Annotated in this window: 53 protein-coding genes and 3 tRNA genes (1 of these 56 only partly in view); 41 read left to right on the top strand and 15 right to left on the bottom strand. The window is 68.1% G+C overall.

What is annotated here, in order from left to right:
* Positions 1–218: 218 nt before the first annotated feature.
* Positions 219–980, bottom strand: coding sequence for a DUF1345 domain-containing protein (locus ACLF6J_RS08265; RefSeq protein WP_134352933.1), 762 nt, complete (start codon positions 978–980; stop codon positions 219–221).
* A 399-nt stretch (positions 981–1,379) separates the two neighbouring features.
* Here ACLF6J_RS08265 and ACLF6J_RS08260 point away from each other — a divergent pair, with 399 nt between their 5' ends.
* From ACLF6J_RS08260 to ACLF6J_RS08240, 5 genes are read left to right on the top strand one after another with little or no spacing between them, the layout of a single operon-like run.
* A complete protein-coding gene (locus tag ACLF6J_RS08260; protein WP_131492938.1) occupies positions 1,380–1,934 on the top strand; it encodes a TasA family protein in 555 nt (184 codons plus the stop codon).
* 11 nt (positions 1,935–1,945) lie between these two features.
* Complete coding sequence (locus tag ACLF6J_RS08255) at positions 1,946–2,464, top strand: hypothetical protein (protein ID WP_134352934.1); 519 nt, start codon at positions 1,946–1,948, stop codon at positions 2,462–2,464.
* Entirely contained in the window at positions 2,461–3,024 is a 564-nt protein-coding gene (locus ACLF6J_RS08250) for a signal peptidase I (RefSeq protein ID WP_166804697.1), read from the top strand. The genes ACLF6J_RS08255 and ACLF6J_RS08250 overlap by 4 nt, the downstream gene beginning before the upstream one ends.
* Positions 3,021–4,211, top strand: coding sequence for an RCC1 domain-containing protein (locus ACLF6J_RS08245; RefSeq protein WP_134352936.1), 1,191 nt, complete (start codon positions 3,021–3,023; stop codon positions 4,209–4,211). Before ACLF6J_RS08250 ends, ACLF6J_RS08245 begins: the two co-directional genes overlap by 4 nt.
* 29 nt (positions 4,212–4,240) lie before the next feature.
* Entirely contained in the window at positions 4,241–4,681 is a 441-nt protein-coding gene (locus ACLF6J_RS08240) for a DUF805 domain-containing protein (protein WP_134352937.1), read from the top strand.
* A 26-nt stretch (positions 4,682–4,707) separates the two neighbouring features.
* Here the strand turns inward: ACLF6J_RS08240 and ACLF6J_RS08235 are convergent, their stop codons facing one another.
* Complete coding sequence (locus ACLF6J_RS08235; RefSeq protein WP_134352938.1) at positions 4,708–6,543, bottom strand: DUF2207 domain-containing protein; 1,836 nt, start codon at positions 6,541–6,543, stop codon at positions 4,708–4,710.
* 80 nt (positions 6,544–6,623) lie between these two features.
* Here ACLF6J_RS08235 and lysS point away from each other — a divergent pair, with 80 nt between their 5' ends.
* Positions 6,624–8,156 (top strand): lysine--tRNA ligase, encoded by a 1,533-nt coding sequence (lysS, locus tag ACLF6J_RS08230; RefSeq protein WP_131492930.1) that lies wholly within the window; start codon positions 6,624–6,626, stop codon positions 8,154–8,156.
* Between the two features lie 17 nt (positions 8,157–8,173).
* On the opposite strand, the gene ACLF6J_RS08225 is transcribed toward lysS, so the two are convergent.
* Complete coding sequence (locus ACLF6J_RS08225) at positions 8,174–9,301, bottom strand: DUF4192 family protein (RefSeq protein ID WP_134352939.1); 1,128 nt, start codon at positions 9,299–9,301, stop codon at positions 8,174–8,176.
* A 112-nt stretch (positions 9,302–9,413) separates the two neighbouring features.
* Here ACLF6J_RS08225 and ACLF6J_RS08220 point away from each other — a divergent pair, with 112 nt between their 5' ends.
* The 3 genes from ACLF6J_RS08220 to ACLF6J_RS08210 all read left to right on the top strand — a co-directional run bounded on the left by ACLF6J_RS08220 (position 9,414) and on the right by ACLF6J_RS08210 (position 11,909).
* Positions 9,414–9,587 (top strand): hypothetical protein, encoded by a 174-nt coding sequence (locus ACLF6J_RS08220; RefSeq protein WP_165875449.1) that lies wholly within the window; start codon positions 9,414–9,416, stop codon positions 9,585–9,587.
* An 85-nt stretch (positions 9,588–9,672) separates the two neighbouring features.
* Positions 9,673–11,133 (top strand): cardiolipin synthase, encoded by a 1,461-nt coding sequence (gene cls / locus ACLF6J_RS08215; protein WP_047521265.1) that lies wholly within the window; start codon positions 9,673–9,675, stop codon positions 11,131–11,133.
* A gap of 47 nt (positions 11,134–11,180) precedes the next feature.
* On the top strand, positions 11,181–11,909 hold the full coding sequence (locus ACLF6J_RS08210; protein ID WP_134352940.1) for a hypothetical protein: 729 nt from the start codon (positions 11,181–11,183) through the stop codon (positions 11,907–11,909).
* A gap of 14 nt (positions 11,910–11,923) precedes the next feature.
* Here ACLF6J_RS08210 and ACLF6J_RS08205 read toward each other — a convergent pair whose 3' ends face one another.
* Complete coding sequence (locus ACLF6J_RS08205) at positions 11,924–12,922, bottom strand: diacylglycerol/lipid kinase family protein (RefSeq protein WP_134352941.1); 999 nt, start codon at positions 12,920–12,922, stop codon at positions 11,924–11,926.
* Between the two features lie 91 nt (positions 12,923–13,013).
* Here ACLF6J_RS08205 and serS point away from each other — a divergent pair, with 91 nt between their 5' ends.
* From serS to ACLF6J_RS08160, 9 genes are all read left to right on the top strand, one after another.
* Positions 13,014–14,318 (top strand): serine--tRNA ligase, encoded by a 1,305-nt coding sequence (serS, locus tag ACLF6J_RS08200; protein ID WP_131492924.1) that lies wholly within the window; start codon positions 13,014–13,016, stop codon positions 14,316–14,318.
* A complete protein-coding gene (locus ACLF6J_RS08195) occupies positions 14,315–15,136 on the top strand; it encodes an HAD family hydrolase (RefSeq protein ID WP_134352942.1) in 822 nt (273 codons plus the stop codon). Before serS ends, ACLF6J_RS08195 begins: the two co-directional genes overlap by 4 nt.
* A 43-nt stretch (positions 15,137–15,179) precedes the next feature.
* Positions 15,180–15,264 (top strand) — tRNA-Ser (locus tag ACLF6J_RS08190).
* 49 nt (positions 15,265–15,313) lie between these two features.
* A complete protein-coding gene (locus ACLF6J_RS08185; RefSeq protein WP_047521255.1) occupies positions 15,314–16,552 on the top strand; it encodes an LCP family protein in 1,239 nt (412 codons plus the stop codon).
* Between the two features lie 62 nt (positions 16,553–16,614).
* A complete protein-coding gene (locus ACLF6J_RS08180) occupies positions 16,615–17,619 on the top strand; it encodes a LacI family DNA-binding transcriptional regulator (RefSeq protein ID WP_134352943.1) in 1,005 nt (334 codons plus the stop codon).
* Between the two features lie 188 nt (positions 17,620–17,807).
* Positions 17,808–19,454: a glycoside hydrolase family 13 protein gene (locus ACLF6J_RS08175; protein ID WP_134353949.1), complete on the top strand. Its 1,647-nt coding sequence runs from the start codon at positions 17,808–17,810 to the stop codon at positions 19,452–19,454.
* A 40-nt stretch (positions 19,455–19,494) separates the two neighbouring features.
* The gene (locus ACLF6J_RS08170; RefSeq protein WP_134352944.1) at positions 19,495–20,862 is read left to right on the top strand and encodes an ABC transporter substrate-binding protein; all 1,368 of its coding nucleotides are present in this window, start codon (positions 19,495–19,497) and stop codon (positions 20,860–20,862) included.
* Positions 20,863–20,868: 6 nt separating this feature from the next.
* Positions 20,869–21,834: a carbohydrate ABC transporter permease gene (locus tag ACLF6J_RS08165; RefSeq protein ID WP_194239344.1), complete on the top strand. Its 966-nt coding sequence runs from the start codon at positions 20,869–20,871 to the stop codon at positions 21,832–21,834.
* Entirely contained in the window at positions 21,831–22,778 is a 948-nt protein-coding gene (locus ACLF6J_RS08160) for a carbohydrate ABC transporter permease (RefSeq protein WP_134352945.1), read from the top strand. Before ACLF6J_RS08165 ends, ACLF6J_RS08160 begins: the two co-directional genes overlap by 4 nt.
* Positions 22,779–22,860: 82 nt before the next feature.
* Here ACLF6J_RS08160 and ACLF6J_RS08155 read toward each other — a convergent pair whose 3' ends face one another.
* Positions 22,861–23,442, bottom strand: coding sequence for a TetR/AcrR family transcriptional regulator (locus ACLF6J_RS08155; RefSeq protein ID WP_134352946.1), 582 nt, complete (start codon positions 23,440–23,442; stop codon positions 22,861–22,863).
* 93 nt (positions 23,443–23,535) lie between these two features.
* Between ACLF6J_RS08155 and ACLF6J_RS08150 the strand changes: the two genes are divergently transcribed.
* Complete coding sequence (locus ACLF6J_RS08150) at positions 23,536–25,803, top strand: glycoside hydrolase family 3 C-terminal domain-containing protein (RefSeq protein ID WP_134352947.1); 2,268 nt, start codon at positions 23,536–23,538, stop codon at positions 25,801–25,803.
* A gap of 36 nt (positions 25,804–25,839) precedes the next feature.
* On the opposite strand, the gene ACLF6J_RS08145 is transcribed toward ACLF6J_RS08150, so the two are convergent.
* Complete coding sequence (locus tag ACLF6J_RS08145; protein ID WP_134352948.1) at positions 25,840–26,559, bottom strand: ion channel; 720 nt, start codon at positions 26,557–26,559, stop codon at positions 25,840–25,842.
* A 220-nt stretch (positions 26,560–26,779) separates the two neighbouring features.
* Between ACLF6J_RS08145 and ACLF6J_RS08140 the strand changes: the two genes are divergently transcribed.
* Together ACLF6J_RS08140 and ACLF6J_RS08135 are read left to right on the top strand one after the other, a co-directional pair.
* Positions 26,780–26,868: transfer RNA gene (locus ACLF6J_RS08140), tRNA-Ser, on the top strand.
* Between the two features lie 80 nt (positions 26,869–26,948).
* On the top strand, positions 26,949–28,256 hold the full coding sequence (locus ACLF6J_RS08135) for a DUF2254 domain-containing protein (protein ID WP_134352949.1): 1,308 nt from the start codon (positions 26,949–26,951) through the stop codon (positions 28,254–28,256).
* Positions 28,257–28,277: 21 nt separating this feature from the next.
* Here ACLF6J_RS08135 and ACLF6J_RS08130 read toward each other — a convergent pair whose 3' ends face one another.
* Positions 28,278–29,375, bottom strand: a complete 1,098-nt coding sequence (locus ACLF6J_RS08130) for a YihY/virulence factor BrkB family protein (protein ID WP_134352950.1) — start codon at positions 29,373–29,375, stop codon at positions 28,278–28,280.
* 48 nt (positions 29,376–29,423) lie between these two features.
* Positions 29,424–29,933, bottom strand: coding sequence for a hypothetical protein (locus tag ACLF6J_RS08125; protein WP_134352951.1), 510 nt, complete (start codon positions 29,931–29,933; stop codon positions 29,424–29,426).
* 111 nt (positions 29,934–30,044) lie between these two features.
* Between ACLF6J_RS08125 and ACLF6J_RS08120 the strand changes: the two genes are divergently transcribed.
* The 4 genes from ACLF6J_RS08120 to ACLF6J_RS08105 all read left to right on the top strand — a co-directional run bounded on the left by ACLF6J_RS08120 (position 30,045) and on the right by ACLF6J_RS08105 (position 33,392).
* Positions 30,045–31,667, top strand: a complete 1,623-nt coding sequence (locus tag ACLF6J_RS08120) for a sodium-dependent transporter (RefSeq protein ID WP_134352952.1) — start codon at positions 30,045–30,047, stop codon at positions 31,665–31,667.
* The gene (locus ACLF6J_RS08115; protein ID WP_134352953.1) at positions 31,664–31,798 is read left to right on the top strand and encodes a methionine/alanine import family NSS transporter small subunit; all 135 of its coding nucleotides are present in this window, start codon (positions 31,664–31,666) and stop codon (positions 31,796–31,798) included. Before ACLF6J_RS08120 ends, ACLF6J_RS08115 begins: the two co-directional genes overlap by 4 nt.
* A gap of 89 nt (positions 31,799–31,887) precedes the next feature.
* Complete coding sequence (locus ACLF6J_RS08110) at positions 31,888–32,523, top strand: GyrI-like domain-containing protein (protein ID WP_134352954.1); 636 nt, start codon at positions 31,888–31,890, stop codon at positions 32,521–32,523.
* Between the two features lie 68 nt (positions 32,524–32,591).
* Positions 32,592–33,392 (top strand): DUF1206 domain-containing protein, encoded by an 801-nt coding sequence (locus tag ACLF6J_RS08105; RefSeq protein ID WP_421076853.1) that lies wholly within the window; start codon positions 32,592–32,594, stop codon positions 33,390–33,392.
* A 24-nt stretch (positions 33,393–33,416) separates the two neighbouring features.
* On the opposite strand, the gene ACLF6J_RS08100 is transcribed toward ACLF6J_RS08105, so the two are convergent.
* On the bottom strand, positions 33,417–34,064 hold the full coding sequence (locus tag ACLF6J_RS08100; protein WP_134352956.1) for a LysE family translocator: 648 nt from the start codon (positions 34,062–34,064) through the stop codon (positions 33,417–33,419).
* A gap of 82 nt (positions 34,065–34,146) precedes the next feature.
* On the opposite strand from ACLF6J_RS08100, the gene ACLF6J_RS08095 reads away from it, so the two are divergent.
* From ACLF6J_RS08095 to ACLF6J_RS08065, 7 genes are all read left to right on the top strand, one after another.
* A complete protein-coding gene (locus ACLF6J_RS08095) occupies positions 34,147–35,454 on the top strand; it encodes an aminotransferase class V-fold PLP-dependent enzyme (protein ID WP_134352957.1) in 1,308 nt (435 codons plus the stop codon).
* Positions 35,451–35,885 carry a Fe-S cluster assembly sulfur transfer protein SufU gene (gene sufU, locus ACLF6J_RS08090; RefSeq protein ID WP_047521238.1) on the top strand — a complete coding sequence of 145 codons (435 nt, stop codon included), beginning with the start codon at positions 35,451–35,453 and terminating at the stop codon, positions 35,883–35,885. Before ACLF6J_RS08095 ends, sufU begins: the two co-directional genes overlap by 4 nt.
* A 16-nt stretch (positions 35,886–35,901) precedes the next feature.
* On the top strand, positions 35,902–36,843 hold the full coding sequence (locus ACLF6J_RS08085) for a GNAT family N-acetyltransferase (protein WP_134352958.1): 942 nt from the start codon (positions 35,902–35,904) through the stop codon (positions 36,841–36,843).
* Positions 36,844–36,901: 58 nt separating this feature from the next.
* Complete coding sequence (locus ACLF6J_RS08080; RefSeq protein ID WP_134352959.1) at positions 36,902–37,543, top strand: NADPH-dependent F420 reductase; 642 nt, start codon at positions 36,902–36,904, stop codon at positions 37,541–37,543.
* 123 nt (positions 37,544–37,666) lie between these two features.
* Entirely contained in the window at positions 37,667–38,332 is a 666-nt protein-coding gene (locus ACLF6J_RS08075) for a GntR family transcriptional regulator (RefSeq protein WP_134352960.1), read from the top strand.
* A gap of 109 nt (positions 38,333–38,441) precedes the next feature.
* Positions 38,442–38,687, top strand: coding sequence for a hypothetical protein (locus ACLF6J_RS08070; RefSeq protein ID WP_134352961.1), 246 nt, complete (start codon positions 38,442–38,444; stop codon positions 38,685–38,687).
* A complete protein-coding gene (locus tag ACLF6J_RS08065) occupies positions 38,684–39,556 on the top strand; it encodes a hypothetical protein (RefSeq protein WP_244093593.1) in 873 nt (290 codons plus the stop codon). The genes ACLF6J_RS08070 and ACLF6J_RS08065 overlap by 4 nt, the downstream gene beginning before the upstream one ends.
* A gap of 7 nt (positions 39,557–39,563) precedes the next feature.
* On the opposite strand, the gene ACLF6J_RS08060 is transcribed toward ACLF6J_RS08065, so the two are convergent.
* A complete protein-coding gene (locus tag ACLF6J_RS08060) occupies positions 39,564–40,403 on the bottom strand; it encodes an SDR family NAD(P)-dependent oxidoreductase (RefSeq protein ID WP_131494385.1) in 840 nt (279 codons plus the stop codon).
* A 129-nt stretch (positions 40,404–40,532) separates the two neighbouring features.
* Here ACLF6J_RS08060 and ACLF6J_RS08055 point away from each other — a divergent pair, with 129 nt between their 5' ends.
* Together ACLF6J_RS08055 and ACLF6J_RS08050 are read left to right on the top strand one after the other, a co-directional pair.
* Entirely contained in the window at positions 40,533–41,117 is a 585-nt protein-coding gene (locus ACLF6J_RS08055) for an asparagine synthase (protein ID WP_134352962.1), read from the top strand.
* A 64-nt stretch (positions 41,118–41,181) separates the two neighbouring features.
* Positions 41,182–41,254: transfer RNA gene (locus ACLF6J_RS08050), tRNA-Arg, on the top strand.
* 78 nt (positions 41,255–41,332) lie between these two features.
* Here the strand turns inward: ACLF6J_RS08050 and ACLF6J_RS08045 are convergent.
* Entirely contained in the window at positions 41,333–42,268 is a 936-nt protein-coding gene (locus tag ACLF6J_RS08045; protein WP_421076852.1) for a LysR family transcriptional regulator, read from the bottom strand.
* 71 nt (positions 42,269–42,339) lie between these two features.
* On the opposite strand from ACLF6J_RS08045, the gene ACLF6J_RS08040 reads away from it, so the two are divergent.
* Complete coding sequence (locus ACLF6J_RS08040) at positions 42,340–44,070, top strand: L-aspartate oxidase (protein ID WP_131494384.1); 1,731 nt, start codon at positions 42,340–42,342, stop codon at positions 44,068–44,070.
* 112 nt (positions 44,071–44,182) lie between these two features.
* Here ACLF6J_RS08040 and ACLF6J_RS08035 read toward each other — a convergent pair whose 3' ends face one another.
* A complete protein-coding gene (locus ACLF6J_RS08035) occupies positions 44,183–44,479 on the bottom strand; it encodes a hypothetical protein (protein ID WP_134352964.1) in 297 nt (98 codons plus the stop codon).
* A gap of 126 nt (positions 44,480–44,605) precedes the next feature.
* Between ACLF6J_RS08035 and ACLF6J_RS08030 the strand changes: the two genes are divergently transcribed.
* From ACLF6J_RS08030 to ACLF6J_RS08010, 5 genes are all read left to right on the top strand, one after another.
* Positions 44,606–46,102: an L-serine ammonia-lyase, iron-sulfur-dependent, subunit alpha gene (locus tag ACLF6J_RS08030; RefSeq protein ID WP_134352965.1), complete on the top strand. Its 1,497-nt coding sequence runs from the start codon at positions 44,606–44,608 to the stop codon at positions 46,100–46,102.
* Positions 46,103–46,171: 69 nt separating this feature from the next.
* Positions 46,172–46,924: an AAA family ATPase gene (locus tag ACLF6J_RS08025; protein WP_134352966.1), complete on the top strand. Its 753-nt coding sequence runs from the start codon at positions 46,172–46,174 to the stop codon at positions 46,922–46,924.
* Between the two features lie 42 nt (positions 46,925–46,966).
* The gene (locus ACLF6J_RS08020; RefSeq protein ID WP_047521216.1) at positions 46,967–47,563 is read left to right on the top strand and encodes a TetR family transcriptional regulator; all 597 of its coding nucleotides are present in this window, start codon (positions 46,967–46,969) and stop codon (positions 47,561–47,563) included.
* Between the two features lie 66 nt (positions 47,564–47,629).
* On the top strand, positions 47,630–48,415 hold the full coding sequence (locus ACLF6J_RS08015; RefSeq protein WP_208526512.1) for an ABC transporter ATP-binding protein: 786 nt from the start codon (positions 47,630–47,632) through the stop codon (positions 48,413–48,415).
* The gene (locus ACLF6J_RS08010) at positions 48,412–49,146 is read left to right on the top strand and encodes an ABC transporter permease (protein ID WP_131494524.1); all 735 of its coding nucleotides are present in this window, start codon (positions 48,412–48,414) and stop codon (positions 49,144–49,146) included. The genes ACLF6J_RS08015 and ACLF6J_RS08010 overlap by 4 nt, the downstream gene beginning before the upstream one ends.
* Positions 49,147–49,167: 21 nt before the next feature.
* On the opposite strand, the gene hrpB is transcribed toward ACLF6J_RS08010, so the two are convergent.
* The 3 genes from hrpB to ACLF6J_RS07995 form a co-directional block, all read right to left on the bottom strand.
* The gene (gene hrpB / locus ACLF6J_RS08005; protein ID WP_134352967.1) at positions 49,168–51,723 is read right to left on the bottom strand and encodes an ATP-dependent helicase HrpB; all 2,556 of its coding nucleotides are present in this window, start codon (positions 51,721–51,723) and stop codon (positions 49,168–49,170) included.
* A 201-nt stretch (positions 51,724–51,924) separates the two neighbouring features.
* Positions 51,925–53,529, bottom strand: coding sequence for an SPFH domain-containing protein (locus tag ACLF6J_RS08000; protein ID WP_134352968.1), 1,605 nt, complete (start codon positions 53,527–53,529; stop codon positions 51,925–51,927).
* A gap of 119 nt (positions 53,530–53,648) precedes the next feature.
* Complete coding sequence (locus tag ACLF6J_RS07995; RefSeq protein ID WP_131494527.1) at positions 53,649–54,077, bottom strand: MarR family winged helix-turn-helix transcriptional regulator; 429 nt, start codon at positions 54,075–54,077, stop codon at positions 53,649–53,651.
* Positions 54,078–54,526: 449 nt separating this feature from the next.
* Here ACLF6J_RS07995 and ACLF6J_RS07990 point away from each other — a divergent pair, with 449 nt between their 5' ends.
* Positions 54,527–55,162, top strand: the 5' portion of a protein-coding gene (locus tag ACLF6J_RS07990; RefSeq protein ID WP_058631474.1) for a TnsA-like heteromeric transposase endonuclease subunit. Its footprint extends 102 nt past the window's final position; the window shows 636 of its 738 coding nt (coding positions 1–636); it begins with the start codon at positions 54,527–54,529; its stop codon lies off the right edge, out of view.

Below are 55,162 nucleotides of genomic sequence, written 5' to 3'. Positions count from 1 at the left end.
GCGTGGGGCTCGTTCCCCGGGAAAGCGCACCCCGAGGTGTTGCGCGGAACACCCACATCGGGAACGGGGGCGCGCAACAGGTGCGATCCATGAAGCTACGTCGACCTGGACTCGCGTGCGCGCTCAGGTGTGGCTTCTCCGTGCCGGCGGCGTCGATTGAGGTACTCGGACTCCCCGACCCGTGCGTGAGCGCGTCCTTCTCGGTGCGGTGATCTCGACTACCGGAAGCCGTTGGACATGATCGTGTTGAGTGCGAGCACGATGATCAGGCCGTTGAAGAAGAAGCTGGACACGGAGTGCCAGACCACGGTCCACCGCGTCCGGCTGGAGAGCACGGTGACATCGGACGCGGCGAAGCTGCTTCCGACCGTGAAGGAGAAGTACACGAAATCCACCATGCGGGGGAGCGGGGTTCTGGGAAAGTCGAACTGCGGCTCGTCGGCCGTGAGACTGCGCTGGAAGTAGATCTGTGCGAAGCCCCAGTGCAGGAAACCCCAGGCGAGAACCATCACCCACACGCCGATGATCGTCGTCCTCAGCCCGACGAGCCAGTCCGGGCTGAGAGCGAGGACACGGAGGGCGGCGGTGAGGCCGGTCATGCTCGCCAGGATCGTCGTGGACGTCGCCACGATCCGCGAAAGTCGGCTGGCGATGAAACGATGCGGCCGAGCGTCCGCCGGCAGCCGGGCGGAGAGACCGAGCCCGAGGAGTGCCAAGGAGGCATAGAGGGTCCCGACCAGTGCCCATGCGCCGAGCCAGTCGAGTTGTGCGACGCCGTTCTCGACGCCGAAGTTCACGATGACCCCCAGGACGATCATCGCCACCTGACCGACCAGCGCCGCTCCATAGCCGATCGCGCCCCACCACCCTCTCGCCTGCCGAGTCGTCCGATCGTTCGACAGGCGAGCGGTCGTCAACCGTCGCGAGCGATCACGCAGATCTGCGTGGCGTTCGTCGTTCGCGAACTCGCGCTTGTACATGAAGACCTTCCAGCCGGGACGAAAGATCTCATTCCAGCAGTCGTCATCGATGCGGAACGGCGGATCGCCGGGTGGTGAGAGGCGGCGGACCGGAGATTGGGTGCGTCGCGGTGCGGATCTGCGTGTCCATCCAGGCGACCCCCGTGGGACGCTCGGCACTGATCCCGCCGGCACGACTACTGAATCGCGGCTATTCGCCACTCAAGCGTCGAATCCGAACCGTAGCGTGGCATCGGCGGCTGGGCGACCGCGCTCGACGACGAACAGGAATGATCACGATTTGTGGTCGATCATGTGAAAACGACCCCCTCTGTCTTGAATGGTGATATCTCCCGGGCACCGCGGGGAGATCAGATTACGACTCGCTGAGGCGGGTCTTAGGTGCATCGGAGGATCAAGATGGACGTGAAGATCAGTACCCGCGCGAAAGTGCTGGCAGCGATCGGGATAATCGCCGTGGCAGCCGTGGGCGCGACCCTCGCGGCGTTCACCGACACAGGCAACGTGGAGACCACGTTCACCTCGGGGACACTGGACCTCAAGTTCGACGACGACCAGGACGGCAACCCGGACAACTACCTCGTCGACTTCAGTGCAGGGTTCGACAACCTCGCGCCGGGCGACTCCGTCGACCTCGACCTGCTCGTCTACAACTCCGGCACGATCGATGCGCTGCTCAGCCTCGGCGCCCCGATTCTGACGAACTCGGAGGGCACGCCGGCGACGGCTCTGGAGGACTACCTGACGGTCGTCATCACCGATACCGGCACGTCCACCGAGCTGTTCAACGGCACTTTGGCCTCGGCGTCGTTCACCGGGCTTGACATCTCCTCGGGCGGAGCGGCCAACGGGACCACTCTGAACATCGTCGTCTCCTTCGATTCGGCCGCTCCGGTCGGCGCCGCTGGACAGGGTGTCACGGTGGTGTTCCCGTTCGAAGCGACGCAGGCATAGCGCTGTCCGTCATGAGTGACATGGTCGGGGTCCCCTCAGAGCTCGTCTGGGTTCCGCCCGTCGTCACGGTCGAGAACATCAAGCCCGGCGACCCACAGGTGCGGACGCTCACGCTCACCAACAGCAACGACGTGCCTGTCGAGCTGTCCTCGGAGCTGATGCAGTCCGGTGATCTGTTCGGGGGCGACACTCCGCTCGACGTCAGCTTCTCGTTGTCGGAGGAAGGTCGGTGCTCGGACAACCCGGAGGCGATCCCGGCGCAGGGGACGGTCACGGTGACGATGGTCGCCGAGCTGCCCATCACCGCCGGAAACGAGTATCAGGGTCAGTCCGGGGTCGCGAACTACATCGTCACCGCGACCGAAGCAGACGTCTGCGTTCTCTCGAGTCCACCGGACAACCCGCCGAACGCTCTGCCTCCGACGGGGGTGGCGGTCGGCGGGACGTTGCTTCTCGCGCTGGCATGCCTGGCGGTGGGGGCAGCGCTCCGCTTCGGGATGCGACGACGGCGGGAACGGCGGGGATCATGATCGACACCACCGCATCGACGCCTGCCGCGACGTCTACCTCGTCGTCAGGGAAGGGGTGGCGGGTGTTCTTGAACACCGCTGCGATCATCGGGGCCGCAGCGGTGGTGATCGCGCTCTTCGCCGCCATCATCGGCGCGCGAGTCCTCATCTTCTCCTCCGGCTCGATGGCTCCCGCTATCCCGGAGGGCTCCGCGGCGCTCACGATTCCTCAAGACACCGACGCGCTCCAGATCGGCGACGTGATCAGCGTCCCCCGTGCGGGGGACGGGAAACTGGTGACCCACCGCATCGTCGATCTGACCGTTCATGACGGGCTCACTCTCGCGACGCTGAAGGGCGATGCGAACCCCGCGGCTGACGCGGCGCCGTATGCCCTTGGCGCCGAGACGCAGACGGTGGCGTTCGCGATTCCCCACGCCGGCGCGGCCCTTGCCGTGATGAAGTCGCCCTGGTTCCTCGGCGCGGTCGTCGCTCTGGTCGTGCTGGCAGCGATACCGACACGTCCCCCATCGCGCAAGAAGACAGAGCGCACGAAGACAGATCACGCAGGAGAAGCATGACGGCCCGACGACGCAGACGCCTCGCCCCCTTCATCGTCGCGATCGCGATCGCGGTGGCGGCATCCGTGCTGGGAGCCAGTCAAGGGTCCGTCGCTCAGTTCGGGGACGCGGGCCGGGTGCAGTCGAGCGTGGCGGCTGTGGATTCCGTTCCGCTGAGCTTCGTCGGTATCGATGCCGGAGAGAACTACTCGATGGGCTGGACAGCTGCCGGTGAGATCTTCACCTGGGGCGGGAACTCCGGAGGCCAACTGGGAAACGGGAGTGTCGGCGGCTCACGTCTTGTTCCTGAAATGGTGATGTTGCCGCCGGGGGTGGAGGTCGTCAAGGCGGACGGCGGGTTGGATACCGTCATCGCTCTCGCCGCGGACGGCGGCGTCTACACCTGGGGGAACGGGGCTATCAGCGGGACGAGCCCTACTCCTTCACGAAACGCGTTCTTCGACTCACTCGGCGACCCGGTCGTCGGCGTCTCCAGCGGCGGCTATTACTACCTGGCGTGGACGGAGAGCGGAGCCCTGTACTCGTGGGGTACCGGAGGAAGCGGTCGTCTCGGTCGCCCTGCGACGGGGCAGAGTCCGCCGGCGCGCGTGACGGCACAGGGCTTGGATACGCAGGTCGTCGTCGGCGCTGCCGCGGGACGCTTCCAAGGAATCGCCTCGGTCGACGGTGGTGCAGTCACGGTGGCGTGGGGCAGCGGGTTCGGGACTGCTGCGGGTGTGACGCTCACGGGGATCACCTCCACGGTCGGGGGCGTCGCGGCGGGCACCGACGTCGTCCTCGCCTGGGGTCAGGATGGGTCCCTCTTCTCCGCGACGTCTGCGGCGGCGTCGGTTGTCGTCGGTGCGACCGGCATCGTCGGAGCGGACGCCTCTTTCCCCGCTGCAGGCTCCTCGTCGTTCTACGCGTGGCGCGCAGACGGGGCCCTGTTCGCGTGGGGAGACAACAGTCAAGGACAGTTGGGGCTGGGGATCACCGGCGGGTCTGTGCCCTCACCGACGCCGGTGACGCTCGCCCCGGGGTCGGTCGCACTCCAGACCGGGGCCGGCGCAGATCATGCTCTGTATCTCGGGCAGGACGGCACGTTCAGCTCGGCGGGGAGCAACGCGTTCGGACAGCTGGGAACGGGCGACACCATCCCGCGGAACACCTTCGGCAGCGCGATCACGATCCTCCGCTGGCCGCAATGATCTTCGGCGGGCGATGAGAGGGGCGACTCATGAGTACGGCGAGCGTGGCTGATCCGCTCTACGGTGCTTCCTTGGGGCAAGCGATCACGAGGTTCTTTCGCAAGTACGCCACGTTCTCCGGTCGTGCGAGTCGCTCGGAGTATTGGTGGTGGCAACTCGCCACAACCGTCGTCTATCTGGTTCTGGCGGGCTCGACTGTTGCCATCGGCGTCGCTGGCGGCGAACTCGACACCGGAAATGCGGTCTTCTCCCTGGGACCCGCTTTCAATGTCGGGGTCACGCTCCTGGCGGTCTGGGCCCTGGCCACGCTCGTGCCGCAAATCGCGCTGGCCGTGCGACGCCTGCACGACACGAACCTCTCGGGGTGGTTCGTCCTTCTGCGGCTCATTCCGTCCGTCGGGGACATCGTGCTGTTGGTGCTGACGATACAGCCGTCCAATCCCGCGGGCGCGCGGTACGACAGGCGCTGAGCCGAGGTCTCTCCTGGGGCCCGGGGTCAGCGCCCGCCAGAGAACCCGCCTCCGCCTCCGCCCCCGGAGAACCCGCCGCCGAATGATCCGCCTGCGCTCGACGAGGCGCTCGTCGAGGGTGCCGTGTAGGTCGCGGCGGAGCGCGACGATGCCATGAACGCCGCGAGCTGCATCCGGACGGCGAAGGACGCGGGGTCGCCCATCCAGGTCGCTCCGCGATGCTCATGCGCATAGGCATGCTCGAGGACATCGCCCCATTCGTTCTCCATGCCGAACAGGATCGCGTAGGGGAGGAGCCGTTCGTACAGGTGGATGACGTCGGCGGTGCCGTCCGGTCGACGTTCGGCGCCGCTGTAGGACTGGAGCATGCGCAGGCGGTCGGCCTCGGCGACCCGGATGAACTCCTGCACGCCTTGCAGGTACTCGTAGGTGCGGGCGCCCTCTGGGGTGAGCACGGTGTGCTTCGAGAACGCGTACAGGCTCGACAGCAGAACGAGGAACGCGACGAAGGAGATCACGACCACACCGGGGATGGCGGACAGGCGGCCGGTCGTGGCGGCCCAGATGCCGAGGGCCAGGCCGATCGCTGCGATGCCGATCGCGCACCACTGCAGGATGACGGCCGCGCGACTGCGGACCTTCTCGGTCAGGCCACGCGCTGCCGCGGCAACCTTCCCGCTCTGCTCCAGGGTGGTCATCCGCGCGGCGAACGCCTCGTCTGCGGCAGGAACGTCGACGACACCGTCGGGGTCGGCGTCTGCGAAGAGCGCCTTGAACGCGGCCTTGTCCAGCTCGTCGGACCCGGTCGTCGCCCGCAAACGCCGCAACCGGGGTTCCTCCGCCTGCGCGCCCTCTTCGATGCGCAGGCTGCCGCGCACGGCGAGGTGGACGATCTCGGCGGGGATCACGTCTTTCGCGCCGGGGATGATGGCGCCGGCGAGCAGTGGCGGAAGCGAATCCGGCACGTCGTACTGGGCGATGACGATCCCGGTCGCTCTCCGGCGTCGGCGCGTGAATCCTGCGACGGCCACCCAGCTGCCGACGGAGACGCCGACCGCACCGACGGCGGCGATCAGCGGGGCGATGTCGCCTACCGGATCCGGCGTCCGCGCGAGGGGCTGTGCGACGGTGTCCGCGTCGAAGCCGATTGCCACGGTCACTCCGTGACCGGCGGGGAGCTGGGCGGACTCGACCCGGAACGTCGCGGCCCCACCGTCGGTGGTCGGGCCCTGAAGGTCGCACTCGTCCCTCGAGCCCGAAGCACCGGTGTAGCACCGGGCGGAGCCGGTGAGCGCCGCCGACATCTCGCTGTCGAACGTGATGTCGGCACGGAAGCGTTCAATGGGCTGTGTGCTGTCGAGGGGGAGCAGGTCCCAATAGAACTCGTCCACCGACGGCGTCGACGACCCATCGGTCGGACTCGTCGCCAGCACCACGTCGCGCATCTCGTATTCGATCACGTACGTGGTGAGGCCCTGCACGTAGTCGTCGGTGCCGATGCTCACGAAGGTGAGTCCGTCTTCCTCGTCGGTCTCGTAGGGGACGGCAGTACCGTCTTCATCCGTGACCGCGATGATCTGCGTCTCGGTGCTGGCGCCCTGGTACGAGGTCGGCAGTCCCCGGACGATTCCGCGATTCTGATCGGTCTCGGGGAAGCGGGCGACCAGCGTCTCGGTCACCCGCATCAGCGCGCGGCCCTCCTGATCCAGGCCGACCTCGTAGTCGGCATCCCACGAGGCATACGAGAAGTCGTCCACGTCCGCCGCGGAGACAGGTGCCGCTTCCGCGGTGACCGGCGTGGCGATCCCGGCAAGAGCGAGGGAGAGGGCAGCGAACGCGCGGAGGATCCGTGGGTGGGCCATTCTTCGAGGCTACCCAGCCCGTGCCGAGGGAGGAGGCGCCGCCTCGGTAAACTGGGAACGACTTTCAAGGAGCCCCGCACATGACTGACGCGTCCGCCGCGCCCGAACCGGCCTCGAACGACCTCCCCGCCGAGGAAGACGTCCACGAACAGAAGGCCGTGCGACTCGCCAAGCGCGAGCGTCTGATCGAGAAGCGGACGGATGCCGGTGGGGGAGCTTTCCCGGTGGGCGTGCCGATCACGCACACCATCCCCGCGCTGCGCGCCGAGTACGGTGACCTCGAAGCCGGCGATGAGACCGGCGTCGTGGTCGGCGTCGCCGGTCGTGTGGTGTTCAGCCGGAACACCGGCAAGCTCTGCTTCGCGACGCTGCAGGCCGGTGACGGCGCACGCATCCAGGCGATGATCTCGCTTGCGAACGTCGGCGAGGAGTCGCTGGCGGACTGGAAGGAGTACGTCGACCTCGGCGATCACGTCTTCGTGCACGGAGAAGTGATCTCCAGCCGTCGCGGAGAGCTCTCGATCATGGCCGATGGGTGGGAGATCGCGTCGAAGGCGGTCCTGCCTCTCCCCAACGCCTACTCCGAGCTCAGCGAGGAAGGGCGCGTGCGCAGCCGCTACCTCGATCTCATCGTCCGTGAGCAGGCACGCACCACGGTCCGTGCGCGTGCGGCCGTGAACGCGAGCCTGCGTGCCACCTTCACCAGCCACGACTACCTCGAGGTCGAGACCCCGATGCTGCAGGTGCAGCACGGAGGGGCATCCGCACGCCCGTTCATCACCCACTCGAACGCCTTCGACACGGAGCTGTACCTGCGCATCGCGCCGGAGCTGTATCTGAAGCGCGCGGTCGTCGGGGGCATCGAGCGTGTCTACGAGATCAACCGCAACTTCCGGAATGAGGGTGCGGATTCCACGCACAGCCCCGAGTTCGCGATGCTCGAGGCCTACCAGGCCTATGGCGACTACAACCAGATGGCCGCGTTGACGCAGGAACTCGTGCAGAAGGCGGCGATCGCGGTCGCGGGGTCGACGACCGTGACCTGGGCCGATGGCACCGAGTACGACCTCGGCGGCGAGTGGGACCGCATCTCGATGTACGAGTCGCTCTCCGCCGCATCGGGCCGCACGGTCACCCCGCAGGACTCCGTCGAAGACCTCATCGCCTTCGCCGAGCAGACCGGTGTCGATCTTCCGCCTCAGGCCACCCACGGCAAGCTCGTCGAAGAGCTGTGGGAGCACTTCGTGAAGGGCGACCTGGTGCGCCCGACGTTCGTGATGGACTTCCCCGTCGACACCTCCCCTCTCGTGCGTGAACACCGCTCGATCGACGGCGTCGTGGAGAAGTGGGACCTGTACATCCGCGGGTTCGAGCTGGCGACCGGATACTCCGAGCTCGTCGACCCCGTGATCCAGCGCGAGCGCTTCGTCGAGCAGGCGAAGCTCGCCGCACGGGGTGACGTCGAGGCGATGCCTGTCGACGAGGAGTTCCTGCGAGCACTCGAGCACGGCATGCCGCCATCCGGGGGGATGGGCATGGGGATCGACCGTCTGCTGATGGCGATCACCGGCCTGGGGATCCGCGAGACCATCCTCTTCCCGCTGGTGAAGTAGTCCGCGGGGCCCGGCGTTCATTGTGCCGAGCCCCGACGGAACGCCCATTCCGGCAACAGGGCGCTGCCGATCATGGTCTCCAGCAACGCTGCGAGAGAGTAGCCGGGATCGATCTCGCGCACCAGGTCGAGGTAGTGACCCGCATGCGTGGCGCGGCCGAGGGCCCAGGACAACCACGCCGCCGCCGTCAGCGGTGCCGGTCGTGAAGCCCGCGGTGCCCGTGCGGCCGCCGCGCGGACGGCCGAGAGGGCGACGCGAAGCCGTTCCGGGTCCGGGCCGGGCCCCTGCCCCAGGAACAACCGCCCCAGTTCGTCCGGGACCATCTCGCCGCTGGTCGCGAAGGCCATCTGTGCGCTGTAGGCGCGCTTGCCGCCGAGGAGATCGGTGGCCCACTGGGCGATCGCGACATCTCGCAGAAGCGGGCGCTCGAGACACCACAGCAACGTCGCGGTCGCGAACGGCGGGAGCGTATCGGGAGTCGCGAGCACGGACTCGAAGAGCGCCGGGATGTCTTCCAACAGCACGAGCGCGGCGATCAGCTGGGGGTTCTCGCGTCCGGTCACACGCGCGCTGCGTCCCGTCTCCTCCTGATCGAGCAGTGCCGTCAGCTCCTGCATCGCTCGCCCGACCCTTTCCTTCTCTGCGAGGTCGACCACGGGGAGTTCCGCTCCGGCCCACTGATCCCCCGAGACATCGCCCACCGATGGCACCTCCGCGGGCGGGAGGACCTCCGCGAGGGGGTGGAGACGCGGCGCCGGGTCGAGATAGCTCGACCATCCCGACGGCGTCACACAGAGCGCGTCGACCACTCGGAGACCGGCATCCTCCGCGGACCCCAGCACCTCGTCGACGGCAACGGCGTACGGCAGCACGAGCCCGTCGCGGGTGGCCTGGGACTCCTCGTCGGTGTAGACCACGAGTGCCACGGCATCGGTGCCGGTGACGCGGGACGCCAGGCCGACCGCCGCATGAGCGTAGTGCTCGAGATCGGTCTCGTCGTCGGGGAGGTCCAGCCGCATGGCTCCTTCCGTGCGGGCGCCGCAGAAAGGGAGCAGGACGATGCTCCGACGAGGTGTGAACCCGGCGAGAGGGGGGACCAGGGCGAGGAACGCGGCGGAATCGGTGGCACGAAGAACTGTTGTCATGCCGAGAGTGTCGCGGAACGCGTGGCCACGCAGGGCGGAAGAGGCGGGCTGTGGACGCGGATCCTGAAAGAGCGGGAATGTGCACGAAGAGTGGCTCGCGTACCATGGGGTGATGGACAACTTCTGGCTCGCCGCGGCATGGTCTCTCCTGCCGACCGTCGGAGTGAGCATCGTGTTCGTCTTCGTGCTCCGCGGCATCCTTCGCTTCGATCGCAAAGAGCGCAAGGTCCACGCGCAGATCGAGGCCGAAGAGCGCGCGGCGCGCGGCCTCCCGCCGCGCGTCTGAGTCCGACCCATCCGCTACTGTGAAGCCAGCACACCGGCTCCGGTGTGAGTCCGAGGTGATCGTCACCACGGTGTGAGGGGACACGATGACCGCGGAGACCTGGGGCTGGTGGATAGCCGCCTTCCTCGTGGCCCTCGACATCGTCATCCGCGTGACGGCGATCATCGTCATCCCGCGCAATCGCCGACCGACGGCCGCGATGGCCTGGCTCCTCGCGGTCTTCTTCATCCCGTTCGTCGGCGTGTTCCTCTTCCTGCTGATCGGAAACCCACGGCTTCCGCGTGCCCGGCGGCGCAAGCAGGACCAGATCAACGAGTACATCGCCCAGACGAGTGAGCACCTGCACTTCGGGACTCTGCGTCCGAACGCCCCCGAGTGGTTGGGGCCCATCGTCCAGATGAATCAGAAGCTCGGCGCGCTGCCGCTCTCGGGTGACAACGGCGCCCACCTGATCTCGGACTACCAGGAGTCCCTCGACGAGATGGCCGAGGCCATCCGCACCGCTCAGGAGTACGTGCACGTCGAGTTCTACATCCTGCAAGCGGATGCGTCGACGGACAACTTCTTCCGAGCGCTCGAAGAGGTCTCGGCGCGTGGTGTCGAGGTGAGAGTCCTCCTCGATCACTGGGCCAACCGCGGCAAGCCCCGGTACAAGCAGACCATCGCCCGTCTCGACGCCATGGGTGCCGACTGGCATCTGATGCTTCCCGTGCAGCCGTTCAAGGGCAAGATGCAGCGTCCTGACCTGCGCAATCACCGCAAGCTCCTGGTCGTCGACGGCAACGTCGCGTTCCTGGGCTCGCAGAACATCACGGACTCGACCTACAACCTGCCGAAGAACATCAAGCGCGGTCTGCACTGGGTCGATCTCATGGTCCGTCTGGACGGTCCCGTGGTGCTGAGTGTCAACGCGATCTTCGTGGCCGACTGGTACAGCGAGACCGATACGGTCCTCGAGGGGATCGACATCGCCCATGCGAACATCGGCTCGGGCGACCTCGACTGCCAGGTCGTGCCGTCGGGACCGGGGTTCGAGGTCGAGAACAACCTCCGGCTCTTCCTCGGGCTGCTGTACGCGGCCAAGAAGAAGATCATGATCGTCAGCCCCTACTTCGTCCCCGACGAAGCGCTCCTGCTGGCGGTGACCGCAGCCGTCGACCGAGGCGTCCACGTGGAGCTCTTCGTGTCGGAGGAGGGCGATCAGGCGATGGTCTACCACGCCCAGCGCAGCTACTACGAGGTGCTGCTCAAGGCCGGCGTGCGGATCTGGATGTATCGCAAGCCGTACATCCTGCACACCAAGACGCTCACGATCGACGACGGGGTCGCGGTCATCGGGTCCAGCAACATGGACATGCGCTCCTTCGGTCTGAACCTCGAGGTCTCGATGCTGGTGCGGGGCGAGGAGTTCGTCGCCGAGATGCGCGAAGTCGAGGACAAGTACCGCTCGCTCAGCCGCGAGCTGACCCTCGAGGAGTGGATGCAGCAGCCGCTGCGCTCCACCGTGCTCGACAACCTGGCGCGTCTCACCTCCGCCCTGCAGTAGCTCGCGAGTGCCTTCCGGGTGATCACGGCGCGGGATACCCTGTGTGCATGACCTCCGCGCTGCGTCCCCTCGCCTCCGTCGTCGGCCTCATCGCCGCCGCGTTCCTCGTCGCAGGGTGCACCGCCGGGCCGGGTGCGGACACCCCGACGAGTTCACCGGCTCCGAGCGCCGGAGACGTCGACGATCAGAACGACATGGAGGGCGCCCTGCTCGATGACGGCCGCATGTTCGCGGTCGTCACGTGGGGATCCTCGACCTGCGTGCCGCAGGTGGACCAGGTCACCGGCGAGGGCCAGACCGTGACCGTGACACTGGCGGATCCGGCCGCGGAGGCGGAGAAGCCGTGCACGGCCGATCTCGCTCCGCGGGCGAGCCTCGGCGCCCTGCCCGAAGGCGTGGACCCGACGAAGGACATCACCCTGAACGTCACCTACGGTGATCTCACCGACGACATCGACCTCGACGGCGACCCCGCTGCCGCAGGAACGCCTGGAAGCTCGACCGAGTACCTGCCGACCGCCGGCTGGTTCGACGACGGTGCTCTCGTGCTGCTCACCTGGGGATCCTCGAGCTGCATCCCGGTCGTGGAGTCCCTCGAGGGCTCCGGTACCTCCGGCACCGCCACCTTCGTCACCGATGACGATCAGGTCTGCACGATGGACATGGGGCCGCGGGCGACTATGCTCGCGTTCGGCGATGACACCGTCGAGGACGACGGCACCTTCACGCTGACGCTGGTCGGCGGCGGTCTCGACGGAACGGTCGAGGTCCGGTAGCGTCGCCGTCGCTCTCAGAGCATGTGCACCGGGTGGCCGGGGGGAAGCGCCAGCAGGAGCGCCCCCGGGTCGGCCCAGCAGGTGATCCGCACGGCTTCACCGAATTCATCCCCGTCGAGTTCGATCGGGATCGGCCCGGGCACAGCTGCTTCGGCGGCTGCCCCGTGGAAGTAGTGCACCGAGGCGTTCTTGCCGCGACGTTCGAGCACGCGACGCCCGGCACGGAATCGCCGCAGCACCGAGTTGTCCCACCAGATCTTGCGCCAGACGGCGAACCATCCGAGGACCCCGGTGGGTTTGATGACGGCGATGTCGAGGGATGCGTCGGTGATCGACCCGTCGGGGATCAGAGCGATGCCGGCGGGAAGGGTCCCGCAGTTCGCGAAGAGCAGACTGTACGCGCGATGCGAATGCAGGCGGCCGTCATCGACCTGGTAGACCGCACGGAAGGGCTTCGCGCGGGGCAGTGACCGCGCGGCGCCGTCGACGTACGCGATCCATCCGACCGACTTCTTCAGGTTCGAGCGGGTGTTCGCGATCATGTCCGCATCCAGGCCCATGCCGGCGAGCACTACGAAGGCGTGTTCCTGCTCCTCACCGTCGGCTCTGGTCAGGCGCGCCCAGCCGATGTCGATCGCGTGCCGGAAGCCGCCGAGAGCGGCTCGGATCATCTCCTTCGGGTCGGCGAGCGGAAGTCCGAGGTTGCGGGCGAGGAGGTTCCCGGTGCCGCTGGGCAGGATCGCCAACGGGACTCCGGTGTTCGCGATCGCTTCGGACACGGCGCGGACCGTGCCGTCGCCGCCCGCCACCAGGACGACGTCGACGCCGCGTTCGAGAGCCTGTGCAGTGGCCTGTTGCCCGGCATCCTGCACCGTCGTCGGGTAGAAAGCCGGGTGTTCCCACCCCGCTTCGCGGGACAGGTCCCTCACGGCTTCGCGGAGGTGCTTCCCGTCGACCTTGATCGGGTTGTAGACGAGCGCCGCCTGTCGTCGGACGAGGGCGGGCGTGGTCATGGCGCTACTCTAATCCGCGATGCCGGGTCTCGCGGACTGCGCGCATCCGTGCGGCCGAGGGGTGGCGTCCGCCGCACCGTAGACTTGGAAGATGATCGACCTCGCACTCCTCCGCGAAGAACCGGAGACCGTCCGCCGTTCGCAGGCTGCTCGTGGAAACGACCAGAGCACCGTCGACGTCGCACTCGAGGCCGATCGATCGCGGAGGGCTGCGCTGTCCGCCTTCGAGGAGTTGCGTGCGGAGCAGAACGCTTTCGGCAAGCAGGTCGCGAAAGCCCCGAAGGAAGAGAAGGCGGCGCTCGTCGCGCAGGCCAAGGACTTGGCGGAGCGCGTCAAGCAGGCCCAGCACGCGGCGAACGACGCAGCCGACGCGGCATCCGCTGCGCTCGCCCGGATCGAGAACGTCGTGATCGACGGGGTGCCGGCCGGCGGTGAGGCCGACTTCGTCGAGCTGCGCCGGGTCGGAGACGTACCCGCCTTCGACTTCGAGCCGCGCGACCACCTCGAGCTCGGCGAGCTTCTCGGCGCGATCGACATGGAGCGCGGCGCGAAGGTCTCCGGCGCGCGGTTCTACTTCCTGCGCGGCATCGGCGCGCGCCTCGAGATCGCGCTCATGAACCTCGCGCTCGACAAGGCGCTGCAGAACGGTTTCGTGCCGTTGATCACGCCGACCCTCGTGCGCCCCGAGATCATGCAGGGGACCGGCTTCCTCGGTGAGCACGCCGACGAGGTCTATCACCTCGACAAGGACGACGATCTCTACCTGGTCGGCACCAGCGAGGTCGCGCTCGCCGGGTACCACAAGGACGAGATCGTCGATCTCGGCGACGGCGCCCTCCGCTACGCGGGGTGGTCGACGTGCTACCGGCGCGAGGCCGGCTCCCACGGCAAGGACACCCGCGGCATCATCCGCGTCCACCAGTTCAACAAGCTCGAGATGTTCGTCTACACGACCGCGGAGGATGCCGAGGCCGAGCACCTTCGCCTCGTCGCGCTACAGGAGGAGATGCTGACCTCGCTTGGCCTCGCCTATCGCGTGATCGACGTCGCCGCGGGAGACCTCGGGTCGAGCGCCGCGCGCAAGTACGACATCGAAGCGTGGGTGCCCACTCAAGGCGCGTTCCGTGAACTCACGTCGACCTCGAACTGCACCACGTTCCAGGCCCGCCGCCTTGACGTCCGCTACCGGCCGGCGGTCGACGCGTCAGAAGGCGCGGCGAAGACGCAGCACGTCGCCACGCTCAACGGAACACTCGCCACCACCCGCTGGATCGTTGCGCTGCTCGAGACGCATCAGCAGGCCGACGGCTCGGTGCGGGTGCCCGAGGTTCTGCGCCCGTACCTCGGCGGCCTCGACGTGATCCGGCCGCTCGACGAGGGGCGGGCAGCTCGGTGACGGCATCCTGGCTCGTCGGTCTCGACGTCGACGGAACGATCCTGCTGCAGGACGAGACCATGAGTCCCGGAGTTCCCGAAGCGATCGCGCGGGTTCGCGATGCCGGACACGTGGTCACGATCGCGACCGGGCGCAGCTGGATGGCGACGCGGCGCTACGTCGAAGAGCTCGGCCTCACCGCGGATTATGTCGTGTGCTCCAACGGCGCGGTCACGATGCGTCGCGACGGAGACGACTGGGAGCGCTGGAGCGTCGAGACGTTCGACCCGACCCCCGTTCTCGGACTGCTACGCGACCGTCTGCCCAAGGCCCGGTACATGGTCGAGCTCGCTTCCGGGCAGCGGCTGTACACCGAGCAGCTCGACGACTGGACGCTCGACGGCGGTCGCCAGGTCGATTTCGAGGAGCTCGGCCGACTCCCGGTGTCGCGCATCGTGGTCGTCTCGCCCGGGCACGACGAGGACGACTTCCACCGGCTCGTCGCGGATGCCGGCCTCAACGAGGTCTCGTACGCGATCGGTTGGACGGCCTGGCTGGACATCGCCCCCCAGGGCGTCGACAAGGGGACCGCACTGGAGCTGGTGCGCACCGAACTGGGACTCGACGGAGGGCGCGTCCTCGTCGCCGGCGACGGTCGCAACGACATCGGTATGTTCGGCTGGGCGCGTGCCCTCGACGGACGGGCCGTGGCGATGGGTCAGGCCCCCGCGGAAGTGAAGGATGCCGCGAGCGAGGTGACGGCAGACGTGCAGGACGGCGGCCTGGCACAGGCCCTCGACACGCTTCCAGCACCCGCCCAGGTCAGCGCAGGAGAATAGAACTCGGCTAGACTCACGCCTTGTCGACAGATGCGTCTGTCGAGGAGGGTTGTCCGAGCGGCCGATGGAGCTGGTCTTGAAAACCAGTGGGCAGAGATGTCTCGTGGGTTCGAATCCCACACCCTCCGCAGCTGAGCACGGTGGCCCCTCACCGGCGCTGAATCCGAAAGGCCCCGAGTGAGCGAGAACCCCCGCCGCCGCCGCACGGTCGCGCGACACGGTCAGCTGGCGACCCCCGGTCCCGTCAACCAGCTGCTGAAGCTCATCGCGATCGGTTTGGCAGTGGTGCTCGTCAGTGGGTTCGGTGTCGCGGCCTACATCGCCTACGACTTCTCGAGCACGGTCGCCGCGAACGCCGTCGACCTCGAGGGTCAGGAGGCGGTCCCGCCGGACATCGGTGAGTATGAAGAAGGTTTCAACCTCGTCCTCACCGGCGTCGACACCTGCGAAGAGAAGTACGCGGGTCTGTTCGGCGAACGGTGCACCGGTAGCGATGCCGGCGGCACCCTCAACGACGTGAATCTCCTGGTGCACGTCTCTCAGGAGCCGCGTCGCATCACCGTCGTGAGCTTCCCCCGCGACCTGATGATCCCGATCCCGGAGTGCGTCGACGACGAGGGCAACGTCCGCTCGGCGATGAGCAAGCAGCCGCTCAACACGGCGTACACCGACGGTGGTCTCAACTGCGTCGTCAAGACGATCTCGGAGCTGACGGATCAGGAGATCCAGTTCGCGGCCTCCGTCACCTTCGGCGGCGTGATCGAGATCACCAACGCGATCGGCGGCGTCGACGTGTGCCTCGCCAATCCGATCAAGGACCGCTACACCGGCCTCGACATGGCCGCGGGCACGCACACCGTCGAAGGCCTGCAGGCCCTCCAGTTCCTGCGGACGCGCCACGGTGTCGGTGACGGTAGCGACCTCGGCCGCATCGGCAACCAGCAGCAGTACATGTCGAGCCTCGCCCGCAAGATGATCAGTGGTGAGGTGCTCGGTAACGTCCCGGTCATGCTCAAGCTCGCCAACACCGCGCTCAGCAATCTGGAAGCCAGCACCTCGTTGGCGAACAACCCGATGACGCTCGTGCAGATCGCGCTCGCGGTGAAGTCGGTGCCGTTCGAGGACATCGTCTTCGTGCAGTACCCGACCGGGGCGGACTACGCCGATTCGAACAAGGTCGTCCCGAACCAGGAGGCTGCCGCAGCCCTCTGGGATGCGATCGAGGCGAACGCGCAGCTGCAGATCACGCACCAGAACACCAGCAACGACGGGGTGATCGTGCAGGAGCCCACGGAGCCCGTCACGGAGGCCACGCCGGATCCCACGGCGACCCCGGACACCGTGGTGGCGTTGCCGGACTCGATCAAGGGCAACTCGGCCGCGCAGACGACCTGCTCCAACGGCAACGTCCGCTGAGACGCCCGCGCTCCGTGCAATTCGCTTGCGCAGTCTTGCAAGGATTTGCGTAAGCTGACCCCATGTCGAAGCGACTCGCCGAGGTGGCGCGCAAGGTCGGAGTGAGCGAAGCCACGGTCAGCCGTGTGCTCAACGACAAGCCGGGGGTCTCCGATGCCACGCGGCAGGCGGTTCTGACCGCGCTCGACGTGCTCGGATACGAACGGCCGACGAAGCTTCGCGGCGAGCGGGCGCGTCTGGTGGGTCTGGTGCTCCCCGAGCTGCAGAATCCGATCTTCCCCGCCTTCGCCGAGATCGTCGGCGGCGCGCTCACTCAGAACGGCTACACGCCTCTGTTGTGCACGCAGAACGCGGGCGGCGTGACGGAGTCGGACTACGTTGACCTGCTTCTCGCGCAGCAGGTCTCGGGAGTGATCTTCCTCGGCGGAAACTACACACAGGCGGATGCCGCGCACGAGCACTATGAGCGGCTGCGCCAGGTGAACCTGCCGACGGTTCTCGTGAACGCCCGCGTGCCCGAGCTGCAGTTCGCGACAGTCTCGACCGACGACGCGGCGGCGGCCGAACAGGCGGTGCTCCACGTGCATCAGCTCGGGCATCGACGCATCGGTCTCCTCCTGGGGCCCGACGATCACGTCCCGTCGCAGCGCAAGCTCGAGTCTGCGCGTCGTCTGCTGGAGAAGCTCGGTGAGCCGCTGCCCGAAGAACTCGTGGTGCGCGGCATGTACTCGCTCGAATCGGGGCAGGCCGGCGCGGCGCGGCTCTTCGCCGCCGGGGCCACGGCGATCGTCTGTGCGAGTGATCCGATGGCCCTCGGCGCGGTGCGCGCCGCGCGGCGGGCGGGGCTCGCGGTTCCCGGTGACGTGAGCATCGTCGGCTTCGACGACTCGGCGCTGATGAGCTGCACCGAGCCACCGCTGACGACCGTGCGGCAACCGATCGAGTCGATGGGGCGCGCCGTGATCGCGCTGCTGCTCGCACAGATCGCCGGAACCTCGCGGCCGAGCGACGAGCTGCTGTTCGAGCCCGAGTTGGTCCTGCGGTCTTCGACGGGTCCGGTGGCCTGACCGGGAGGCGCACCGGCGTCGCGACGAACGGTTTCGTGCGCCTGCAGTGCATCGCAAATTTCCAACAACTCGTTTACTTCTTGCGTTAAGAGCACGGAAAAGCTACATTCAACTCATCGCCCCCGACGACGAGGAGTTCCGTGGACACTGACGTTCTGCGCAGCGCGGCACCTGTCCGCACCCTGACGATGCCCGCGGGTGAGGGGTGGTGGCGCACGGCCGTCATCTACCAGGTGTACGTGCGCAGCTTCGCGGACGGCAACGGCGACGGCATCGGCGATCTCGCCGGCGTGCGCTCTCGCCTCGGATACCTCAAGAGCCTCGGAGTCGATGCGCTCTGGTTCACGCCGTGGTACCAGAGTCCGCTCGCCGACGGCGGCTATGACGTGCAGGACTACCGGCGCATCGACCCCCGTTTCGGCACCCTCGAAGAGGCCGAGCAGCTCATCGCGGAGGCGCTCGAACTCGGCATCCGCACGATCGTCGACATCGTGCCGAACCACATCTCGAACCAGCACGAGTGGTTCCAGCAGGCACTGGCCGCAGGGCCGGGCAGTGTCGAGCGCGAGCGTTTCTGGTTCCACCCCGGTCGGGGCGCCGACGGCTCCGGCATCCCCACCAATTGGGTCTCCAGCTTCCAGGGCGAGACGTGGACGCGCACGCACAACCCCGACGGAACCCCCGGCGAGTGGTACCTGCACCTGTTCACTCCCGAGCAGCCCGACCTCAACTGGAACCACACCGACGTGCGCCGCGAGCACGAGGACGTCCTGCGCTTCTGGTTCGACCGGGGCGTCGCGGGCGTCCGCATCGACTCCGCCGCCCTTCCGGTCAAGGACCCGGCACTGCCCGACCTACCCGCCGGCGGCACTCCGACGGCGGGGCACCCGCACATCGACCGTGACGAGTTGCACGACATCTACCGTGACTGGCGTGCCGTGGCCGACGAGTACGACGGCGAGCGGGTGCTCGTCGGCGAAGTCTGGCTCGACGATCCGGAGCGATTCGCTCGCTATCTGCGTCCGGGGGAGATGCATACGGCCTTCAACTTCGGGTTCATGACGCAGCCGTGGAGCGCGCGGGCGATGCGCGACTCCATCACCCGCACGCTCGCCGAGCACGAGCCGGTCGGAGCTCCGGCCACGTGGGTGCTCTCCAACCATGACGTGACCCGTCCGGTGACGCGCTACGGGCAGGCGGACTCCTCGTTCGCCTTCGAGCGCAAGCGGCGCGGCACCGCGACCGACGTGGAGCGGGGAGCGCGCCGAGCACGGGCCGCGGCGCTGCTGGTCGCCGCCCTCCCCGGGAGCCTCTACATCTATCAAGGGGACGAGCTCGGCCTCCCCGAGGTGGAGCTTCCGCTCGACGTGATCGAGGATCCGATGCACTTCCGCTCCGGCGGTGTCGACCCCGGACGGGACGGCTGCCGCGTGCCGCTGCCGTGGGCGGGCGCGTCGAGCCCCTACGGGTTCGGCGGAGCGCCGTGGCTCCCGCAACCTGCCGATTGGGCGGGGCTCTCGGTCGAGGCCCAAAACGCCGATCCGGGCTCGACGTTGAACCTCTACCGTGCGGCGATCACGGTGCGCCGACGCATCGACGACTTCGCCGGAAGCGAACTGGAGTGGCTCGAGCTCGGCGCCGATGTCCTCGCGTTCCGTCGCGGCGACGGCACGGTCAGCATCACCAACCTCGGCGCGGTGCCGGTACCGCTGCCCGCGCACCATGAGGTGCTGCTCGCCAGCACGCTCCTCGACGGTGGCGCACTGCCCCCCGACTCCACTGTCTGGCTCGCTCTTCGAGCCGTTCCCGGGCGCTCTCCGCGAGCGCACAAGTAGCCCTGCACCACCCGATCCGCATCACATGGAAGGACTGACAATGAAGTCACCAACGAAAGCCCTGGTCGCCGGCGTCGCCGTGCTCGCCACGGTCGGCGCACTCGCCGGCTGCACGTCGAGCGGCGATGACGGTGCCGATGGCAAGACCGAGCTGCGCGTCGCCACGTTCCCGCCGGGAGCCGACGCCGCGGCCTATGAGGCGTTCGCCGCCCAGGAGAAGCAGTTCGAGGAGGAGCACCCCGACATCGACATCATCGGCGTCGAGTACGAGTGGGAGGGCCCGACCTTCGCGGTGCAGCTCGCCGGTGGCAGCCTGCCCGACGTGTTCACCGTGCCTTTCACCGACTCCAAGACACTGCTCGAGAACGGGCAGCTGATGGACGTGACCGACGCGATCGAGGAGCTCGGCTACACAGACAAGTTCAATCCGATCATCCTCGACGGGGTCACCGGCTCCGATGGGAAGATCTATGGTTTCCCACGCCAGGCCTACGCAGCAGCGCTGCACTACAACCGGGACCTGTTCGAGGCGGCGGGGCTCGATCCCGACAACCCGCCTCAGACGTGGGACGAGATCCGCACGGCCGCGAAGGCGATCACCGACGCGACGGGCAAAGCCGGCTACGCGCAGATGGCGATCAACAACACGGGCGGCTGGCAGCTCACCTCGCAGACCGTGGCGCGCGGGGGCCGCACGCAGATTGACAACGGTGACGGCACCGCGGAGTCGACGATCGACAACGACGCCACCACGGCCGCGCTGCAGTTCTTGCACGACCTGAAGTGGGAGGACGGCTCGTTCGGTTCCAAGGTCGACCTCGACTGGGGCACGATCAACCAGGAGTTCGCGGCCGGCAACATCGGCATGTACACGTCGGGTTCCGACATCTACACTGCTCTCGTCCGCGACTTCGGCATGGAGCCGTCGATCTACGGCATGACCGTCGTGCCGATGGAGGGCGACGACCCGGGGACTCTCGGCGGCGGTGACATCGCGGTGATCAGCCCCACGGTCGACGACGCGACGAAAGCGGCGGCGGTGACGTGGATCGACTGGTACTACATGCAGAAGTTGATGGATGAGGACGCCGCCGTCCTCGACGCCAAGACCCTGAACGAGTCGGGCCAGGCAGTCGGCACCCCGCTCCTGCCGGTGCTCAGCCGTGAGCTGTACGACGAGTCGCAGGAGTGGATCGCCGACTACATCAACGTGCCCGTCGAACAGATGGCGCCGTTCAGCGACCGTATCTGGGATCAGACGCCGGTCGGTGAGCCGAAGGTGAAGACCCAGGAGGTCTACGCGCTCCTCGACACCGTCGTGCAGAAGGTGCTCACCGATCAGAATGCCGACATCGACGCGTTGCTCGCTCAGGCGCAGACCGATGCGCAGGCGAAGCTCGACGAGTAACGCTTCATGACGATGACGCTCTCCGAGCAGCGGGCGGCGGTGGAGGATTCTCCGCCGCCCGCTGTGCGCACCTCCCGTCGCCGCTCGCCGCTCACGTGGTTCCGCGGCGGCGGGCTCGCGAACCTCCTGTTCGTGCTCCCGATGCTCTTCGTGTTCGTCTTCTTCTCGTGGTCGCCCATCGTGCAGTCCGTGATCATGAGCTTGCAGAAGACGAACCTGATCGTCTCCGAATGGGTCGGGTTCGACAACTACGTCGCGGTGATCGGTGATCCGGAACTCGGTCGGGCCGTGATCAACACGCTGTGGTTCGCTGTGCTTGCTCTGCTCTTCGGTTTTCCGCTGCCGCTCCTGATGGCCGTGCTGATGAGCGAGGTGCGCCGCGGCAAAGGCATCTACTCGGCCCTCGCCTACCTCCCCGTCGTCATCCCGCCCGTGGTCGCCGTGCTGCTGTGGAAGTTCTTCTACAGTGCCGACCCTTCCGGTGTGTTCAACACCGTGCTCGGATATGTCGGCATCCCCCCGCAACCGTGGATCCAGGATGCCGTGCAGGCGATGCCGTCCCTCGTGTTGGAAGCCACCTGGGCCGGAGCGGGAGGCTCGATCATCATCTACCTCGCCGCGCTCCTCGGGGTGCCACCCGAACTCTACGACGCCGCCGAGGTGGACGGTGCCGGAATTTGGAAGAAGATCTGGCACGTCACGCTGCCGCAGCTGCGCGGCATCCTCTTCATCATGCTGATCCTGCAGATCATCGCGACCGCTCAGGTCTTCCTCGAACCGTTCCTGTTCACCGGGGGCGGCCCTGCCGGGGCGACCAAGACCGTGCTGCTGTACATCTACGACAAGGCCTTCCGCAACAGTCTGGGCGGCGACTACGGAGAGGCGACGGCCGTCTCGGTCCTGCTCGCGATCGTCCTCGCCCTGCTCTCCTGGCTGTACTTCAGGCTGACCGACCGTTGGAGCACGACATGAGTCTCACCACCCGCCTCTCGACCCGTGCGGCGGAGAAGGCAGCGGAGAAGGCCGCCGATCGCGTCGGGGACCGCACCGTCATCTCGGACTCGGAGCGGCGGCGGCGTGGCATCCGCGTCGGCATGTCGCTCACGCATGTGTTCCTCACCGTCGGGCTGGTGATCGCCGGACTCGGGCCGATTCTGTGGCTGGCGAAGTCGGCCGTCACGCCGACGCAGGACACGCTGCAGCAGCCGTTCGCGCTCTGGCCGAACGGGACCGATTGGGAGAACCTGTCGACTGCGTGGAACGACATACACATCGATCAGTACTTCTTCAACACGGTGATCATCGCGCTCGGCGCCTGGTTCGTCCAGCTGCTCATCGCGACCACCGGCGGCTATGCGCTCTCGGTGCTGAGGCCGCGGTACGCCCCCATCCTGAACGCGCTGGTGCTGGCGACGCTGTTCATCCCGGGCATCGTGCTGCTCGTGCCGCTGTACTTGACGATCGTCCACCCACCGCTCCTCGGGGATGTGAGCCTGCTCAACAACTACCTTGCGGTCTGGCTGCCCATGGGCGCCAACGCGTTCAACATCCTGCTGGTGAAGCGGTTCTTCGACAGCCTGCCCCGCGAAGTGTTCGAGGCGGCGCGGACCGATGGTGCCGGCCCCTTCCGCCTGTTCTGGTCGATCGTGCTGCCCATGTCGAAGCCCATCCTCGGCGTGGTCTCCGTGTTCGCGATCATCGCGGCGTGGAAGGACTACCTCTGGCCGATGCTCGTGCTGCCGGATCCGTCGGTGCAGCCGCTGTCGGTCCGTCTTCCGGCCGTGCAGTCGCAGACCGAGCTCGACGTGTTCCTGGCAGCGTTGGCGATCGCGACGCTGATCCCGATCGCGATGTTCCTGCTGTTCCAATCCGTGTTCCTGCGCTCGGCGGGGTTGGGGGGAGCCGTCAAGGGCTAGCCGAGACCCCCCTCTCCCACCGAGACCCCCGGCCGTTGTCGCCCCCAGGGCGGGGTCTCGACGAGAAGGCGGGGTCTCGGCGTCACGGGTGGGGAGAGGCGTGGGGGGCGAGAGCGTCGATCAGCGCGGTCATGATGCCGGGCATGTCGACCGAGGGGTCGATCATCCACTGCAGCTGGAGGCCGTCCGACGCGGCCTGGATGATCCGCGCCAGCGTCTCGGGGTCGAGCGCCGGACGCTGCTCCTCGGTGGCGAAGCTCTCCGCGATCGTCCCGCGCAGGCGCTCGCTGCGCTCGAGGAAGTAGGCGTGGGCCGGATGCTCGGGATCGGCGGCATCCACGGACAACCGGGAGAAGAGGGCGACGAGTCCCGGCACCTGCGTGTTGTGGCGGATGACCTCGAGGAAGCCGTCGCGGGCTCCGGCGGCCCCGGCGACGGAGGGATCCAGGCCGTCGTGCTCGTCGCGCTTGCGGAGAACCTCGGTGAAGAGCTCCTCCTTCGAGCCGAAGTAGTGCAGCAGTGCGGCGGGGGTCACACCGACCACCTCGGCGATCTCCTTGAGCGAGGCGTTCTGATACCCCTTGCGCCCGATCACGTCGAGGGCGCTCTCGAGGATCTCCTCGCGTCGCGCGACGCCCTTCGCGTATGAACCTCGTCGAACCATGATCACGAGCGTAATCCTGAATGTTGTTTGAAATCTAATACTGAATCACGTAAGGTTTTCGCAAGACATCGCTGTCCCCGCGAAAGGAAGACCATGACCGAGATCTCGGCATCCGACCTCACCCTCGAGGAGAAGGCATCGCTCACCAGCGGCGCGGACTTCTGGACCACGAAAGCCGTCGATCGGGTCGGCATCCCCTCGGTGATGATGACCGACGGTCCTCACGGTCTCCGCAAACAGGCGGGCAGCACCGACCACCTCGGCCTCGCCGGCAGCGTTCCCGCCACATGCTTCCCGCCCGCCGTCGGCATCGGCTCCTCCTTCGACCCCGAACTCATCGAGCGGGTCGGTGCGGCGATCGGTGTGGAGGCCGCGATCGAGGACGTCGCCGTCGTGCTCGGACCGGGCATCAACATCAAGCGCTCGCCGCTGTGCGGACGAAACTTCGAGTACTTCTCCGAGGACCCGATCGTCTCCGGAGTGCTCGGGGCCGCCTCGGTCCGAGGCATCCAGTCGCAAGGGGTCGGCACCTCGCTCAAGCACTTCGCGGCGAACAACCAGGAGTTCGACCGGATGCGGGCGAGCTCCGACGTCGACCCCCGTCCGCTTCGCGAGATCTACCTGCGCGGATTCGAGCGTGTCGTGAAGGACGCGTCGCCCTGGACCGTCATGTGCTCGTACAACAAGCTCAACGGGGTCTGGACCTCGGAGGATCCCTGGCTGCTCACCAGCGTGCTCCGTGATGACTGGGGTTTCGACGGTCTGGTCGTCTCGGATTGGGGCGCGGTGAACGATCGCGTCGTCGGTGTCGCTGCGGGCCTCGACCTGGAGATGCCTGCCTCCGGCGGACGCACGGACGCACAGCTCGTCGCCGCGGTGCGCGCCGGAACCCTCGACGAGAGTGTCCTCGACACCGCAGCCGACCGCGCGATCGACCTCGTTCGCAAGGCGAGCGCGCGCCCGGTCGCGGAAGGCCCGCTCGATGTCGACGCGCACCATGCACTCGCCCGTGAGGCCGCAGGACGGTCGATCGTTCTGCTGAAGAACGATGACGCACTGCTGCCTCTGCAGAAGGACCAGAAGGTCGCCGTGATCGGGGCCTTCGCGACCGAACCCCGTTTCCAGGGGGCGGGTTCATCGCTGATCAATCCCACCCGGATCGACAAGGCGCTGGACGAGATGCGGGCCTTCGGCGGGGAGCAGGTCACGTACGCGCCCGGTTTCGCGGTCGAGGGCGGCGCCATCGCGGCAGAGGGACGGTCGGCTGATGACCTCCGCGCCGAGGCTGTCGACGCGGCGGGCTCCGCAGACGTGGCCGTGCTCTTCCTCGGTCTGCCTGCCGCGGAGGAGTCGGAGGGCTTCGATCGCGAGCACATCGACCTGCCCGCAGCACAACTCGCGGTGCTGGATGCCGTGCTCGAGGTGAACCCTCGCGTGGTGGTGGTGCTGTCCAACGGCGGAGTGGTGGCTCTCCCCTTCGCGGACCGTGTGCCGGCCATCGTCGAGAGCTGGCTGCTGGGGCAGGCCGGAGGTGGCGCTGTGGCCGACGTGCTCTACGGCGTCGTCAACCCCTCCGGCAAGCTCACCGAGACCGTGCCCGTGCGGCTGGAGGACAACCCCTCCTACGGCAACTTCCCGGGAGAGTTCGGGCATGTGCGCTACGGCGAAGGGCTGCTCGTCGGCTACCGCTGGTACGACGCGAAACGCCTGGATGTCACCTACCCGTTCGGCCACGGGCTCTCGTACACGACGTTCGAGTACGGCCCCGCGACGGCCGAGGTCGGCACGGACGGCGACATCACCGTGAGGGTCGAGATCACGAACTCCGGCGACCGTGACGGCCGTGAGGTCGTGCAGGTCTACGTCGCCCCGAGGCAGTCGATCGTGCAGCGGGCGCCTCGTGAACTCAAGGCGTTCGCGTCCGTCGCCCTCGGCGCAGGGGAGGCGCGCGTCGTCGAGCTCATCGTCCGGCGCGAGGACCTGGCCTACTGGGACGTGCGCGTCGATGGCTGGATCGTCGAGAGCGGCACCTACGCGGTCGATGTCGCTGCGTCGAGCCGCGACCTCCGCTCGACCGTCTCGGTCGAGATCGCGGGCGACCCGGTGCATCAGGAGCTGACCATGAACTCCTCGGTCGGCGATCTGATGTCCCACCCGGTCGCGGGGCCGATCGTGCAGCAGGCCCTCGGTGGCTTGATGGGTGGTGGCGATGCGGCTGCCGCGTCGATGATGCCGAACGACGACGCGATGCAGAAGATGATGGCATCGTTCCCGATCGGCCGCCTCGCCGGATTCCCCGGGCTGCCCGTCACGTTCGAGCAGATCGAGCAGCTGGTGGCCGCGGCGAACGCCGGGGAGTGAGCTGCGGGGCGGTCCACGGCGATGACGCCCGCTCGCTCAGGGTGACTCCTCGGAGGGGGTGGCGGGGACTCCCGCGCGAGCACCTGCGCCGCGCATGATGCGCGCGACGGCCGTGATGAGGAACAGCTGGCCCGTGATCGCCTCTGCGACGGCGATCGCCTGCGACGTCGCGGTCGAGGGGACGAGGTTGCCGTAGCCGGTGGTCGTGAGCGTCGTGAACGAGAAGAAGAGTTGGTGGGCGAGCGAGTCGTCGTCCGTGCCGTCGAAGATCGAGGCGGGGGAGACGAGGGAGAGCAGGTTGAAGGCGAACGTGAAGAAGAGGCCGACGAAGACGTAGGCCGTGATGGCCGCCAGGAGCGCTTCGAGGTTGAGCCCACGCCGCTTCACCTGGTGACCGATGATCGCGACCGGCGCCACGAGGAGCGCGACCATGGTCGCGGTCGAGAACGCGATGTCGAGCACGTGCCCGCCCGCGCTGCTGAGCGCCGTGATGATCGTCGCGAGCCCGGCCGCCGACAGGATCACCCAGGCAACGTGCTGGATCACCGGCGGTGTCCCCGTCACGCGGAACACGACGGCGACCATCACGAGGATGACCAGGAACGCCCACGGGCTCGGATCCGTGGCGCGTTGTGCCGCGCACAAGGCGTAGGAGACGACGAGCAGCGCGAAGATGATCACGTATCCCGACACCCCGTCGAAGACGGTGCCGGACGTCGGCGTCGCACCCGTCTGGAACTCTCGCATCCTCGTCATGTCGCACCTCGCCCCCGTCTGTCGACGGCGCGGGAGCCGGAGGGCCGGAGGAGAGTCTCCGGGGCGGGTACGGGCGGCGTCGCACGCTCATCGTGACATCCGTGCGGACCGAGCGCTCGGCGAGTGTCACCCTTTCCGGGCGATGCGGGCGCCGGTTCGTGACAGCTGGCCATTCCGGTTATGATGGTGAGGTGCATCCGTGCTTTCGGGTCGGATGCCTGGAGACGTCGCATAGTCCGGCCGAGTGCACCACCCTGCTAAGGTGGAGTCCCCTCACGGGGACCAGGGGTTCAAATCCCCTCGTCTCCGCACTTTTTCCAGGGAGGGCATCCGCCCCCGCCGCGCGTCAGGTCGTGTGCTGTGGGCCGATCCACGACTAACCTTCGGGAATGCGTACCTGGTTCCTTCGCGCTCGCGAGTCCTTCTGGTTCCTGCCGACGGTGTTCGGGGTGGCGGCGATCGCCCTCGCGATCGGACTGACCGAGCTCGACCGCCTGCTGCTCGCGAACGGCGATACGTCGGGCGCCCTCCTGGCGGATCTGTCCGCGACGGGCGGGCGCGCGATCCTCACCGTCATCGGCGGGACCATGCTCGGGGTGGCGGCGACATCCTTCTCGATCACGATCTCGGTGCTGGCCACGACATCATCGGCCTATGGTCCCCGCCTGGTGCGGAACTTCATGGCGGACCGCGGGAACCAGTTCGTCCTCGCGGTCCTCACCTCGACGTTCCTCTACACGCTGGTGGTGCTGCGCGCGGTGCGGACCGAGCAGGACTCGATCTCTGCGTTCGTCCCCGTCACGGCAGTGACGTTCGCCGTCTTCCTGGCGATCGCCGACGTCGCGGTGCTCGTGTACTTCATCCACCACATCGCCAGGTCGGTCCAGGTGACCACCCTGCAGGGGCGGGTGCTGAGGGAGCTCGTCGAGGTCATCGACCTCCTCTATCCCGAGGCGTCGGACCGTGACACGGTGACGACGGAACCGGATGACCTCATCGTCCACGAGGAGTTCTTCGCCACCGCCTCGGGCTATGTGCAATACGTCGACTTTGAGGACCTCGTCGCTTTCGCACGCGCGCATCAGGTCGTCGTCCGCATAGCCACGCCGCCGGGAACCCACGTGCTGGAGGGCCAGGTGATCGCTCAGTCTCTGGCTTCCCGGAATCAGGGGCGGGACGAGAGCACGGAGAAGGCGGCGTCGAAGGCGATCACGTCCGCGATCGCCGTCGGAGCAGCGCGCACTCCCCACCAGGACCTCGGTTTCGCCGTTCAGGGGCTGACCGAGATCGGCGTCCGCGGGCTCGCAGCGGGAACCAACGACCCCTACACGGCGGTGGCTGCGATCGATGCGCTGAGCTCGGCCCTCGTGACCCTCTGCGGCCGTCCGGCGGCAGACGGAAGGTATCCCGGCGACGACGGCGAACTGCGGGTCGTCTGCCGCTGGCCGTCTCCCATCGAGCTGATCGCCGACGCGCTTCTGGCCCTTCGCACGTACGGGATGAGGCACCCGCTCGTCGTGCGTGCGGGCGTCGGGCTCCTCGAACGGCTGGAGGCCGCGATGACCGGGGGAGATCGTCTGCGGTTGCGGGATGAGATCGCCGCGTTCCGCTCGGCCTACGTCGCCACGGATCCGCCGCACACCGATGCCGCCCCCGTGCTCGAGCGGCTGGACGACACCGTCCGCCGCCTGCCCTGACGACCTCGCGACAGCGTGGGGTCAGGAGCGTCGATCGTTTCGATGCCAGAGGCGATCCAGGAACCTCTTGGCCCTCCGGAACACCGTGTCTTCGCGCGGTGAGAGCGTCTCCCCTCGGCGGAGACGGGTGCCGCGTTCGATCGTGATCTCGCGCGAGCGCTCGGTCCGGTCGACCCCGGTGGACTCGCGGAGGGGGAGCTGCAACTCCGATTCCGCCTTCTGCCCGGCCTGGAGCTGCCTGCCGCGTTCGAGTTCCGCGTTGAACTCGGCGCCGATCAGCAGGGCCACGTTGATGACGAACAACCACAGGAGGAAGACCACGACCCCGGCGAGGGAGCCGAACGTCCGGTTGTAGTCGGCGAAGTTGGACACGTAGATGAAGAGGCCGGCAGAGGCGAGGGAGAGTACCCCGACGGCGAACGCGGCGCCGAGGCCCAACCACCGAAGCGGGGGCTGCTTCAGATTGGAGGTGCCCTTGTAGAGCAGGGTGATCATCATGACGACGGCTGTGGCCAGGACCGGCCACTTCACGACGTTCCAGACGCCCAAAGCCGTGTCGCCGATGCCCAGAGCATGTCCGGCCGCACGCGCGACGGGCCCGGAGAGGACGACCACCCCGACGACCACCAGCGCGAGGGCGAGGAGCACGACGGTGACGCCGAGCTGCCAGGGCTTGCGCTTCCAGTAGGGTCGCCCTTCCGGGACGCCGTAGATCCGGTTCAGTATCCGACCGAATCCGCTCACATAGATCGAGGCGGACCACACGGCGGTGACGATGGCCACGATCAAGGTGATGCCCGCAGCGGACGTGCCTGCCGCATCGGTCAACGGCGCACGAAGCGTGTCGGTCACTGCCGGGGGCGCGACCTCGGCGAGGAGCGTGAGCAGCCGATCGAGCACCTCGTCGGTATCCGCGAGCACTCCGACCAGCGCCATCACCGCCAGCCCTGCCGGAAAGACCGAGAGGACGGCGAAGAAGGTCAGGGCGGCCGCCGCGTCCACGCACCCGTCACGGACGAACTCCTGGATCGCGCGACGCCCGATGTACGTCCAGGTCTGCCGTCGAATCTGCAGAGGAGTCGAAGGCTTCGCTCGATCTGCTGCTCCCGTGTCCGACATGTCTCTCACGCTACGCCGCCGGGAGGTGTCGAGCGGAAACCCCTTGCGCTACAGCAGCGGCAAGGATCGCGCCACACCGATCGGCTCGACCGGGGTGTTCTCGTCCGCGACGCCGAACCTGACGAGGGACTGAGGGGCGGAGCGGTAGTCCGGGGGCGCGCTGTCGAGTCCGGCTGCGTCGAGGAGGACGAACTCTGCCGCCGAGCCCACGATGCGCAGGGTGCCCACGGGGAGGCAATCGATGATCAGCTGGAACTCCCGCTCGCGGGGGTACACCCTCGAACCGGTGATCGACCAGGCCGTGAACTCGTTGGCGGTCCGTGTGCACAGCCAGTTCTGCTGCGCGACATCCTTCACCCGGAGCAGGGCGGTGTTGCCGCGGAGGCGCGAGGATTGACGCAGTTCGAGGAGCACGCCGACCGATCCGCCCAGCACATCGACGATGACCCGGGTGATCTGGGCATCGATGAGAGCGTCGGGCGTCAGGAAGGGGTTCTCCGCGTCCGGGAGCGCCGGAAGTCCGGATGGTATGCCGATCAGCAGATCATTCGCGTTCATGCCCCGTCGCTCTCCCCAGAGGTCCCCAATATGTTGAGATTACGCGACGCGCTTTCACGAACTCTGTGCACGGAGTGTGAACCGGTCGCCCCCTCGGGTAGTCTCGCCCGCATGGCCACCGCAGCGACGCAGACCCATAAACGCGAAGCCTTCAGTTCGCGCAACGTGTTCATCCTCTCGGCGATCGGATCGGCGGTCGGCCTCGGCAACATCTGGCGCTTCCCCTACGTCGCCTACGAAGGCGGTGGCGGAGCGTTCCTCATCCCCTATCTGTGCGCGCTCCTCACGGCCGGCATCCCGCTGCTGTTCTTCGACTACGCGATCGGCCACCGCTTCCGCGGGTCGGCACCGCTGGCGTTCCGGCGGCTGCACCGTGCGGCCGAGCCCCTCGGATGGTGGCAGGTCCTCATCTGCGTCGTGATCGCGGTGTACTACGCCGTCATCGTCGCCTGGGCCGCGATGTACACGTGGTTCTCCGCCCAGCTCACCTGGGGCGCGGGCAACGAGGACGCCTTCTTTTTCAGTGACTTCCTGCAGTCCCAGAAAGTCGCGGACGTCGGCGTCTCCACCCAGTTCGTGCCGCAGGTGGGCATCCCCCTGGTCGCGGCTTGGCTGATCGTCATCGTGATCATGGCGTTCGGAGTGAAACGCGGCATCGGCCGGGCGAACATGATCCTGATGCCTCTGCTCACCCTCATGTTCGCGATTCTCGTGGTGCAGTCCCTCTTCCTTCCGGGGGCGATGGACGGTCTGAACGCGTTCTTCACCCCGAACTGGGAGGCCCTGGCCGATCCCGGCGTCTGGGCCTCCGCGTACGGCCACATCTTCTTCTCGTTGTCCGTCGCTTTCGGCATCATGGTGACGTACTCCTCCTACCTGAAGCGCAAGACCGATCTCACCGGCTCGGGACTCGTCGTCGCATTCGCGAACTCCGGCTTCGAGATCCTCGCCGGGATCGGCGTCTTCGCGGCTCTCGGCTTCATGGCGCAGGCGCAGAGCACGGAGGTAGCCGGTGTCGCCTCCTCCGGCATCGGACTCGCCTTCGTCGCCTTCCCGACGATCGTGTCGCAGGCGACAGGCGGGTCGATCATCGGCGTCCTGTTCTTCGGCGCCCTCGTCTTCGCCGGTATCACCTCGCTGATCTCGATCCTCGAAGTGATCGTGGCCGCGCTGCAGGACAAACTCGGCTGGGCTCGAGTGCGTACCACGCTCACGGTCACGATCCCGCTGGCGATCATCTCGATGGCGCTCTTCTCGACGACCACGGCCTTGTCGGTCCTCGACACGGCGGATGCCTTCGTCAACTCCTTCGGCATCATGGCGGTCGCGCTGGTGGCCGTGATCGTCGTGGCCTGGCTGCTGCACAAGCTGCCGGTGCTGGCGGAGCACCTGAACCGGCGTTCGAGCTTCCGGGTAGGGACGATCTGGAAGGTGCTCGTGGGCATCCTCGCACCGGTGGTGCTCGGGTACCTCTTCATCAGCGAGCTCATCGCCAAGACGTCCGAGCCCTACAGCGGCTACCCTGCCTGGTTCCTCGCGATCTTCGGCTGGGGGATGGTCATCGCCCTGGTCGTGCTGGCGCTGATCCTCTCGGCTCTGCCGTGGAGCGGGCGTTCGCATGCGAAGGACGATCCCGAGTACGACGAATTCCTTTCGAAGGAAGAATACGAACCCGATGCGGAGACCTCGGCGATCCCACTGATCGACACGACCACGAAGGGAACCGGCGCATGACCACGACGGCGATCGTCATGATGGTCATCGCGATGGTCACGGTCTGGGGCGGCTTGGTCGCCGGGATCGTGAACCTCGCTCGTCACCCGGAAGAAGCCGAGACGGAGCCCGCTCCGCCCGTCGAGCTCTGAGCGGGAGATGACCGCATCCGACCGCAGAAGTCGGGCACGGGTGTCGGACCCCGGTGCAAGACTGGGCACACGATCCAGGGAGGCACGTCATGGCGGCGATCGACCCGAAGAAGACGCTCGATGCGTACCAGGCGAAACGGGGTGAGTTCCGTGTCGTCGAGGTTCCCCCTCTGCAGTATCTGGCGATCGACGGAGCGGGGGATCCGAACACGGCTCCTGCGTACGCCGAGGCCGTCTCCGCACTGTTCCCGGTGGCGTACACGCTCAAGTTCGCCAGCCGGAAGGAACTCGGCATCGACACCGTGGTGATGCCACTCGAAGGACTCTGGCATGCGCCCGACATGGAGTCGTTCACCTCGCGTCGCGACAAGTCGGCGTGGCTGTGGACGATGATGATCATGGTCGGCGACCACATCACCGCGGAGATGTTCACCGACGCCGTGGAGGCCGTGGCGCAGAAGGCGGCGAAGAAGAAGGAGCCGTTGCCCGCACTCGGAGGCGTGCGACTGGAGACCCTCGACGAAGGAATCTGTGTGCAGACCCTGCACATCGGCCCCTTCGATGACGAGGGTCCTGTGCTCGACGATCTCCATCACCGCTTCATCCCCGAGAACGGGCTGCGGATGCGAGGGCGGCACCATGAGATCTATCTGAGCGATCCGCGTCGCAGCGATCCGGCGAAGCTGCGCACGATCCTCCGGCAGCCGGTGGCACCGGCCACCTGACGCCCGCACGACTGCGTCGTGAAATCAAGCCTCTTCTGGCGGTGCGCCGTGACGGATACTCTTCATCGATGAGCACGGTCAAGCACGCCGCACGGGTCGCCAAGGATTCCTCCGCCTTCCGAAGGATCGCGCGCGCAGGCTTCGTGGTGCTCGGGCTGATCCACGTCGTCCTCGGCTCCATCGCCATCTCCATCGCCGCGGGCGCATCCGGTGACGCGGATCAGGACGGAGCGATGGAGCAGATCCGTCAGAATCCCGTGGGCGGGTTGCTGCTGGTGCTCATCGCCGTGGGACTGTTCGCCCTGGCGGCCTGGCAGGTCGCGAGTGCCTTCCTCGCGACCGATCCCGCCGAGACGAAGAAGTGGGGTCAGCGGATCAAGCTCGTCGGCATCTCCCTCGCCTACCTCGTCGTCGGAGGCATGGCGTTCATCTACGCGGTGGGTGGCCACGCCGACTCGGAGAAGGCGTCGAAGACCCTCAGCGCGGTCGTGCTGGCGGCCCCCGGAGGAGTGGCACTGCTCGTCGTCATCGGCCTGTCCGTCGCGGGAGTCGGGGTCGGCTTCATCGTCGGCGGGTTCACCCGCGGGTTCGAGAAGCTGCTCGACCTCCCCTCCGGAGTCGCCCGCGGCGGTATCGTCACGCTCGGCGTCATCGGGTACTTCGGCAAGGGCATCGCCGTCGGGGTGACCGGGGTGCTCTTCGTGGTGGCGGCCGTGACGCAGGACCCGGAGAAGGGGGCAGGGTTGGACGCGGCTCTGCACAGCCTGCTGGTGCTGCCGTTCGGGCCCGTCCTCCTCGGTGCCGTCGGGGTGGGACTGGCGGTCTACGGGGTGTTCTGCATCGCCCGTGCGCGGTTCGTCCGCATGTGAGTCCGCGTGCTTCGCGCCGGCCGCTCAGGCGCTCACAGGTTTCTCGCTCCACACGAGCAGGAACGCGCCGAGAGCGATCATGAGCCCGCCTCCGGTCGCGCCCATCGCTTCGACTCGACGCGGAGAGCGGCCGAACCACCCGCGCGCCGCACTGGCGAGAAGCACCCACACCGCGTCGCAGGTCACACCGATCGCCACGACGATCACACCGAGCACGAAGAGCTGGGCGGGCACCGACCCGGCTTGCAGGTCGACGAACTGCGGCAGGATCGCGAGGAAGAACGCGATCGACTTAGGGTTGGTGACGCCGACCACGAATCCTTCGAGGAGCAGACGCCATCCGGAGCGTCTTGCCTGCTCCGCGACGAGAGCGCGCGCCGCGTCTTTCCGGTGGCGGATCGCCTGGACGCCGAGGTAGACGAGGTACCCGGCGCCGAGCACCTTGATGATCGTGAAGAGCAGGACCGATTGCGCGATGACGGTGCCGACACCGAGTGCGACGCCGACGACGAGCACGATCGAGCCGGCGGCTGTCCCGAGGATGCTGAGGAATCCGCCCATCCGGCCGAGCGACATCGCCCGTCCGATCGTGAACAGCACGGTGGGGCCGGGGATCACCACCATCACGAACGCCGCCGCGATGAGGGCGAGCAGTGTGTCGGGGGCGATCATGGGTCGAGCCTAGAGGGGCGGACGTCCGCGGTCGAGCGGTCGTGCGGGCCCACGCCTGTCGTGCAGGTGGGAAACTGGAACGATGAGCGTTTCTTCCGGCGTCGACGTGATCGCCCCCCTGAGTGAGGACGAGGTGCGGCGAATCCGTGAGGACTTCCCGATCCTCCGCACACAGGTGCAGGGGCATCCCCTGGTGTACCTCGATTCGGGGGCGACCGCGCAGCGCCCGTTCGCGGTGCTCGACGCCGAGCGCGAGTTCTCGACCACTCTGAACTCCGCCGTGCACCGGGGCGCGCACACTCTGGCAGCAGAGGCGACGGAGCTGTTCGAAGAGGCCCGCGGCACGATCGCACGGTTCGTGGGGGCGGACGAGGACGAGATCGTCTGGACATCGAATGCGACGGAGGCGATCAACCTCATCGCGTACTCGCTCTCGAACGCGTCACTCGGGCGTGGGGGAGCGGAGGCCGAACGATTCCGCCTCCGCGAGGGAGACGAGATCGTCACCACCGAGATGGAGCACCACGCGAACCTCATCCCGTGGCAGGAACTCGCCGCGCGGACCGGGGCGACGCTGAAGGTCATCCCGCTCGACGACGATGGCGCGCTGCGGCTCGACGTCGCCGCCGACCTGATCACCGCACGCACGAAGCTCGTGGCGTTCACGCACGTCTCCAACGTGCTCGGCGTGATCAATCCGGTCGAGACCCTCGTCACCGCGGCCCGCGAGGTCGGCGCGCTGACCGTGCTCGATGCGTGCCAGTCGGCGCCGCATCTCCCGCTCGACGTGCGGGCGCTCGGCGTCGACTTCGCCGTGCTGTCCGGGCACAAGATGCTCGGCCCCACCGGGATCGGCGCGCTCTACGGTCGGCGCGAGGTGCTGGCCGCGATGCCCCCGTTCCTCACCGGCGGGTCCATGATCACCACGGTGACGACGACGGAGGCCGAATACCTTCCGCCGCCGCAGCGGTTCGAGGCGGGCACGCAACGGGTGTCGCAGGCCATCGCGCTCGCCGCGGCCGTGGACTATCTGACCGAGGTGGGCATGTCGCGCATCGCCGCGCACGAGGCCGCGTTCGGTCGGCGCCTCGTCGACGGTCTGGGTGCGATCAACGGGGTCCGCGTGCTCGGCGCCGACATCGATCGCCCGCGCGTGGGCCTGGCGAGCTTCGACGTCGCCGGTATCCACTCCCACGATGTGGGGCAGTTCCTCGACGACCTCGGTATCGCCGTGCGGGTCGGGCACCACTGTGCGCAGCCGCTGCATCGGCGCCTCGGAGTGACCTCGTCCACGCGGGCGAGTACCTACCTGTACACGACCGATGCCGAGGTGGACGCCGTGATCGAGGGCGTCGCCGGAGCGATCGACTTCTTCCGGAGGGGCGTATGAGCGACCTGCAGAACCTGTACCAGGAGCTGATCCTGGACCACTCACGCACTCCGCACGGATACGGTCTGCGTGACGAGATCGCGGCGCAGTCGCACCAGCTGAACCCCACGTGCGGTGACGAGATCACGCTGCAAGTGCATCGTGGTCCCGACGGCGGCGTCGAGGCGATCGCGTGGGAAGGGCACGGATGCGCCATCTCCCAGGCGTCGGCGTCCCTGCTCGCCGAGCTCGCCGAGGGGCTGACCGTCGCGGAGCTCGAAGTGCGGATCACCGCGTTCCGCGAGGCGATGAGATCGCGGGGGAAGATCGAACCGGACGAGGAGCTGCTCGGAGATGCGGCCGCTCTCGGAGGGGTGTCGAAGTACGTGGCCCGCGTGAAGTGCGCCATGCTCGCCTGGGTCGCCGCGGAGGACGCGCTCACACGCGGGTGAGGTGCAGGATGGACGCATGCCTCTGCAGCTGAGTCCTCTGCCCGCCGAACGCTTCGAGGAGTGGCGCAGCGCGGCCAGGCAGCGGGTCATCGACGGCAACCGGGCGTCGGGGTACCGGATCGGCGCGGACGCGGTCGACTTCGCGGACGCGTTCTTCGCGGAGCTGCTACCGGACGGCCTCGCGACCCCGACCGTGCGGATCCTGCGCATCGTGGACGAGCACGAACGCGAGCTCGGCACCCTCTGGCTCGCGGTCGGCGAACACAAGCTCTTCCTTCTGGAGCTCGCCGTCGAGGAGCCGCTCTCCGATGCCCGGAACGATGATGTGCTCGCGCAGATCCTGGCGATCGCGAGGGACCGGGGCGTGGCGCGGATCAGCGCACCGCTGTTCCCGCACGACGCGGCGGGTCACGCTCTGCTAGAGGGGCGCGGGTTCGAGGTGGCGTCGATCCAGATGGTCCTCGAGCCGTTGCCGGTGCGGGAGGTTCCCGTGCACGTGGACGTCGTGCCCATGACGGCCGAGCGGTTCCCCCGGTTCGTCGCCGCCTCGGAGAAGGGGTTCGCCGACGATCTCGTCGCCTCCGGCCGATACTCGCCCGAGGAAGCGGCGGCCGAATCGCATCGCCAGCTGGTCGCGGAGCTTCCGGAGGGAGTGGAGACGAAGGGGCAGGCACTGTTCACCGCCTCGGTGGACGGTGCGGAGGTCGGGATCCTCTGGCTCGGCATGCGCGTCCGTGACGGTCGCCCTCATGCTTTCGTGCTCGACATCGAGGTCGACACCGCTGAGCGTCGCAAGGGATACGGGCGTGCGCTGATGCACGCCGCCGAACGCGAGGCCCGCCGGCTCGGTGCGGACTCCATCGGGCTGCACGTCTTCGGCTTCAACACCGGCGCGATCGACCTGTACGAGCAGCTCGGCTATCGCCGCACGGAGGAGAGCCTGCTTCGGGAGCTCTGAGGCGCGTCAGCGGAGGACGCGGAGGGAATAGTCGTGCGCGAGCTGCGTTGGGCCGAACATGACAACTCTCGGAATCATCGGTGCAGGACACATCGGCAGCCAGGTCGCCCGGGTGGCGGTGGCGAACGGCTATGACGTCGTGATCGCGAACTCGCGCGGGCCGGAGACCCTCGCCGACCTCGTCGCCGAGCTCGGACCGCGGGCGAAAGCGGCCACCGCGGAGGATGCCGCCGCCGCAGCGGACATCGCGGTCGTGACCGTGCCGCTCCATGCGATCGACAAGCTCCCGGCTGAGCAGCTGGCGGGCAAGATCGTGCTCGACACCAACAACTACTACTTCGAGCGCGACGGGCGCATCGAGGCTCTCGACAAGGGGGAGACCACGACGTCGGAGCTCGTGCAGCGCGCGCTCCCGACGTCGAGGATCGCGAAGGCGTTCAATCACATCTACGCGTCCGAGATCACCGCGGACGGCACGCCGGCCGGGACCGCTGATCGACGCGCGCTGGCCACGGCCGGTGACGACGCGGAGGCCGTCGCGTTCGTGACGCGCTTCTACGACGAGGCCGGCTTCGACACGGTCAACGTCGGGCCGCTCAGCGAGTCGTGGCGGGTCGAGCGCGATCGTCCCGCGTATGTCGTGAGGCAGAACGCCGCGGAGCTGACCGCGAACATCGCCGCCGCCAACCGGCTGCCCTGATCGGATCCCGGGCGGGCGTGGGGGTGCATCGCGCACTCGTCGTGCCCGCTCGGGCGCGCACGGCCGGGCGTGTTGGGATACCAAAGAGTTGATGATCCGACCGCGGAGTGCGAGAATGCCCAGATGGCGGGGGCTTTGGGGGGAAACGGTGAACTCGAGTCGGTGAGGGTCACGAGGATTCTCCGTGACGACATCGTGCTCGGGCGGCGCGCCCCCGGCTCCCGGCTGGTGGAGCGCGACATCGCGGCCGAGCTGAACGTGTCCCGCCTTCCCGTCCGCGAGGCCATCCGCACGCTGGTCGCCGAAGGGGTCGTCGTCGCCCGCCCCCGCACCTGGGCCGTCGTGCGCGAGTTCACGCGACGTGACATCCAGGACTTCGCCGAGGTGCGCGAGGCCATCGAGACGCTGATCTTCGTCTTCGCGGCGGAACGGCACGACGAGGCCGGCATCGCCCGGATGCGCGGCGCCTATGAGCGCGAGCTCGCTGCCGCCGAAGCTGACGACGCCGAGGCCGCGAGGATCGCCGCAGCGGAGTTCCACGAGATCGCGGTCGAGCTGGCCGGGAACGAGATGTTCGGGGAACTCATCGCGGTGTTCCTCACGCGTCTGAGGTGGCTCTTCGGTCAGCACGACGACCTCCTCGCGATGGCCGACGAGCACCGCATCATCCTGGAAGCCATGACGGCTCGTGACACGGGAGCGCTCCGCCGCATCATCCCGGCGCACCTCGCAAGCGGCCAGGCCGCCGCGGAACGCCGCCTCGCGCGCAGCAGCGACCTGATGGTCTGATCGCGACGACGGTCGGCCGCGCGAAGTCAGGAGCAACGGCGACGGCATCGGTTGTATATTGGTGCGATCGGAGTCGGTCCGGAAATGTTGCGCTGTTCTGGGGAGCGAGATGCGGAATCTTGCTGTCGCGGTCGGATGCCTGTTGCTGCTCGGCGGAGTGGTCGTCGTGGCGCTCGCCGACCAGGAACGTGCAGCCGCTGTCGACGCCGTCAAGGCGGAGATCGTGAGAGTCGAGCGTGCTCTGGACGAGTCCCAGGGCGAGAATCTGGATCTGGCTGAGAAGCTCACCGCCCTCCGCTCGCAGATCGCCGAGCAGGATGGCGAGATCGCGGACACCACGGGGTTCCTGCCGTGATCCGGCGGATGCTGGCGGTCGTGGTCGCGATGACGGTGATGCTCTCCGCCGGGGTGCTCGCGCGGGCGAACGCGCTGGACCAGGAACGTGCGGTGGCGGTGGCCGAGCTGAGCTCCCTCACCCGGGAATACCACGAGACGACCCAGCGCACCGACTATCTCGATGGGGCGGTCGATCGCGCCGAGCGGGACACCGCGGAACGCGCGGCGGTGCTCGCCGTCCGCCCGGCCTTCGTGACCGAGCTCACCGCCTTCGCCGCCGCTCTGGACGGGGCACGCGGGGTGGTCGACACGGCCGCGCACCGGGCCGCGGCCCTCTCCGCCCAGCAGACGGTGCTGGCCGAGAAGGTGAACCCGGACACCGTGACGGCGGCGACCGCGACGGTGCACGCGCTGACGGAGAAGGTCGGCACCGAGGTTCAAGCCGCACAGGCCGCGCTCGCCGCGCAGAGCGCCGGACCGGGAGGGCCGGCCTGGACCTCGAGCGGTCCCGGCGGTTACGCCCGGGTGCGGGCGGCACTGGACCTCGTCGGGGGTGGCGGGGTCGGGTTGTACGAGTCCTCGTCGTGCGCCGGCGGGAGTGCACCGGCATGTGCCAACAGCAACGGGTACATCAAGTACCGCGCCGACATCGCCAACTGGAGCTCGGGCCGATTGAACTGGGCGATGGCGCACGAACTCGCGCACATCTACCAGTTCCGGGTGTGGGGTGCGCTGACGTCGTCGGGTGCCTATGCTTCGATGTTCGGCGGCGACCCGGAGTTCCTGGCCAACTGCATGGCCGCCGTCCGGGGCTATCCGGGCTCGGTCGGCTGCAACGGCGAGCAGCAGGCCTGGGCGTCGGGGATCTGGGTCGGAGCGGTCCGCTGAGGCGTCCTCACGCCACCGGGGTGGTCGTGTCGACCGCGTCCCGCAGGGGGCGCCGCATCACTCGCCAATAGGACGACGGCAGGATCCGCACGAGGACGTCGATCAGGCGCGCCTCGCGTCCGACCATCGTCCTCGCCGCCCGCCGCTCGGTGGCCCGGACGATGCGGGCGGCGGCCTCCGCGGGCTCCGTGTGGTACATCGCGGCCTGCGCGGCGGCGGCACGGGCGGCGACGGCGGGGTCGATGGCCGCGGCGTAACGTCCGTGCAGGATGATCCCGGTGCGTACACCCGAGGGGTAGACCGCGCCGACGCTCACCGACGTGCCTTCGAGCTCGTGCCGCAGAGCCTCGGAGAAGGCCCGCACGGCGAACTTGCTCATGGCGTAGGGGATGCGTCCGGCCGGGGAGGCCAGAGCGTAGACGCTGGCGAGATGGGTGATGTGCGCCGCGGGTGCCGCGCGGAGCGCAGGCAGCAGCGCCTTGGTGATCGAGACCGTGCCCCAGAGGTTCACATCCGTGAGCCAGCGCATCTCTTCCATCGTGAGCTGGTCGAGGTTGCCGAGCATCGACGACCCGGCGCACGTGATCAGTGCATTGATCCGCGGGTGTGCGTCGCCGATCGCGGCGGCGGCGGTGAACACGGCCTGATCGTCGCGGAGGTCGACGACGTGGGTCGTCACCCGGCTGTCGTGAAGCTCTCCGGCGATCGCCTCGAGCGCTGCGGCATCGTGGTCGATCAGGGCCAGGTGCGCTCCCCGTGCGGCGAGCAGCCGGGCGATGTCGGCGCCCATCCCGTTCGCGGCTCCGGTGATCACCGTGGTGCTGCCGACGAGATCGAGGTGTCTCATGTGTCTCCTGCGGGCGCGACCCGGGTGCGAACCCGCGGATGTCGGATGGGTGGGGCAAGCTGATTCCGAACCATTCTGGCCGACACCGGGCCGTAGTGATACCGGTACGCTCAAGGAGAGGAGGTACCGGTGGGACGGACAGCGGATGCCATCGCCGAAGGCGTCGCGATCGCGACCGCTGCCGCGCGCCTCGCCGTGAAGAACCACATCCTCATCGGCACCATCGCGGAAGACGGCGTCTTCGACATGGACAAGTACATCGACGATGCGCGCGAGGCGCTGCGGGCGATGGCCGAGGAGTCCGAGGAGGCCGCCGCCACCGTCACTGCGCTGCGAAAGCGGGCGAGGGGGAGGCACTCCGATCCGGTGGGCACGCACGACTATCGTGACCGCGACGTCCGCAACCTCCGACGCCGGGCGAAGCAGTCCACCGGGGTGGCCGAGCGCCTGCGCGAGATGATGCAGGATCACGACAGCCTCGCGCAGATCGTGGAAGAGGCCAGGGATGCCGCCTGGGCCGATGTGCGGCACAACCTCGACCGCCGGTTGCGGGTCGAGGGCATGCGCCCCGACCATGATCCCGACTACGGGCGAATGCGTGAAGCCCGTATGCAGGCGCTGCGTCTCGTCGACCTGCAGGCACTCTCCTCGGAGCAGAGAGCGAAGGCGAAGCGTCGGAAAAAACAGCAGAAAGCTGCGGCGGCCGGGGACTGAGGTCCCGTTTCGCTTTCGCGTCTGGACTGTTGTAGGCTGTTCCACGGCCCGCTGAGCGGGCTGGGCGCCCGTAGCTCAATGGATAGAGCATCTGACTACGGATCAGAAGGTTAGGGGTTCGAGTCCCTTCGGGCGCACACTGTGTTGAGACAGTACAGAAAGTCCCCGTCGCGAAAGCGGCGGGGACCTTCTGCTGTTCCGGGTCGTCGACCCGGTCAGAGCAGGCTCGTGATCGCGGGATCGCGGCGCGCGACCTCCGCGGACGTCGACACGATCGCCTTCCGCATCGCTGCCACGGCGATCGCCGGAGTGACGTCCGAACGGTGGGCCAGGCTGACCGTCCGCGTCATCATGGGGTGCGAGAGTCGCACCGACCGCAGGCCCGGCCGATCGAAGAGGACCATCGCCGGCACCACGGCGACGCCGAGGCCGCGCTCGACGAAGCGGAGGGCCGTGTCCATCTCGGCCCCTTCCAGCACGGGGTGAGGTGTCAGGCCGGCCTCACGGAAGGCGGCATCCGTCGTCGCGCGCAGTTCGTAGCTCTCGCCGAAGGTGATGAGGGGGAGAGCGGCCAGCTGTTCCAGGTCGATGGCAGGTCCATCCGTCAGCGGCGGCTCCGCAGCCGAGGACACCACGACGAGCTCCTCGGCGAGCAGCGACATCCTGGCCAAGCTCACGCCGGCCGGGGGAAGACCGTCGGACGCGGTGATGAGCGCGATGTCGACGGCGCCGACGGCGAGCTGTTCGACCAGGAGCCGTGAGCCGCTCTCGGTCAGGTGCAGGTCGACATCGGGGTAGGCGGCGTGGAACGAGCTGACGGCCTCGGCGACGAGGCTGATGCACAGGGTGGGCGGAGCCCCGAGCCGCACGCGTCCGCGGCGGAGTCCCGCCAGCTCTCCCATCTCATCGCGGATGGCATCGGCATCGGCGAGCATGCGCTGCGCGCGGGGGAGGAGCGTCTCTCCGGCGGCGGTGAGCGAGATGTGGCCCCGTGCCCGGTGGAACAACTCGGCGCCGAGCTCACGTTCGAGGGTGGAGATCTGACGACTCAACGACGGCTGTGCCAGGTGCAGGTGCTCGGAGGCGCGGGTGAAGTGTCCGAGACGCGCGACCTCGACGAACCCGCGGAGTTGCTCGAGGTTCATGACCATAGTCTACGCGTATCGTTTCCAGTGAGACTATGCATTGGAGTTATTAGGATCCCCTAATTAGCGTGGATTCCATGGCTACGCGCGAACGTCAGATATCCACCACCGTCCTCGTCATCGGTACCGGCGGATCGGGGCTGCGAGCGGCGATCGAGATCGCCGAGCACGGCGTCGATGTGCTCGCCGTCGGCAAACGGCCGCGGCAGGATGCGCACACGTCCCTCGCCGCCGGAGGCATCAACGCGGCGCTCGGGACCATGGATGCGGACGACAGCTGGCAGCAGCACGCGGCCGACACCATCAAGGAGAGCTACCTGCTCGCGAATCCGCACACCGTCGAGATCGTGACGCAGGGCGCGGAGCGCGGCATCCGTGACCTGGAGCGCTGGGGCATGGACTTCGCTCGCGAAGACGATGGGCGCATCTCGCAGCGGTTCTTCGGTGCGCACACCTTCCGTCGCACGGCCTTCGCCGGCGACTACACGGGCCTCGAGATCCAGCGCACGCTCGTGCGCAAGGCCGAGCAGCTCGACGTGCCCATCCTCGACCACGTCTACATCACCCGCTTGCTCGTGCGCGACAACGTGGTGTTCGGTGCCTACGGATTCGATCAGGCCGATGGCACTCGCTACCTGATCCACGCGGACGCCGTGATCCTGGCGGCCGGTGGCCACAATCGCATCTGGCGGCGCACCTCATCCCGCCGCGATGAGAACACCGGCGACTCGTTCCGTCTCGCGGTGGATGCGGGTGCCCGACTGCGCGACCCCGAACTCGTGCAGTTCCACCCGTCCGGCATCATCGAGCCGGAGAGTGCTGCGGGAACCCTGATCTCGGAAGCCGCCCGCGGAGAGGGCGGGATCTTGCGCAACGCCCTCGGCGAGCGGTTCATGGCGAAGTACGACCCCGAGCGGATGGAGCTGTCGACCCGTGACCGCGTCGCGCTCGCGGCCTACACCGAGATCAAGGAAGGCCGAGGCACGGAGAACGGCGGTGTGTGGCTCGACGTGTCGCACCTGCCCCGCGAGACGATCATGACCCGGCTCCCCCGCGTCTACCAGACGATGATGGAACTGCAGATGCTCGACATCACGACCGACCCGATCGAGATCGCCCCCACGGCGCACTACTCGATGGGTGGCGTCTGGGTGCGACCGGAAGACCACCAGACCGATGTCGACGGGCTCTACGCGATCGGTGAGGCCTCGAGCGGACTGCACGGCGCGAACCGACTCGGCGGTAATTCCCTCATCGAACTGCTCGTGTACGGCCGCATCGTCGGTCAGGCGGCCATGGAGCATGCCGCGGGCCTCGATGCCCAGCGCCGCTCGGCGACGGCGGTGGCCGAGGCGCGTGCCGAGATCGACGACCTCCTCGCCGCGGAGGGGCGCGAGAACGTCCGGGCGCTGCAACGCGCGATCCGCAACCTCATGACCGAGTACGCGGGGGTCGTGCGTTCCGAAGAAGGGCTGCTCGCCGGACTCGCCGACCTCGACATGATCGAAGGGCGGATGGAGGACATCGGGATCCACCCGGACATCGCGGGGTTCCAGGACCTCGCCCACGCCTTCGACCTCAAGGCGTCGGCACTCGCCGCCCGCGCCACCCTCGAAGCGGCGCTGGAGCGTCGGGAGACACGCGGATGCCACAACCGCAGCGACTTCCCCGACACCGACCCCACGCTGCAGGTGAACCTGGTGTGGTCGCCGACCGCCGGCGTCACCCGCGAGGAGATCCCGGAGGTCGCACCCGAGATCGCCGAGCTCATGCGCGAGGTCGACACCGAGGGCAAGCTCGTCGAGTAGTCCGCCCAGGGCCCCGCCCTATCGTCGAGACCCCGCCCCATCGTCGAGACCCCGCCCCATCGTCGGCTGCAGGGTGGGGTCTCGGCGGCGACCGGGGGTCTCGGCGAACGGATCAGCCGGCCTGCGGCTCCTCGGTGTCGATCACGCCGATGCCGACGGCCTCGTGGTCGGGCTCGGGCTCATCCCGCTTCGGCGCGGTGGGTTCCTCGCCGGGGTCCTTCTCGGTGCTCGGCTCTTCGAGTTCCTCGGTGCTCGGGACCTCGCTCGGGTCGGCGTCTTCCGGCGACTCGGCCTCGGAGGGGGTCGTCGCCTCTGCCTGGCTCGTGTCCGAAGAAGGGCTGGGCGTCGGAGTCTGCGCTTCAGGAGAGAGCTCGTCGGTGGGTTCCGGCTCAGGAGTGGTGTCGGTCATGGTGACCCCTTTCGGCGATGTCCTCGGACCACGATGCCCCGCCCGCGCGCTCGCCGGAAGGGGGTTGACTCCCCGTCGAGTTAACCGAGGTGAACCGAACCGGTGAATCCGGCGTAGCCTGGAAGGGTGACAGCGTACGTCTCGGCCTTCGACCTCTTCTCGATCGGAGTGGGTCCCTCGAGCTCCCACACGGTCGGACCGATGCGGGCGGCTCTCGATTTCGCGCGACGCCTCACGGCGAGCGGTGCACTGGCGCGAGTCGGCCGTGTCGAGGTCGCGCTCTACGGCTCGCTCGGTGCAACGGGGATCGGCCACGGCACTCCAGACGCCGTCGTCGCCGGGCTCCGTGGGCTCACGCCGGAGACGTGCGACCCGGCTGAGGTCCGTGCCGCCTGGGCCGACCTCCCCGCGGGTGCCGTGATCCGCATCGACGGCACCCACGAGGTGCCGTTCGTGAAGGACGACATCGTCTTCGCGCCGCGCACCCGGCTTCCCGGGCACCCGAACGCCATGACGATCACCGCGCGGGATTCAGCGGGCGATGTCGTCGCCGAGGAGACCTATTACTCGGTGGGCGGAGGATTCATCCGCAGGGACGGTGAGGAGGCGAAGCTCGCGACCGCGGGGTTCCCGTACTCGTATGCGGATGCTGCCTCGTTGCTCGCCCTCTGCGACGAGAACGGGCTGTCGATCGCCGAGGTCGCGCGACTCAACGAGGCATCCGTGCGCAGCGAGGAAGAGGTCGCTGCCGGACTCGACGCGATCTGGGATGCGATGGCGGGTTGTGTCGACGCCGGTCTGCACGCGGAAGGAACCCTCCCGGGCATCCTCAAGGTGAAGCGGCGGGCCGGAGTGATCCGCGGTCAGCTCGAGGCGGTCGAGGCCGACGGGCATCGTGAGCTGCCGGGCGAGTGGCTCGGCGCCTTCGCGCTCGCGGTGAACGAGGAGAACGCGGCAGGCGGACGGGTCGTGACGGCCCCGACGAACGGAGCCGCCGGTATCCTTCCGGCCGTCGCGATGTACTGGTGGCGGTTCCTCGCCGATTCGGGGCTGGGAGCGGGCAACGCGGTGACCCCCTACGGTGAACTCGTCGGCAGCGCGCTGTTGGGATTCGAGTCGGATGTGCGGACGCTGGAGAGCGCCAGCGGTCTCGACGAGGAGCAGATGGCCGAGGCGAACCGTCGCCGTGGCATCCGCCGCTTCCTGCTCACTGCGACGGCTCTGGGATCGCTCTTCAAGGCGAACGCGTCGATCTCCGGAGCCGAGGGTGGATGCCAGGCCGAGGTCGGATCCGCATGCGCCATGGCCGCCGGCGGACTCACGGCGGTGATGGGCGGTACGAATCGTCAGATCGAGAACGCGGCGGAGATCGCGATGGAGCACCACCTCGGTCTCACGTGCGACCCGATCGGCGGGCTCGTGCAGATCCCGTGCATCGAACGCAACGCGATCGCCGCGTCGACGGCGGTCACGGCGGCCCGACTCGCCCTGCGCGGCGACGGAAGCCACTACGTGTCCCTGGACGCCGTGGTCGAGACGATGCGCCAAACCGGTGCCGACATGTCGACGAAGTACAAGGAGACCAGCGAGGGCGGTCTCGCGGTCAACGTCATCGAGTGCTGACCGCCCGATCGTGATCGTGTCCGCGGGTGGCGATAGCCTCCACGAGACGTCACGCGCGGAGGGAGCACGATGGATGCGTTCTGGGAGCCGAGCTCTCGCCGTCGACGGCAGCAGCCGGTGGTCGCCGTTCGGCCGAACGATGATGCCCCGACGCCCGACGGGGAGTGGCCGACGAACATCCCCGCCGTCGCCCAGGTGCTCCGCGAAGGGATCGACCTCGACCCCGGAGTGACCTTTCTGGTGGGCGAGAACGGCAGTGGCAAGTCCACTCTGGTCGAAGGGATCGCGCTGGCGTATGGACTGTCGCCCGAGGGCGGGTCACGGCAGGCACGGCACCGCACGCGCGCGACGGAGTCGCCGTTGTCGGACTGGCTTCGATTGCAGCGCGGAGTGGGGGCGAATCGCTGGGGCTTCTTCCTCCGCGCCGAGACGATGCACTCGTTCTACACGTATCTGGAAGAGAACCCCTCGGCCAGCGGTGACGTTCCGTTCCACGAGATGAGCCACGGGGAGTCATTCCTCGCGCTGCTGGACAGCCGGTTCGACGAGCCGGGCTTCTACTGCCTCGACGAGCCCGAGGCGGCCCTGTCCTTCACCTCGACGCTCGCCCTCATCGCGGTGCTCCGCCGCATCGCCGACGAGGGGGGCCAGGTGCTCTGCGCGACGCATTCGCCGGTCCTCGCGGCCCTCCCCGGCGCGAAGATCCTCGAGGTCGGGGAGTGGGGCGTGCGTCCGGCGGACTGGGATGACCTCGAGATCGTGGAGCATTGGCGCTCGTTCCTCGACCACCCCACGCGTTACCTCCGTCATCTGCTCGACTGAGCCCGGGTCGATCGCGGGGAACGAAGTCGTAGGCTGGCGGGCATGACCGAGCAGAAGTCACCGCGCCGGCGAGGACGCCCGAGAGGTGCCTCGGACTCACGGGCGCGCATTCTGGCGGCCGCGGTCGACGACTTCGCCGAGAAGGGCTACGACGGGGCGACGGTCCGCTCGATCGCGGCCCGCGCCGGTGTCGACTCCGCGCTCGTGCATCACTACTTCGGGACCAAAGCCGACCTCTTCGCCGAGGCCGTGGGCATCCCTCTGCGTCCCGACATCGACGTGCCGCGGATCCTGGCCGGATCTCGCGACGGCGTCGGTGAGCGACTCGTCCGGTACGTGCTCGAGGCGTTCGAGCAGCCGGAGGTGCGCCGGCGAGGGGTCATGCTGATCCGCACCGCCGTGGGGAGCCGGCTGACGACCCCGTTGCTGGCCGGCTTCCTCTCGCGCGAGCTGCTCTCCCGCGTCTCTCGGAGTCTGGACACCGACGATGCCGATCTGCGCGCCGCTCTCGTCGCCTCGCAGATCGCCGGCATGCTGATCGCCCGCTACGTGCTGCGGCTCCCCGCGCTCGCCGGTGCATCGGTCGATGAACTCGTCGGACGAGTCGGTCCGACCGTGCAGCGCTACCTCTTCGACTGAGGGGGCGCAGGCGCAGGCGCACAGACCCCGTTGACGCCATCGGTACTCGGGCGCATAATTCATCACATGATGAATAACCCGGCTGTCGAGATCTCGCAGCTGCGTGTGCACCGCGGCGCCGTCCAGGTCTTCGACGGGATCGACCTCACGATTCCGCGCGGGCAGATCACCGGCCTGCTGGGGCCGTCGGGGTGCGGCAAGACGACTCTCATGCGCTCGATCGTCGGCGTGCAGAGGATCGCCTCCGGAGACGTCAGGGTCCTCGGAGAGCCGGGCGGCTCGCGAGGGCTCCGGCACCGGGTCGCCTACGGCACGCAGGGCGCATCGGTGTACGGCGACCTCAGCGTGCGTCAGAATCTCACCTCCTTCGCCTCGCTGCTGAAAGCCCCGAAGGGCGACGTCGATCGGGTCATCGAGGAGGTCGGTCTCGGGCCGCAGGCGGGGCAGCTCGTCGACGCCCTGAGCGGAGGACAGGCGACGCGGGTGTCGCTCGCGGTGGCGCTGATCGGTGCGCCCGAGCTCGTCGTGCTCGACGAGCCGACGGTGGGACTCGATCCGGTGCTGCGCGCTGAGCTGTGGACCCTCTTCCGTCGTCTCGCGGATCGCGGGGTGACACTCATCGTGTCGAGCCATGTGATGGATGAGGCCGTGCGCTGCGACCGGCTGCTGCTGATGCGGGAGGGGCGGATCATCGCCGACACGACTCCGACGTCGCTCCTCGCAGACACCGGGACGACCGACGCCGAGGCCGCCTTCCTCGCGCTGATCGAGCGTGACCGCGCGGCCGGCCTCGGAGACACCAGGAGGTCGCGCCGAGATACGCGCGGGACGCACGGGGAGGTCGGGGAATGAACGGCCGCCGGATCTTCGCCACGGCAGGCCGCGTCCTCACGCAGTTGCGGCATGATCCGAGGTCGATCGCCCTGATGCTCATCGCGCCGAGCCTCCTCGTGGGGCTCTTCGCCTGGTTGTTCAGCGACCAGGAAGGTGTCTTCGACCAGGTCGGCGGTGCCATCCTGGCGCTGTTCCCGTTCATCGTGATGTTCCTCATCACCTCGATCACGACCTTGAGGGAGCGCCGCTCGGGCACGCTCGAGCGGTTGATGACGACGCCTCTCGAGAAGGCCGACTTCATCCTCGGCTACGCGCTGGCGTTCGGAGCGATGGCGGTGGTCCAGGCGGTGATCACGGTGTCGTTCGCGGTCGGGGTGTGCGGGCTCGACGTCGACGGGCCGCTGTGGCAGCTGGGCCTGGTCGCGGTGGTCGACGCACTGCTCGGCACCGCGCTCGGCCTGCTCGCGAGTGCGTTCGCGCAGACGGAGTTCCAGGCGGTGCAGTTCATGCCGTTGCTGGTGTTCCCGCAGATCATCCTCGGGGGGCTCTTCATGCCCCGCGACCAGATGCCCGACGTGCTGTACGCGATCTCGGACTGGCTGCCGCTGAGCTACGCGATCGACACGATCAATGCCGTGGCCGCGGGGGACGAGGGCTGGGACGTGTTCGGTCCCTTGCTGATCGTCGTCGCCTTCGCCGTCGGTGCCCTGGTGCTCGCGGCGCTCACGCTGCGGCGGCGTACACGCTGAAGTCTCGGTCCGTTCCGCTGCTCAACGCGCGGCGCGGTTCTTGGTGTGCTTGGTCGGCGTGGCGGCCCACGGGTCCTCTGGCCAGGGGTGCCGCGGGTAGCGCCCCCGCATCTCGGCGCGGACCTGTGCGTACGGACCGGACCAGAACGAGGCCAGGTCGTCGGTCACCGCGAGCGGGCGCCCGGCGGGGGACAGCAGGTGGAACAGCACCGGCACGCGCCCATCGACCAGCCGAGGAGTCTCCGCCCACCCGAAGCACTCCTGGAGCTTGACCGCGACGACGGGCCGTGCCGACGTGTCGCCGTCGGGTTCCGGGTAGGTGATGCGGACGCGGGATCCGCTGGGCACCTCGAGGCGCTCCGGGGCGAGTTCGTCCAGGCGCACCGCCTCCGGCCACGGCAGCAGGCGGCGAAGGGCGGACAGCAGGTCGAGTCGTCCCACCGGGGTGCCGGACGCCAGCGCATCGAGTTCGGGTGCCAGCCAGGCGTCGAGGGTGTCGACCAGGCCCGCGTCCGAGACATCCGGCCAGGGGTCGCCGAGCTCGCGCCGCAGCAGCGCCAGTCGACGGCGCAGCGCCTCCGCGCCGTCGGACCACGCGAACATGCCCAGTCCGTCGCGGCGCAGGGTGCGGCGGACAGCATCCCGCCCCTCCTGCGCGGAGGCCCGGACCGGGACCGACGTGCGCAGGATCGCCCCGAGCCGCCGTTCGCGTCGGGCCTGGACACGGCCTCCGCTGAACTCGGCCTCGACGCGGTCCGTCAGGAGGTGGTCGGCGGCCTGCTCCATCTGTGACTCCGTGAGCGCCGCTGCCGCGCGGATGACCGCTCCGGACCCGGCTGCCGCGCGCCCGGAGGCGCGGGCGACGTCGGCGACGGCGAGCCATTCGACCGCCGCGAGCGGGCCCGTCACTCCTGCTCGCGTCCCGGATGCGAGCAGGAACGTCGCTCCGGCCGCGGTGCGCTCGACGCGGCGGGCGATCCGCTCGGGAAAGGCCAGGGCGATCACGAGCCCGACGCCGTCGAGATCCGCAGAGGCGTGTAGTGCCGGTGGGGCCAGGCGTTCGAGGCGATCGACGTCATCGCGCCATCGGCGGGCATCCGGCGTGCGTCCGCCCCGCAAGGAGATGAGGGCCTGTGCGACGTCGGCATCGGCGACTCGCAGATCGCCGCCCAACAGCGCGACGACCTCCGCGGCGAGGCGTCTGCCGACTGCCGGACTGCCGTCGCGGAGCGCGCGGGCGAGTCGGGGATCGGTCGGAACGCGGGCGAGGGCGCGACCTTCCGCGGTGGCACGACCCTCGTCATCGATCGCGCCGAGACCGCGGAGGACCGTGAGGGCATCGGCGAGGTTCTCTGCGGGCAGCGGGTCGATCATCCGCAGCCCGGCGCCACCGGGGGATCCCCAGCACGCGAGCAGCAGGGCCGCATCGGCGAGGTCGATGACCGCGATCTCGGGTACCGGGCGCGCGGGAGCCGCCGCGTAGCTCCGCTCGTCGACGCAGCGGAGCACGGTGCCGGGAGCCTGGCGGGTGGCGCGTCCCGCTCGTTGCACGCACGACGACCGGGATGCTGCGGTCGTGACCAGACCCGTCATTCCTCGGGAGGCGTCACGCAGCGGATGCCGCGACAAGCAGGTGTCCACGACCAGGCGTACGCCCGGGACCGTGAGCGAGGACTCCGCGAGCGAGGTCGTGACGATGATGCGCGGACGGTCTTTCGACGTACGACCTCGGATCACCGCGTCCTGCTCGACCGGCGGGATGCGTCCGTGCAACTCCCGCACATCGAAGGTCTCGCTCGACTCCCGGATGCGACGGGCGATCTCCGACACCTCCCGGGCGCCCGGTGCGAAGACGAGGACGTCGGCCTCCGGATCCTCCGCGATCTGCGTCAGGGCCGCAGACGTCGTGACGCGCGCGACGTGGTCCAGGAAACCCGAGGTGACCCCACGCTCGTCGAGGCGCGGTACGGGGCTCGGGGCCCAGCGCTCCGTGAGGGGGAAGGCGGGCACATCGTGGTCCACGATCGGGGCCGCGGCCGACTCGCTGCCGAGGACCGATGCGATCCGCTCGGCGTCGAGGGTGGCGGACATGGCGACGAGCACGAGGTCCTCCCTCAGCTCACGCACCTCGGAGAGCAGGCCGATCAGGAGATCGGTCTCGAGCGCGCGCTCGTGCACCTCGTCGAGGATCACGGCGTCCACGCCGTCGAGGCCCGGATCGTCGAGCATCCGCCGCAGGAGCACGCCGGCGGTGACGAACTCGATCTGCGTCGTGGGAACCGCGGAGCGCTCGCCGCGGACCGTGAACCCCACACGCGAGCCGAGCGGCGAGCCGTCGAGGTGGGCGAGTCGTCGAGCTGCGGCACGGGCGGCGACGCGGCGAGGCTGGGTCACGATCACGCGACCGGTGCACCGCGAGGCGACGAGCGGCGGCACGAGCGTGGTCTTGCCTGTGCCCGGCGGTGCGGTCACGACCACCGAGCCACCGGCGTCGAGGGCCGCGGAGAGCTCGTCGAGGGCGCCCGCGAACGACAGGCCCGCGCCGATCGCGTCGAGATCGAAGGCGGCGGGCATCATCCGTCCAGTCTGCCGCGTCGGGTCAGCGGCCGGAGCCGTTCACAACTCAGGAGAAACGCGCCCTGCCGGCCCCGAGCGGCCCTCACCGGCTCCGACCACCTCGTTCTTCCTGAATTGTGAACGGGCGAACGGGATGCCGGAAGCGAAAAACGGATGCCGCGACCCGATCGGCCGCGGCATCCGCTTCGTGTTGCGTGGGTGCTACTCCGCGGCGGGAGCAGGCTCCGTGGCGGGTGACGCCGTGGAGGGCGTCGACGCACGCGCGGGGGACGGCGTCGGAGGCGTGGCCTCGGCGACACCGGCGCCGAAACCACGGCCGACCGCCTGGCCCTGGATGATGCCCGCGAGATCGAGGCCGGTGGCCGAGTGGACGCTGTCGAACACCGAGCGGAGGGCCTTGGCGTTGTCGGCGCCGACCACGTTCGATGCGCCGTCCTCGCCGGAGCTGCCGATGATCGACACGTTGCCGATCGCCGCGTAGCCCTTCGAGAACTCGGCCATGATCGAGGGCAGAACGTCGAGCACGCGCTGCGAGAGGAAGGCGTCCTGGTTCGAGGCGATGGCCTTGGCCTCGGCCTCGAGGGCGCCGGCACGCGCGTCACCCTCGGCGCGGATGGCATCGGCTTCGGCGCTGGCACGCAGGCGGCGGGCTTCCGCTTCGGCTTCGGCCTGGGCGCGGAGGGCGTTCGCCTCACCGCTCGCCTTCGCGATGGCGGCGGCTGCTTCACCCTCGGCACGAGCCTTGTCAGCCTGCGCCTGCTGCTCGGCGATACGGGTGCGGGCTTCGGCCTGCTTGACCTGCTCGATCGCGGCGGCCTCGGCCGCGCGTTCGCGGGTGTAGAGCTCGGCTTGAGCGCGGGTCTCCGCCTCGTACCGCTGGGCGTCGGCAACGCGCTTGACGTCGGCGTCGAGCTGAGCCTGCTTGTTCTCGGCCTGCTGCTGCAGAACGGCCTGCTCCGCCTGAGCGCGTGCGAGAGCCTCTGCCTGCTCTGCTTCGGCACGTGCACGTCCGATGCCGGAGTCGGCGTTGGCGGTGTTGGTGTCGAGCGCGGTCTGCTCGATCAGGTTGGCTTCCTGGTTCGCGATGTTCTTCTGGTTGATCGCGCGGTCGGCGTTCGTCTGCGAGATCTCGGCGGCCTGACGCTTCGCCTGGATCTCGGGGGCACCCAGCGACTGGATGTAGCCGACCTTGTCGGTGATGCCCTTGATCTGGAACGAGTCCAGGATCAGTCCCTGCTCGGCGAGTTCCTGCGAGACATCGGCGGCGATCTGATCGGAGAACTTCTTGCGCTCGCGCATGAGCTCGACGACCGACAGGGTCGCGACGATGCCACGGAGCGCACCTTCGAGCTGTTCGGTGGTGAACTGCTCGATGGCCTTGTCCTGCGATGCGAAACGCTCGGCAGCGCGGCGCACGTAGAGCGGGTCGGAGCCGATCTTCACGATCGCGACGCCGTCGACGTTCAGCGTCACACTGTCGAGCGACTGCGCCTCGGCGTTGAGGGAGACCTGACGGGAGCGCAGAGAGATGATCTCGTGGCGCTGCGTGATCGGGTTGACGAGCGACTTGCCGTTCACGATCACGGTGACCGGCGACTCCGCCAGTTCCGAACTGGTCGTGCCGTCTGCGGCGATGACTGCGCGTTGGATCTTCTGCTTGCGCCCCGAGATGACGAGGGCTTCGTCGGCTCGGGCGACCTTGATCCAGCTGCGTGCGAACAGCAACAGGATCAGCAGCAGGACGACGGCGATGACGACGCCGATGCCCACGATGACGAGGATGCCGACGATTCCGGCGATCTCCATGAATGACCTCCCTGGTTCCCCCCGAGGGGGCGGTCTGACGTGCCCGCCGAATGCGCAGGCGTATGCAACCCACCCTGCCAGAAAAGGCGGAGGTCGTTCTCGGCGCCCACAGGCGCAGGTCAGCGGGAGCGGAGCTTCTCGGCGAGGTCGCGCAGAGTGCGCAGCTCATCGTCGTCGAGGCGCGACATGCGCTCGGCGATCGAGCGTCCGTGCACGGTCGCGAGTGCGCGGAACGCCCTGGCCCCTTCGTCCGTGGCGCGGATCAGGGCGCCGCGACCGTCGTCGGGATCCGAGCACTTCGCCACGAGACCACGGGTGACCATCCGGTCGACCAGACGAGAGACGCTCGGCTGACTGATCAGCATGTTCGAGGTGATGTCGCGCAGCCGTGCGGTCATGTCGGGGGAGCGGGTGACGGTCAGAAGCACGTCGTACTCCGCTTGTGCGAGGTGGTTTTCTTCAAAGTCGGCCAGCATCGCGGTGAACACCTCATGCTGTGCGCGGAACAGGCTCTCCCAGGCTTCGATGGCGAGCTTGCGGTCGGTCATCCTCACAGAATAGTGGGAACAGTAAAGGGCCGGTCGGAGAGGCTCCCGACCGGCCCTTGTCCCTTGCACCAAGAGTGTCCTGCAATCACATGCGGTGAGTGCCACAGCAAACATTCACCGTGTGATCACTGTATAACGGCGAGATAACGAATGCAACGGTTTGGTCACGGAATCTTCGGGTTTCAGCACAGAGGCTGTCCGATCTCACGAAAAGTGTCGGAGTCTCACGAAGGCTGTCGGAGAGTCTCACGAAAGTGTCGGAGTCTCACTAGACGTGTCGGAAGAGCGGCGTGTCGACCAGCCTCGTTGGGTGCCGGACATAGTCTGCCCGTGAGCAGATCCCCAGTTGGGGCATCTTTGTCAGGGCTCAGGACATAGGCCAGTACCGCTCCCCAGGAGAGAGGCTGACTGCCGAATAGGAAGTATCCGTCGATGTCGATTGGATCCCTATGGACCTGACTCAGCAGTGGCCTGTTCCTCCCACCACTGAAGCGAACCGGACGCGAGCTCGCGTTGAGTACCGTCTCGATGGCGTGCAATTAGAACTTGACGCCGTCGACTGCGACAGCGTGCCCTTCGAACGAGGCGATCCCGTTCGGAACTTTCCCAGTTGGCGGCTCAAGCGGCATTACGACGGCTACCACTGGATGGGAGCGCTTGGCGCGTCTGTCGGATTCGAGTCGCTGACGGAGCGGGGCTGCCTCATCGAATTGGACCGCACCCCGGGCGTGGTTGCGATCGCCAGCCAGCCCATGTGGATCCGATGGACCACGCCCGACGGCCCGCGCGAGCACTGCCCGGACTACTTCGTGCGTCTGGACGACGGGCACGCCGTGCTGATGGACGTCAAGCCGGCGACTCAGATCAAGGACGACGTCAGAAGACAGTTCGACATGACAGCGGTGTTCGCCGCTGAGCGCGGCTGGCGGTATGTCGTCTATGACGCGGAATCGGTAGTCCGCGAGGCCAACCTCCGATTCCTGGGCCCGTTCCGAGACTGGGCGAGCAGCGAAGAACTGCCAATGCTCCCAGAAGATGGGCTACCCCTGGCTGAGGTAGCTGCGCTGCTCGGTGTCGGATCCGAG

The organism is Microbacterium sp. IO18 (assembly GCF_049099505.1).
Lineage (GTDB): Bacteria > Actinomycetota > Actinomycetes > Actinomycetales > Microbacteriaceae > Microbacterium > Microbacterium aurugineum.
This window is presented reverse-complemented; position numbering and strand designations above follow the sequence as displayed.

Coding starts and splice junctions, on each gene's coding strand:
- ACLF6J_RS08265 (WP_134352933.1), bottom strand. CDS start 980: ATGTACAAGCGCGAGTTCGCGAACGACGAACGCCACGCAGATCTGCGT.
- ACLF6J_RS08260 (WP_131492938.1), top strand. CDS start 1,380: ATGGACGTGAAGATCAGTACCCGCGCGAAAGTGCTGGCAGCGATCGGG.
- ACLF6J_RS08255 (WP_134352934.1), top strand. CDS start 1,946: ATGAGTGACATGGTCGGGGTCCCCTCAGAGCTCGTCTGGGTTCCGCCC.
- ACLF6J_RS08250 (WP_166804697.1), top strand. CDS start 2,461: ATGATCGACACCACCGCATCGACGCCTGCCGCGACGTCTACCTCGTCG.
- ACLF6J_RS08245 (WP_134352936.1), top strand. CDS start 3,021: ATGACGGCCCGACGACGCAGACGCCTCGCCCCCTTCATCGTCGCGATC.
- ACLF6J_RS08240 (WP_134352937.1), top strand. CDS start 4,241: ATGAGTACGGCGAGCGTGGCTGATCCGCTCTACGGTGCTTCCTTGGGG.
- ACLF6J_RS08235 (WP_134352938.1), bottom strand. CDS start 6,543: ATGGCCCACCCACGGATCCTCCGCGCGTTCGCTGCCCTCTCCCTCGCT.
- lysS (WP_131492930.1), top strand. CDS start 6,624: ATGACTGACGCGTCCGCCGCGCCCGAACCGGCCTCGAACGACCTCCCC.
- ACLF6J_RS08225 (WP_134352939.1), bottom strand. CDS start 9,301: ATGACAACAGTTCTTCGTGCCACCGATTCCGCCGCGTTCCTCGCCCTG.
- ACLF6J_RS08220 (WP_165875449.1), top strand. CDS start 9,414: ATGGACAACTTCTGGCTCGCCGCGGCATGGTCTCTCCTGCCGACCGTC.
- cls (WP_047521265.1), top strand. CDS start 9,673: ATGACCGCGGAGACCTGGGGCTGGTGGATAGCCGCCTTCCTCGTGGCC.
- ACLF6J_RS08210 (WP_134352940.1), top strand. CDS start 11,181: ATGACCTCCGCGCTGCGTCCCCTCGCCTCCGTCGTCGGCCTCATCGCC.
- ACLF6J_RS08205 (WP_134352941.1), bottom strand. CDS start 12,922: ATGACCACGCCCGCCCTCGTCCGACGACAGGCGGCGCTCGTCTACAAC.
- serS (WP_131492924.1), top strand. CDS start 13,014: ATGATCGACCTCGCACTCCTCCGCGAAGAACCGGAGACCGTCCGCCGT.
- ACLF6J_RS08180 (WP_134352943.1), top strand. CDS start 16,615: ATGTCGAAGCGACTCGCCGAGGTGGCGCGCAAGGTCGGAGTGAGCGAA.
- ACLF6J_RS08175 (WP_134353949.1), top strand. CDS start 17,808: ATGCCCGCGGGTGAGGGGTGGTGGCGCACGGCCGTCATCTACCAGGTG.
- ACLF6J_RS08170 (WP_134352944.1), top strand. CDS start 19,495: ATGAAGTCACCAACGAAAGCCCTGGTCGCCGGCGTCGCCGTGCTCGCC.
- ACLF6J_RS08165 (WP_194239344.1), top strand. CDS start 20,869: ATGACGATGACGCTCTCCGAGCAGCGGGCGGCGGTGGAGGATTCTCCG.
- ACLF6J_RS08160 (WP_134352945.1), top strand. CDS start 21,831: ATGAGTCTCACCACCCGCCTCTCGACCCGTGCGGCGGAGAAGGCAGCG.
- ACLF6J_RS08155 (WP_134352946.1), bottom strand. CDS start 23,442: ATGGTTCGACGAGGTTCATACGCGAAGGGCGTCGCGCGACGCGAGGAG.
- ACLF6J_RS08150 (WP_134352947.1), top strand. CDS start 23,536: ATGACCGAGATCTCGGCATCCGACCTCACCCTCGAGGAGAAGGCATCG.
- ACLF6J_RS08145 (WP_134352948.1), bottom strand. CDS start 26,559: ATGACGAGGATGCGAGAGTTCCAGACGGGTGCGACGCCGACGTCCGGC.
- ACLF6J_RS08135 (WP_134352949.1), top strand. CDS start 26,949: ATGCGTACCTGGTTCCTTCGCGCTCGCGAGTCCTTCTGGTTCCTGCCG.
- ACLF6J_RS08130 (WP_134352950.1), bottom strand. CDS start 29,375: ATGTCGGACACGGGAGCAGCAGATCGAGCGAAGCCTTCGACTCCTCTG.
- ACLF6J_RS08125 (WP_134352951.1), bottom strand. CDS start 29,933: ATGAACGCGAATGATCTGCTGATCGGCATACCATCCGGACTTCCGGCG.
- ACLF6J_RS08120 (WP_134352952.1), top strand. CDS start 30,045: ATGGCCACCGCAGCGACGCAGACCCATAAACGCGAAGCCTTCAGTTCG.
- ACLF6J_RS08115 (WP_134352953.1), top strand. CDS start 31,664: ATGACCACGACGGCGATCGTCATGATGGTCATCGCGATGGTCACGGTC.
- ACLF6J_RS08110 (WP_134352954.1), top strand. CDS start 31,888: ATGGCGGCGATCGACCCGAAGAAGACGCTCGATGCGTACCAGGCGAAA.
- ACLF6J_RS08105 (WP_421076853.1), top strand. CDS start 32,592: ATGAGCACGGTCAAGCACGCCGCACGGGTCGCCAAGGATTCCTCCGCC.
- ACLF6J_RS08100 (WP_134352956.1), bottom strand. CDS start 34,064: ATGATCGCCCCCGACACACTGCTCGCCCTCATCGCGGCGGCGTTCGTG.
- ACLF6J_RS08095 (WP_134352957.1), top strand. CDS start 34,147: ATGAGCGTTTCTTCCGGCGTCGACGTGATCGCCCCCCTGAGTGAGGAC.
- sufU (WP_047521238.1), top strand. CDS start 35,451: ATGAGCGACCTGCAGAACCTGTACCAGGAGCTGATCCTGGACCACTCA.
- ACLF6J_RS08085 (WP_134352958.1), top strand. CDS start 35,902: ATGCCTCTGCAGCTGAGTCCTCTGCCCGCCGAACGCTTCGAGGAGTGG.
- ACLF6J_RS08080 (WP_134352959.1), top strand. CDS start 36,902: ATGACAACTCTCGGAATCATCGGTGCAGGACACATCGGCAGCCAGGTC.
- ACLF6J_RS08075 (WP_134352960.1), top strand. CDS start 37,667: ATGGCGGGGGCTTTGGGGGGAAACGGTGAACTCGAGTCGGTGAGGGTC.
- ACLF6J_RS08070 (WP_134352961.1), top strand. CDS start 38,442: ATGCGGAATCTTGCTGTCGCGGTCGGATGCCTGTTGCTGCTCGGCGGA.
- ACLF6J_RS08060 (WP_131494385.1), bottom strand. CDS start 40,403: ATGAGACACCTCGATCTCGTCGGCAGCACCACGGTGATCACCGGAGCC.
- ACLF6J_RS08045 (WP_421076852.1), bottom strand. CDS start 42,268: ATGGTCATGAACCTCGAGCAACTCCGCGGGTTCGTCGAGGTCGCGCGT.
- ACLF6J_RS08040 (WP_131494384.1), top strand. CDS start 42,340: ATGGCTACGCGCGAACGTCAGATATCCACCACCGTCCTCGTCATCGGT.
- ACLF6J_RS08035 (WP_134352964.1), bottom strand. CDS start 44,479: ATGACCGACACCACTCCTGAGCCGGAACCCACCGACGAGCTCTCTCCT.
- ACLF6J_RS08025 (WP_134352966.1), top strand. CDS start 46,172: ATGGATGCGTTCTGGGAGCCGAGCTCTCGCCGTCGACGGCAGCAGCCG.
- ACLF6J_RS08020 (WP_047521216.1), top strand. CDS start 46,967: ATGACCGAGCAGAAGTCACCGCGCCGGCGAGGACGCCCGAGAGGTGCC.
- ACLF6J_RS08015 (WP_208526512.1), top strand. CDS start 47,630: ATGATGAATAACCCGGCTGTCGAGATCTCGCAGCTGCGTGTGCACCGC.
- ACLF6J_RS08010 (WP_131494524.1), top strand. CDS start 48,412: ATGAACGGCCGCCGGATCTTCGCCACGGCAGGCCGCGTCCTCACGCAG.
- hrpB (WP_134352967.1), bottom strand. CDS start 51,723: ATGATGCCCGCCGCCTTCGATCTCGACGCGATCGGCGCGGGCCTGTCG.
- ACLF6J_RS08000 (WP_134352968.1), bottom strand. CDS start 53,529: ATGGAGATCGCCGGAATCGTCGGCATCCTCGTCATCGTGGGCATCGGC.
- ACLF6J_RS07995 (WP_131494527.1), bottom strand. CDS start 54,077: ATGACCGACCGCAAGCTCGCCATCGAAGCCTGGGAGAGCCTGTTCCGC.